The sequence below is a fragment of the Homoserinimonas sedimenticola genome, from assembly GCF_026094475.1.
Lineage (GTDB): Bacteria > Actinomycetota > Actinomycetes > Actinomycetales > Microbacteriaceae > Homoserinimonas > Homoserinimonas sedimenticola.
The window spans coordinates 1-57,671 of sequence record NZ_JAPELL010000001.1; the positions used below are offsets into that span (position 1 = coordinate 1).

The 57,671-nt window shown below is 65.1% G+C and carries 46 protein-coding genes, 1 tRNA gene and 1 pseudogene (1 of these 48 running past the window's edge); 32 read left to right on the forward strand and 16 right to left on the reverse strand.

The features are described 5' to 3' along the window. Positions 1 to 135: 135 nt before the first annotated feature. The gene (locus OH146_RS00005) at positions 136 to 375 is read right to left on the reverse strand and encodes a hypothetical protein (RefSeq protein WP_265156122.1); all 240 of its coding nucleotides are present in this window, start codon (positions 373 to 375) and stop codon (positions 136 to 138) included. Positions 376 to 399: 24 nt separating this feature from the next. On the opposite strand from OH146_RS00005, the gene OH146_RS00010 reads away from it, so the two are divergent. From OH146_RS00010 to OH146_RS00100, 19 genes are all read left to right on the forward strand, one after another. Beyond that, positions 400 to 1,197: a tetratricopeptide repeat protein gene (locus tag OH146_RS00010; protein ID WP_265156124.1), complete on the forward strand. Its 798-nt coding sequence runs from the start codon at positions 400 to 402 to the stop codon at positions 1,195 to 1,197. Positions 1,198 to 1,234: 37 nt separating this feature from the next. Next, a complete protein-coding gene (locus tag OH146_RS00015; protein WP_265160550.1) occupies positions 1,235 to 2,242 on the forward strand; it encodes an HAD-IIA family hydrolase in 1,008 nt (335 codons plus the stop codon). 54 nt (positions 2,243 to 2,296) lie between these two features. Next, positions 2,297 to 2,503 (forward strand): hypothetical protein, encoded by a 207-nt coding sequence (locus OH146_RS00020; protein WP_265160759.1) that lies wholly within the window; start codon positions 2,297 to 2,299, stop codon positions 2,501 to 2,503. Further along, the gene (locus OH146_RS00025) at positions 2,457 to 3,335 is read left to right on the forward strand and encodes a TlyA family RNA methyltransferase (protein WP_265156126.1); all 879 of its coding nucleotides are present in this window, start codon (positions 2,457 to 2,459) and stop codon (positions 3,333 to 3,335) included. Before OH146_RS00020 ends, OH146_RS00025 begins: the two co-directional genes overlap by 47 nt. Before the next feature lie 11 nt (positions 3,336 to 3,346). Next, entirely contained in the window at positions 3,347 to 4,318 is a 972-nt protein-coding gene (locus OH146_RS00030; RefSeq protein WP_265156128.1) for an NAD kinase, read from the forward strand. A gap of 28 nt (positions 4,319 to 4,346) precedes the next feature. Further along, a complete protein-coding gene (gene recN / locus OH146_RS00035) occupies positions 4,347 to 6,050 on the forward strand; it encodes a DNA repair protein RecN (RefSeq protein WP_265156130.1) in 1,704 nt (567 codons plus the stop codon). Positions 6,051 to 6,198: 148 nt separating this feature from the next. After that, entirely contained in the window at positions 6,199 to 7,896 is a 1,698-nt protein-coding gene (gene pyrG / locus OH146_RS00040; protein WP_265156132.1) for a CTP synthase, read from the forward strand. 2 nt (positions 7,897 to 7,898) lie between these two features. Beyond that, positions 7,899 to 8,471 (forward strand): NUDIX domain-containing protein, encoded by a 573-nt coding sequence (locus OH146_RS00045; protein ID WP_265156134.1) that lies wholly within the window; start codon positions 7,899 to 7,901, stop codon positions 8,469 to 8,471. A 4-nt stretch (positions 8,472 to 8,475) separates the two neighbouring features. Next, positions 8,476 to 9,396 carry a site-specific tyrosine recombinase XerD gene (gene xerD / locus OH146_RS00050; protein WP_265156136.1) on the forward strand — a complete coding sequence of 307 codons (921 nt, stop codon included), beginning with the start codon at positions 8,476 to 8,478 and terminating at the stop codon, positions 9,394 to 9,396. A 151-nt stretch (positions 9,397 to 9,547) separates the two neighbouring features. Beyond that, a complete protein-coding gene (locus OH146_RS00055; protein ID WP_265156138.1) occupies positions 9,548 to 10,447 on the forward strand; it encodes a ParA family protein in 900 nt (299 codons plus the stop codon). Between the two features lie 4 nt (positions 10,448 to 10,451). Beyond that, positions 10,452 to 11,279, forward strand: coding sequence for a segregation and condensation protein A (locus OH146_RS00060; protein ID WP_265156140.1), 828 nt, complete (start codon positions 10,452 to 10,454; stop codon positions 11,277 to 11,279). Positions 11,280 to 11,337: 58 nt separating this feature from the next. Beyond that, entirely contained in the window at positions 11,338 to 11,943 is a 606-nt protein-coding gene (gene scpB / locus OH146_RS00065) for an SMC-Scp complex subunit ScpB (RefSeq protein ID WP_372508481.1), read from the forward strand. Then, positions 11,930 to 12,838, forward strand: coding sequence for a pseudouridine synthase (locus OH146_RS00070; RefSeq protein WP_265156144.1), 909 nt, complete (start codon positions 11,930 to 11,932; stop codon positions 12,836 to 12,838). Before scpB ends, OH146_RS00070 begins: the two co-directional genes overlap by 14 nt. Next, the gene (locus OH146_RS00075; protein WP_265156146.1) at positions 12,835 to 13,932 is read left to right on the forward strand and encodes a prephenate dehydrogenase; all 1,098 of its coding nucleotides are present in this window, start codon (positions 12,835 to 12,837) and stop codon (positions 13,930 to 13,932) included. Before OH146_RS00070 ends, OH146_RS00075 begins: the two co-directional genes overlap by 4 nt. Next, positions 13,929 to 14,600, forward strand: a complete 672-nt coding sequence (gene cmk / locus OH146_RS00080) for a (d)CMP kinase (RefSeq protein ID WP_265156147.1) — start codon at positions 13,929 to 13,931, stop codon at positions 14,598 to 14,600. The genes OH146_RS00075 and cmk overlap by 4 nt, the downstream gene beginning before the upstream one ends. 17 nt (positions 14,601 to 14,617) lie before the next feature. Continuing rightward, on the forward strand, positions 14,618 to 16,123 hold the full coding sequence (gene der, locus OH146_RS00085; protein ID WP_265156149.1) for a ribosome biogenesis GTPase Der: 1,506 nt from the start codon (positions 14,618 to 14,620) through the stop codon (positions 16,121 to 16,123). Positions 16,124 to 16,276: 153 nt separating this feature from the next. After that, positions 16,277 to 17,338 carry a serine hydrolase domain-containing protein gene (locus OH146_RS00090; protein ID WP_265156150.1) on the forward strand — a complete coding sequence of 354 codons (1,062 nt, stop codon included), beginning with the start codon at positions 16,277 to 16,279 and terminating at the stop codon, positions 17,336 to 17,338. A gap of 37 nt (positions 17,339 to 17,375) precedes the next feature. Continuing rightward, positions 17,376 to 18,470 (forward strand): LLM class flavin-dependent oxidoreductase, encoded by a 1,095-nt coding sequence (locus OH146_RS00095; RefSeq protein WP_265156152.1) that lies wholly within the window; start codon positions 17,376 to 17,378, stop codon positions 18,468 to 18,470. Positions 18,471 to 18,512: 42 nt separating this feature from the next. After that, positions 18,513 to 19,010: an NUDIX domain-containing protein gene (locus OH146_RS00100; RefSeq protein ID WP_265156154.1), complete on the forward strand. Its 498-nt coding sequence runs from the start codon at positions 18,513 to 18,515 to the stop codon at positions 19,008 to 19,010. Positions 19,011 to 19,059: 49 nt separating this feature from the next. Here the strand turns inward: OH146_RS00100 and OH146_RS00105 are convergent, their stop codons facing one another. The 3 genes from OH146_RS00105 to OH146_RS00115 form a co-directional block, all read right to left on the reverse strand. Further along, entirely contained in the window at positions 19,060 to 20,241 is a 1,182-nt protein-coding gene (locus OH146_RS00105) for a TetR/AcrR family transcriptional regulator (protein ID WP_265156156.1), read from the reverse strand. Then, positions 20,238 to 21,419 carry a TetR/AcrR family transcriptional regulator gene (locus OH146_RS00110; protein WP_265156158.1) on the reverse strand — a complete coding sequence of 394 codons (1,182 nt, stop codon included), beginning with the start codon at positions 21,417 to 21,419 and terminating at the stop codon, positions 20,238 to 20,240. Before OH146_RS00110 ends, OH146_RS00105 begins: the two co-directional genes overlap by 4 nt. 110 nt (positions 21,420 to 21,529) lie before the next feature. Next, a complete protein-coding gene (locus tag OH146_RS00115; protein WP_265156160.1) occupies positions 21,530 to 22,750 on the reverse strand; it encodes a TetR/AcrR family transcriptional regulator in 1,221 nt (406 codons plus the stop codon). 253 nt (positions 22,751 to 23,003) lie between these two features. On the opposite strand from OH146_RS00115, the gene OH146_RS00120 reads away from it, so the two are divergent. The 6 genes from OH146_RS00120 (at position 23,004) to OH146_RS00140 (ending at position 29,799) form a co-directional block, all read left to right on the forward strand. Then, positions 23,004 to 23,077: transfer RNA gene (locus OH146_RS00120), tRNA-Pro, on the forward strand. Between the two features lie 438 nt (positions 23,078 to 23,515). Further along, complete coding sequence (locus OH146_RS00125; RefSeq protein WP_265156162.1) at positions 23,516 to 25,015, forward strand: competence protein CoiA family protein; 1,500 nt, start codon at positions 23,516 to 23,518, stop codon at positions 25,013 to 25,015. Positions 25,016 to 25,660: 645 nt separating this feature from the next. Then, entirely contained in the window at positions 25,661 to 25,972 is a 312-nt protein-coding gene (locus OH146_RS00130) for a hypothetical protein (RefSeq protein ID WP_265156164.1), read from the forward strand. Further along, complete coding sequence (locus tag OH146_RS14065) at positions 25,927 to 26,298, forward strand: helix-turn-helix domain-containing protein (RefSeq protein ID WP_491059816.1); 372 nt, start codon at positions 25,927 to 25,929, stop codon at positions 26,296 to 26,298. Before OH146_RS00130 ends, OH146_RS14065 begins: the two co-directional genes overlap by 46 nt. Before the next feature lie 50 nt (positions 26,299 to 26,348). Further along, positions 26,349 to 27,725, forward strand: a complete 1,377-nt coding sequence (locus OH146_RS00135; RefSeq protein ID WP_265156166.1) for an SIR2 family protein — start codon at positions 26,349 to 26,351, stop codon at positions 27,723 to 27,725. Further along, positions 27,718 to 29,799 carry an ATP-binding protein gene (locus OH146_RS00140; protein ID WP_265156168.1) on the forward strand — a complete coding sequence of 694 codons (2,082 nt, stop codon included), beginning with the start codon at positions 27,718 to 27,720 and terminating at the stop codon, positions 29,797 to 29,799. The genes OH146_RS00135 and OH146_RS00140 overlap by 8 nt, the downstream gene beginning before the upstream one ends. Positions 29,800 to 29,934: 135 nt before the next feature. Here OH146_RS00140 and OH146_RS00145 read toward each other — a convergent pair whose 3' ends face one another. The 9 genes and pseudogenes from OH146_RS00145 to OH146_RS00180 form a co-directional block, all read right to left on the reverse strand. Then, the gene (locus tag OH146_RS00145) at positions 29,935 to 30,711 is read right to left on the reverse strand and encodes a hypothetical protein (RefSeq protein WP_265156170.1); all 777 of its coding nucleotides are present in this window, start codon (positions 30,709 to 30,711) and stop codon (positions 29,935 to 29,937) included. 522 nt (positions 30,712 to 31,233) lie between these two features. Further along, positions 31,234 to 31,647, reverse strand: coding sequence for a tyrosine-type recombinase/integrase (locus tag OH146_RS14045; protein ID WP_372508441.1), 414 nt, complete (start codon positions 31,645 to 31,647; stop codon positions 31,234 to 31,236). Continuing rightward, entirely contained in the window at positions 31,623 to 32,138 is a 516-nt protein-coding gene (locus tag OH146_RS00150) for a site-specific integrase (RefSeq protein WP_265156172.1), read from the reverse strand. The genes OH146_RS14045 and OH146_RS00150 overlap by 25 nt, the downstream gene beginning before the upstream one ends. 691 nt (positions 32,139 to 32,829) lie before the next feature. Next, positions 32,830 to 34,584 carry a UvrD-helicase domain-containing protein gene (locus OH146_RS00155; protein WP_265156174.1) on the reverse strand — a complete coding sequence of 585 codons (1,755 nt, stop codon included), beginning with the start codon at positions 34,582 to 34,584 and terminating at the stop codon, positions 32,830 to 32,832. Further along, on the reverse strand, positions 34,565 to 36,142 hold the full coding sequence (locus OH146_RS00160) for an ATP-dependent nuclease (protein WP_265156176.1): 1,578 nt from the start codon (positions 36,140 to 36,142) through the stop codon (positions 34,565 to 34,567). The genes OH146_RS00155 and OH146_RS00160 overlap by 20 nt, the downstream gene beginning before the upstream one ends. 63 nt (positions 36,143 to 36,205) lie before the next feature. Beyond that, positions 36,206 to 36,370, reverse strand: a pseudogene (locus OH146_RS14050) (AAA family ATPase); the annotation flags it as partial. 514 nt (positions 36,371 to 36,884) lie between these two features. Further along, positions 36,885 to 37,664: a hypothetical protein gene (locus OH146_RS00170; protein ID WP_265156180.1), complete on the reverse strand. Its 780-nt coding sequence runs from the start codon at positions 37,662 to 37,664 to the stop codon at positions 36,885 to 36,887. A gap of 1 nt (position 37,665) precedes the next feature. Continuing rightward, the gene (locus OH146_RS00175; protein WP_265156182.1) at positions 37,666 to 38,022 is read right to left on the reverse strand and encodes a hypothetical protein; all 357 of its coding nucleotides are present in this window, start codon (positions 38,020 to 38,022) and stop codon (positions 37,666 to 37,668) included. Between the two features lie 51 nt (positions 38,023 to 38,073). Next, positions 38,074 to 38,946 carry an AbiTii domain-containing protein gene (locus tag OH146_RS00180; RefSeq protein WP_265156183.1) on the reverse strand — a complete coding sequence of 291 codons (873 nt, stop codon included), beginning with the start codon at positions 38,944 to 38,946 and terminating at the stop codon, positions 38,074 to 38,076. A gap of 831 nt (positions 38,947 to 39,777) precedes the next feature. Here OH146_RS00180 and OH146_RS00185 point away from each other — a divergent pair. Next, the gene (locus tag OH146_RS00185) at positions 39,778 to 42,753 is read left to right on the forward strand and encodes a LamG domain-containing protein (RefSeq protein ID WP_265156185.1); all 2,976 of its coding nucleotides are present in this window, start codon (positions 39,778 to 39,780) and stop codon (positions 42,751 to 42,753) included. 44 nt (positions 42,754 to 42,797) lie between these two features. Next, the gene (locus OH146_RS00190) at positions 42,798 to 49,766 is read left to right on the forward strand and encodes an RHS repeat-associated core domain-containing protein (RefSeq protein ID WP_265156187.1); all 6,969 of its coding nucleotides are present in this window, start codon (positions 42,798 to 42,800) and stop codon (positions 49,764 to 49,766) included. A gap of 520 nt (positions 49,767 to 50,286) precedes the next feature. Here the strand turns inward: OH146_RS00190 and OH146_RS00195 are convergent. Continuing rightward, a protein-coding gene (locus OH146_RS00195; protein WP_265156189.1) for an IS3 family transposase occupies positions 50,287 to 51,524 on the reverse strand; the annotation gives its coding sequence in 2 pieces (ribosomal slippage) (positions 50,287 to 51,239 and positions 51,239 to 51,524; 1,239 coding nt in all). A 178-nt stretch (positions 51,525 to 51,702) separates the two neighbouring features. Between OH146_RS00195 and OH146_RS00200 the strand changes: the two genes are divergently transcribed. The 4 genes from OH146_RS00200 to OH146_RS00215 all read left to right on the forward strand — a co-directional run bounded on the left by OH146_RS00200 (position 51,703) and on the right by OH146_RS00215 (position 54,807). Continuing rightward, on the forward strand, positions 51,703 to 52,062 hold the full coding sequence (locus OH146_RS00200; RefSeq protein WP_265156191.1) for a hypothetical protein: 360 nt from the start codon (positions 51,703 to 51,705) through the stop codon (positions 52,060 to 52,062). A gap of 259 nt (positions 52,063 to 52,321) precedes the next feature. Then, the gene (locus OH146_RS00205; RefSeq protein ID WP_265156193.1) at positions 52,322 to 52,744 is read left to right on the forward strand and encodes a hypothetical protein; all 423 of its coding nucleotides are present in this window, start codon (positions 52,322 to 52,324) and stop codon (positions 52,742 to 52,744) included. 199 nt (positions 52,745 to 52,943) lie between these two features. Next, entirely contained in the window at positions 52,944 to 53,798 is an 855-nt protein-coding gene (locus OH146_RS00210; RefSeq protein WP_265156195.1) for a pentapeptide repeat-containing protein, read from the forward strand. 142 nt (positions 53,799 to 53,940) lie between these two features. Next, positions 53,941 to 54,807 (forward strand): AraC family transcriptional regulator, encoded by an 867-nt coding sequence (locus OH146_RS00215; protein ID WP_265160553.1) that lies wholly within the window; start codon positions 53,941 to 53,943, stop codon positions 54,805 to 54,807. 1 nt (position 54,808) lies between these two features. Here the strand turns inward: OH146_RS00215 and OH146_RS00220 are convergent, their stop codons facing one another. Further along, positions 54,809 to 55,909 (reverse strand): serine hydrolase domain-containing protein, encoded by a 1,101-nt coding sequence (locus OH146_RS00220; protein ID WP_265156197.1) that lies wholly within the window; start codon positions 55,907 to 55,909, stop codon positions 54,809 to 54,811. Positions 55,910 to 55,987: 78 nt separating this feature from the next. Here OH146_RS00220 and OH146_RS00225 point away from each other — a divergent pair, with 78 nt between their 5' ends. Beyond that, complete coding sequence (locus OH146_RS00225; protein WP_265156199.1) at positions 55,988 to 57,007, forward strand: DUF418 domain-containing protein; 1,020 nt, start codon at positions 55,988 to 55,990, stop codon at positions 57,005 to 57,007. Here OH146_RS00225 and OH146_RS00230 read toward each other — a convergent pair. Then, on the reverse strand, positions 57,004 to 57,671 hold the 3' portion of the coding sequence (locus tag OH146_RS00230) for a winged helix DNA-binding domain-containing protein (RefSeq protein ID WP_265156201.1). 373 nt of this gene lie beyond the right edge of the window; only the last 668 of its 1,041 coding nucleotides appear in the window; the start codon falls outside the window, past its right edge; the stop codon is at positions 57,004 to 57,006. The two genes, OH146_RS00225 and OH146_RS00230, sit on opposite strands and share 4 nt — an antisense overlap.

The window sequence follows — 57,671 nt, forward strand, 5'->3', positions numbered from 1 at the left end:
GCAGGGGGGACCCTGTGGGAGAGTAGGACACCGCCGGACTTCTTCGATGAAATGGCCACCCCAACGCAGGGGTGGCCATTTCGCGTTAACACGGTCGCCAAACGGGCATCGAGCAGGAGAGATATCGTGAGCGAATCAGACCGGAACCGCCGCCCTGGTGAGCGCGGCGACGGGGCCCGCCGTGACCGTCGCGGGCCGGCCAAGGGTGAGCCTCGGGGTGGCAAGCCGCCCCGACGTGAGTACGGGCCGACTCGCGCTGGCCAAAGTCGCCAGGGCGACGCGCGACGGCAGGGCGAGCCGGGCCGTCAGCGGCGCGAGCGCGCTGATGACGTCGACCGTGATCCATATGACACCAAGTCGGTGCGCAGCCGGCACGATGACCCCAGGATCCCGGCGGGTGTGACCCCGGATCAGCTCGACCGTAGCGCTCGCGCACAACTGAAGACGCTCGCCAAGGAAAACGCCGACGTCGTGGCAACCCACCTGGTCATGGCGGCGCGGCTGATCAACGAGGATCCGGAGCTGGCCCACCAGCACGCGACATCCGCTGCTCGCAAGGCGGGCCGCATCGCGGTCGTGCGCGAGACACTCGCCATCACGGCGTACTCCGTGGGCGACTTCGCGCTCGCGCTGCGCGAGCTGCGCACCTACCGTCGAATCTCGGGGCGCGACGACCAGCTGCCCATGATGGTCGACTCCGAGCGGGGGCTCGGACGGCCTGATCGTGCGCTCGAGCTCGGCCGCTCCGTGCCGCGAGAAAGTCTCCCGAGCGACGTGCAGGTCGAGCTTGCGATCGCAATGTCGGGCGCTCGTCTAGACCTCGGGCAGACGGAGGCGGCACTCCTCGAGTTGGAGATCCCGCAGCTCGACCCGAACCGTGCCTTCAGCTGGAGCCCCGGTCTGTTCGCGGCATATGCCGCCGTGCTCGAGGACCTCGGCCGATCGAAGGAAGCGGAAGACTGGTACCGCAGGGCCGACATTGCCGCTGAGGCGCTTCACGGAGCAGATCCCTCGAGGGAAGAGGACGTCATTGAGATTTACGAGGAAGAAGGCGACGGCGACCAGCAGGGAACGCGGGGGGCCGGCGAGCGAGACGGGTCCGAGCAGTCCCGGTCCGAGCAGTCCGGGTCCGAGCAGTCCGGGTCCGAGCAGTCCGAGTCCGAGCAGTCCGGCGGCGAGCGAGACGGCGAACACTAGCGAGCCGGCCCCGCGAGCGACGAGTCCTCGGGAGACGCTGCAGCCCGGTGAGACCCCACTCGCAGGCGTCGATGCGATCCTCGTCGACCTTGACGGCGTCGTCTACAAGGGCGACCTCCCGATTGCCGGGGCTGTCGAGAGCCTCAGCGACCCGGGCATTCGCGTCGGATACATCACAAATAACGCCTCGCGGACGGCCGAGACGGTCGCAGACCACCTTCAGCGACTAGGCCTGCCTGCGACGGCCGAGGATGTCGTCACGTCTTCGCAGGCGGCGGCTCGCCTTCTCATGGGCCTCGTGCCTGCAGGATCCGAGATCCTCGTAGTCGGAGGGGAGGGGCTCACCGTTGAGGTGGAACGGGCAGGCCTGATACCTGTCGGCGCGGCGAGCTCTGAGACGGCCGCCGTCGTGCAGGGCTTCGCCCCCGATGTCGGCTGGCACCAGCTGGCGGAAGCAGCGTTCGCGCTGCAGGGCGCGCACTCCGAACGTCCCTGGGTGGCGACCAACAGCGACTGGACGATCCCCGTCGCACGGGGCGTTGCGCCCGGAAACGGCACACTCGTCTCCGCCGTGCACACGGCCGTGGGGCGCCTCCCCGTCGTCGCGGGCAAGCCGGAGACACCCATTTTCACGACAGCGCTCGAGCGCTTCAGCGCGAGCAAAGCGCTTTTCGTCGGTGACCGCCTTGACACGGACATCCTGGGGGCGAATCGGGCGGGCATCCGTTCAGCGCTCGTGCTGACTGGCATCGACGGGGCGAGGCAGCTCCTCGCCGCCGACGCCACCATGCGTCCGGACCTGATCCTGGAGAACCTCACCGAGCTTGTGCTGCCGTACCCCGCGGTCGAGGCGCGACAGGACGGCACGACACGCGTGCGAGACGCCGTCGTGCGGCTGGACGGGCGGAGGCTGGAGCTCGAGGCGGCGGGCGCCTACGGGGATCTCGTGCGCGCAGCATCCGCCGCTGTCTGGAACTCGGGCATGGCGATCTACGCGATCGACGTCACTGCGTCGCTGCTCGACGCCCTGCGTATCGCCCGCTGACAGAATGGCGCCCGGCGAGGGGCGGCCGCTGCGAGATGTGGTGTGATTAGAGACATGGATGACGCGCAGCACGAGGTTCCCACGGAGGCCCGCTCTGCCGATTCGGCCGCGAGAGGCCGAGGGGAGGCCGCCGATGATGCCCTCCTGTCGCGGCTTCGCGTGATCGAGGATCAGCCGCTCGAGCGGCGAGCTGAAGCATTCGTCCACCTGCACGATGAACTGCGCGCCGCGCTCGAAGCGGGGGAGGCCGGCGATCGCTGACGCGCCCTCGAGTGGCGGCTCGGGCGGGGAAGGTCGTCTCGACGCGGTTCTCGCGGAGCGGGGACTTGCGCGGTCGAGGACGCACGCCGCTCGCCTTATCGCGGACGGTCTGGTGCGCGTCGGTGGGAGGCAAGCGGCCAAACCCTCGCAGCGGGTCCTCGCCTCCAGTCTCATAGAGGTCGATCAGGGGGATCACTATGTGAGCCGTGCCGCCCACAAGCTGGTCGCAGGGCTCGACGCCTTCGGCATCGACGCCCTGGACAGGGTAGCTCTCGACCTCGGAGCATCGACGGGCGGATTCACGCAGGTTCTCTGCGAGCGGGGAGCGCGCTGCGTGATCGCGCTCGACGTGGGTCACGGCCAGCTTGCCCCCGAAGTCGCAGCGGATGCCCGGGTGGCGGTGATCGAGGGCTTCAACGCGCGCGACCTCACGCCGGCGTCGCTCGCTGCTGCTGTCGGCGAGGGAGTAGACCTCGAATCGCTCGACCTTGTCGTGGGTGATCTCTCCTTCATCTCGCTCACGATGGTCATCCCTGCCATCGTGCACACGGTCGCGCCTGGCTCCGATCTCGTGCTCCTGGTGAAGCCGCAGTTCGAGGTCGGCCGAGGCGGCATCCGCGAGGGGATCGTGCGGGAGCCCGGGCTTCGCTCGGACGCGGTCATGACGGTGCTCTGGAGCGCCTGGGATCTCGGGTGGGGCACGGCGGGCATCGTCTCCTCACCAATCCTCGGTGGCTCAGGTAATCACGAGTACGTCGTGCATCTGCGCGCCGACGGCGGCAATCCGACAGAATGGATGGAGCGCGTTTCAGAGCTCGCCGGCGAACGATGAGGAGGTGACGGGTGGCTGCACGTGACGGTTCCTCCGCGGGGGCGAGCGGCCGCAGCATCCTCGTTGTGTCCCACACCGGTCGCGAGGATTCGCTCTCGGCGGCCGCGCAGGTGTGCCGCGAGCTGATCGCCGACGGGGTGACGCCTGTTGCTACGCCCGAGGAACGCCTCGACCTCATTGCCCACGACGCACGGCTTCGCGAGGTGCGCGTGCTGGGCGAGGATGTCACGATCCGCGAACTCGAGTTGGGCATCGTGCTCGGTGGCGACGGCACGATCCTTCGGGCGGCCGAACTCTTGAGAGGTTCGTCGGCCCCCATCCTCGGCGTCAATCTCGGCCACGTGGGCTTCCTCGCTGAGAGCGAGCGCGAGGGGCTTGCGGAGACCGTGCACCGCGCCCTCTCGCGCGATTACCTGGTCGAGGAGCGGATGACCCTAGAGGTCCGCGTCAAGGTGGACGATGCCGTCGTCTACGAGAGCTGGGCGCTCAACGAGGCGACGGTCGAGAAGGCGAGTCGTGAGCGGATGCTCGAGGTCGTCGTCGAGGTCGACCGGCGGCCGCTCTCCTCCTTCGGTTGCGATGGCATCGTCATGTCCACGCCAACCGGTTCGACCGCGTACTCCTTCTCGGCGGGCGGGCCGATCGTGTGGCCAGAACTGGACGCGATGCTGCTTGTTCCCCTCAGCGCCCATGCGCTCTTCGCGCGGCCGCTCGTCGTCGGGCCCGACTCCGTCTTCGCGGTCGAGGTACTCGACCGCACGCAGGGCACCGGGGTGCTGTGGTGCGATGGTCGCCGCACCTGGGATCTACCCCCGGGAGCCCGCGTCGTCGTGCGGCGCTCGACGGTCCCCGTGCGGCTGGCGCGCCTGCACTCGGCGCCCTTCTCCGACCGGTTGGTCGGCAAGTTCCGGCTGCCCGTTGCCGGATGGCGCGGCCCTGGAAACGACGTGACGCGCGAGATCCCCGTGCAGGGCGGCGCATGACGGCGATACGACACGAGGGGAGCGCACCGTGATCGAGGAGATTCAGATCCGCAACCTCGGGGTCATCGGCGAGGCGACCCTTCCGCTCGGTGCCGGCTTCACGGCGCTCACAGGGGAGACGGGCGCGGGCAAGACCATGGTTATCACGGCCCTCGGGCTCCTGCTGGGAGAGCGGGCCGACAGCGGCGTCGTGCGGAAGGGGCATCCTTCGGCAAGCGCGGAGGGGCGTTGGCTTGTGCCCGCACAGGGCGCGGTCGCCCAGCGGGTCGCTGAGGCGGGGGGCGACGTGGACCCTGTGGATGAGGCCAATGTCGAACTCCTTCTCGCTCGTACCGTCACGGCGGAGGGTCGCAGCCGGGCGCTCGTGGGCGGGCGGTCGGCACCCGTCGGGGTGCTCGCCGACATCGGCTCGGAGCTCGTCGTCGTGCATGGGCAGTCCGAGCAGCTGCGTCTCAAGGCTCCCGCGGCACAGAGAGAAGCTCTCGACCGTTACGCCGGCGATGAGCTGGCGAAGGCGCTCGCGGAGTATCGGGCGGTGTTCCGGCGCTGGCAGGAGAGCCAGGGGGAGCTCGACGTGCTCGTCGCGGAACGCGACCGTCGTGCCCGCGAGGCCGAAGACCTGCGGCTCGCGCTTGACGAGATCGAGGCGGTCGCGCCGCAGCCTGGGGAGGATGCGCAGCTCGATGAGCGCATCGAGCGGCTCGGCAACCTTGAGGACCTGCGGCTCGCGGCGGAGGCGGCGCGCCAGGCCGTCTCGGGCGACCTCGACGAGACTCCCGCCGCGGCGACCCTGCTCGACGCGGCCCGGCGGCAACTAGAGCGCGTAGCCGAGCACGATCCCGCACTCGCGCCCATCGCGGAGGCGATCACAACTGCATCGTTCGTCGTCGCGGATCTCGGTTCGCAGCTCGCCAGCTACCTGGGCGCACTCGAACCCGAGGGTGCGATCGAGCTCGCACGGCTGCAGGAGAGGCGCGCAGAGCTTGCCGCCCTGACCCGCAAGCACGGTCCATCCCTTGAGGACGTGCTGGCCCACCTCGAGGAAGGCAGTGCGCGCCTCCTCGAGCTCGACAGCGACAGCGACCGCATCGCCGCCCTCTCGACGGCGGTGGAAGCCGACCGCAGTGAGATCGTGGCGCTCGCCGCCCGCGTGCACGAGTTGCGCGTCGACGCGGGCGAACGACTCGCTGAGGAGGTTTCGGCCGAGCTTGCCGCCCTCGCCATGCCGGATGCACGGGTCACGGTCGAGGTGACGGAGCGAGCCGAGTTCGGCCAGAGCGGCAAGGACCAGGTCGCCCTCCTGCTGCAGCCGCATCCCGGCACCGAGCCGCGCCCGCTCGGGCGAGGCGCTTCGGGAGGCGAGCTCTCCCGCGTCATGCTCGCGATCGAGGTGGTGCTCGCGGGCACCGACCCCGTGCCCACCTTCGTCTTCGACGAGGTCGACGCGGGCGTCGGCGGTTCGGCCGCGATCGAGATCGGGCGCCGCCTCGCACGCCTCGCCGAACGCTCGCAGGTCATCGTCGTCACCCACCTGGCGCAGGTGGCCGCCTTCGCGAACAACCACCTCTCGGTCGTCAAGGACAGCGATGGTTCCGTGACGGCGAGCAGCGTGCGGCAGCTGTCGGGGGAGGAGCGCACGGCCGAGATGGCGCGGCTCCTCTCAGGACTGCCCGACTCCCCGAGTGGCCTCGAACACGCGCGGGAACTGCTCGGGCTCTCCGCAGCATCCTGAGCCCGCAGCATCCTGAGCCCGCAGCATCCTGGGCCCACAGCATCCTGGCCAGTAGTGTCGGCTGTCGGGGCCGTGGGTGTCGAGAGCCGGCAACTTCTTGCGCGGCGCCCGGAAGATATCGAGCTTCGCGGTGATAGGCTGCAACCCCGTGGTGGACAAAACAGACGCGGGCACGACCAAGCACATCTTCGTCACGGGCGGTGTCGTCTCCTCGCTCGGCAAGGGCCTCACGGCGGCCAGTCTCGGCAACCTCTTGACGGCCCGCGGCCTCCGCGTCGTCATGCAGAAGCTCGATCCCTATCTGAACGTGGATCCGGGCACTATGAACCCCTTCCAGCACGGAGAAGTTTTCGTCACGGATGACGGTGCCGAGACCGACCTCGACATCGGCCACTACGAGCGCTTCCTCGACATCAACCTCGACCAAGCCGCGAACGTCACGACGGGGCAGATCTACTCGAGTGTGATCGCGCGGGAGCGTCGCGGCGAATACCTGGGCGACACAGTGCAGGTCATTCCGCACATCACCGACGAGATCAAGCGCCGGATGCGGCTGCAGGCGCAGCCGGGCGAGAACGGCGAGCCGGCTCCCGACGTGATCATCACGGAGATCGGTGGAACCGTCGGTGACATCGAATCCCAGCCGTTCATCGAGTCGGCCCGGCAGGTGCGACACGAGCTGGGCCGCGGCAACTGCTTCTTCGTGCACGTCTCCCTCGTGCCCTACCTCAACGCGGCGGGCGAGCAGAAGACCAAGCCGACGCAGCACTCGGTCGCCGCGCTGCGCTCGATCGGTATCCAGCCCGATGCGATCGTGCTGCGCTCCGACCGCCCCGTCGCCGACAGCATGAACCGCAAGATCGCCCTCATGTGCGATGTCGACCCAGAGGCCGTCGTGAACTGCCCCGACGCGGCCAGCATCTACGACATCCCCAGCACGCTGCACGAGCAGGGGCTCGACGCCTACATCATCGACCACCTCGGTCTTGAGGCACGCGACGTTGACTGGACGGGGTGGCAGGAGCTCCTCGATGTCGTGCACAACCCCAAGCACGAGGTGACGATCGGGCTCGTCGGCAAGTACATCGACCTGCCCGACGCCTACCTCTCAGTGACGGAGGCGCTCAAGGCGGGCGGCTTCGCCAACGATGCCCGGGTGAAGCTCGAGTGGGTGCCCTCCGACGAGTGTGAGACTGCCGAGGGTGCGGCGCGACGCCTCGCCCACCTCGATGGGATCTGCGTGCCTGGCGGCTTCGGTATCCGCGGCATCGAGGGAAAGCTTGGTGCGCTGCGCTTCGCCCGCGAGAACGGCATCCCCACCCTTGGGTTGTGCCTCGGGCTCCAGTGCATGGTGATCGAGTATGCGCGGGATGTCGCGGGGCTTGAGGGCGCCTCTTCGACCGAGTTCGACCCGGGCACGCCCGTGCCCGTCATCGCGACCATGGCGGAGCAGGTCGACATCATCGCGGCGGGCGACCTGGGCGGCACCATGCGTCTCGGTCTCTACGAGGCGGCGCTCGCCGACGGGTCGATCGTCGCGGAACTCTATGGCGCACCGAGCGCCTCCGAGCGCCACCGTCACCGCTACGAGGTCAACAACACCTACCGCGAGCAGATCGCGGAGGCGGGGCTCTGGTTCTCCGGAACCTCGCCCGACGGCACCCTCGTCGAGTATGTGGAGCTGCCGCGCGACGTGCACCCCTTCTATGTCGGCACCCAGGCGCACCCGGAGCTGCGTTCGCGGCCCGGCCACGCGCATCCGCTCTTCAGGGGTCTCGTGACGGCGGCGCTCGACCGGCAGCGGGCGAGTCGACTGTTCGAGGTCTCCGAGGCTCCCGCGGTCTAGCGATGAGCGCCGACGCCGAGATCGACCTGCTCGCCGATGAGCCGAGCCCGCAGCGTGTGCTGGAGTCGGAGGTCGCCTTCGACGGCGCGGTCTGGAACGTGCGTCGTGACCGCTTCGTCTACGGCGACGGCGAGATCGTGCGCGAGTATGTGGCCCACACGGGCGCGGTCGCGGTGCTCGCGGTCGACGAGGACGGGCGGATGCTGCTGCTCAAGCAGTATCGCCACCCGATCGCGACGCGTGACTGGGAGTTGCCGGCGGGTCTCCTCGATGTGGAGGGCGAGGATCCGCTCGAGGCGGCCAAGCGAGAGCTGGAGGAGGAGGCGGACCTCGCGGCACGCGAGTGGAGCCCGCTGATCGAGTTCTTCACGTCACCGGGCGGGAGCGACGAGCTGCTGCGCGTCTACCTGGCGCGGGGGTTGGAACCGGTGAACCACGACTTCGAGCGCGAGGGCGAGGAGGCGGACATGGAGTTGCGCTGGGAGCCGGTCGAGGCGGTGCTCGAGGCGATCCGCGCCGGGCGGGTGCGCAATGGCATCCTGGTGACGGCAACTCTCGCGTTCGCCAGTCGGTAGCGCGGTGGCGGCGGCGATCCCGACACTCGTCGAGCGATACCTGCGCCATCTGGCGATTGAGCGGGGGCGTGCGGCCAATACTCTGGCGGCCTATCGTTGCGATCTCGACGCCTACGCAGCCTTCCTTTCGGAGCGCGAGATCGTGGACCTCGAAGCGGTCTCGGCCGCTGATGTCTCGGCCTTCTCCCAGCACCTCTCGGAGGGCGAGCAGCGCAGCCCCGCGTCAGTCGCGCGCTCCCTGTCGTCGGTGCGGGGGCTGCACCGCTTCTGTGCGGAGGAGGGGCATGTGACGGCGGATGTCGCGGCCCTGACGAAGCCGCCCAAGTTGGGGTTGCGTCTGCCGAAGGCGATCCCGCTGTCGCAGGTGGAGGCTCTGCTCGCGGCGGCGGGCGGGGACGACCCCGTCTCGCTGCGGGACCGCGCGCTGCTTGAGCTGCTGTATGCGACGGGGGCGCGGGTCTCGGAGGCGGTCGGCCTCAACGTCGACGACGTGATCGGCACGGGGGACGAGCGGGGTGAGGTCGTGCGGCTGCTCGGCAAGGGCGGGAAGCAGCGGATCGTGCCGCTTGGCAGCTACGCGCGTGCCGCGATCGATGCCTATCTGGTGCGGGCGCGACCCGTCATGTCGGCGCGCGGCCGCGCGACGCCCGCCCTGTTCCTGGGAGTGCGCGGGGCTCGGGTGTCGCGACAGAACGCCTGGCTGATCATCCGTTCCCGGGCTGAACAGGCGGGCATCGACACGGAGGTGTCGCCCCACACGCTGCGGCATTCCTTCGCGACGCACTTGCTCGAGGGGGGAGCGGACGTACGCGTCGTGCAGGAGCTGCTGGGGCATTCCTCGGTCGCGACGACGCAGCTCTACACGCTCGTGACGGCCGACACCCTCCGGGACATGTACACGACGGCGCATCCGCGGGCGCGGTAACGCCCGCCAACCTTCAACCACCACTCGAGGTGACCTGCGTGCCCTCTCGCGTTGCGAGCCGGGCGCCGCGTGGCCCCTCGGTAGAATCGGGGAGGTTGGCACGGGCGCTCGACCGGGCGTTCGCCGGTCACGAACTCTAAGGAATGTCGGGATGACAGCACAGCGGGACACGTCGGCCGAACTCGACGGGGTCGACGGCACGACGGCGACCGCCAAAGTGGGCCCCACGGGGCGCCCCCAGCGCTCCTTCGAGGCCCCCGCGCCACTCAAGGGTCACGGGCCCGCGCGAATCATCGCGCTGTGCAACCAGAAGGGTGGCGTCGGCAAGACGACCACGACCATCAGCGTGGGGGCGGCGCTCGCCGACTACGGTCGCCGCGTTTTGGCGGTCGATTTCGACCCGCAGGGCGCACTCTCGGCGGGGCTGGGGGTTCCGACCCACGACGCACCCAATGTCTACGACCTGCTGCTCGGTACGATCAAGGACCCGCACGAGGCGATCCAGCAGACGAGCACCCCTGGGCTGGACGTCATCCCCGCGAACATTGACCTCTCGGCCGCCGAGGTGCACCTCGTGAGCGAGGTCGCCCGCGAGCAGATCCTCGCGGGGGTGTTGCGCAAGGTCAAGGACGAATACGACGTCATTCTCATCGACTGCCAGCCGTCCCTCGGTCTCCTCACGGTGAACGCCCTCACGGCGAGCCACGGCGTGCTCATCCCGCTGGAGTGCGAATACTTTGCGTTGCGCGGCGTGGCCCTGCTGATCGAGACGATCGAGAAGGTCAAGGACCGCCTGAACCCCGCGATCCAACTCGACGGCATCCTCGCGACCATGTATGACGCGCGCACCCTGCACTCGCGTGAGGTGCTGGAGCGCGTCGTCGAGACCTTCGGCGACAAGGTGTTCGAGACGGTCATCGGCCGCACCATCAAGTTCCCGGATGCCTCGGTCGCCGCCGCTCCCATCACCCAGTTCGCGCCCGAGCATGCCTCCGCCGAGGCCTACCGGCAGCTGGCGCGCGAGCTCGTGTTCCGTGGCGCGGTCGCCTAGCGCCATGACGGTGGCGGGCGCCGCCGGGGACGCGGATGGCGCCTCGGGCACCACGGGATTCACCGTCACGGTGGGCGACTTCGACGGCCCCTTCGACCTGCTGCTGACGCTGATCGGCAAGCACGAGCTCGACATCACCGAGGTGTCGCTGAGCCTCGTGACATCCGAGTTCATCGCCTACCTGAGCAGGCTCGACACGGCTGACGAGTTGAACGAGGCGAGCGAGTTCCTGGTGGTCGCCGCGACACTGCTCGACCTCAAGGTGGCGGGACTGCTGCCGCAGGGCGAGCTGGTCGACGCCGAGGATGTCGCGCTGCTGGAGGCGCGCGACCTGCTCTTCGCACGCCTGCTACAGTACCGGGCCTTCAAGGAGGCCTCGGCGTGGTTCGACGAGCGGCTCACGGCCGAGTCCACACGCACCGTGCGCTCGGTGCGGCTCGAGGAGAAGTACCGCCGCCAGACGCCCGAGCTCGTGTGGACGTTCACGCCCGACGACTTCGCGGCGCTCGCCGCCGTCGCCCTCGCCCCGCGCGAGCTGCCGACCGTGGGGCTCGACCATCTGCATGCGCCGCTCGTGAGCATCCGAGAGCAGGCGGCACACGTCGTCGCGCTGCTGCGGCGCGGTGAACCCATGACCTTCCGCCAGCTGATCGCGGGGGCGGCGCAGAAGGGCATCGTCGTTGCGCGATTCCTCGCCGTGCTTGAGCTCTACCGCGGCGCCGCGATCTCCTTCGAGCAGCTGGAACCGCTCGGCGAGTTGACCGTGAAGTGGACGGCCGAGCATTGGTCCGACGAGAACCTCGCCAACCTGGGGGCTGACTATGGCAACTGAACAGACCGAGACCGAGCAGGTGCAGACCGTGCAGGCAGCGCCCGTGCAGGCGGAGGCCGTGCAGGCGGAGGCGAGCGAGTCGACGGATGCCGCGGCATCCGCCCCTCTCTCTGCCGAGGATCTGCGGGCCCGACTCGAGGCGATCCTGATGGTCGTGGACGAGCCGCAGGGGATCGTCGCGCTCGCGACGGCCCTCGGCGCGCCCGTGAAGGCGGTGCGCGCGGCGGTGAGGTCGCTCGTGGCCGACTACGACGGCGAGGGCGGCGGCGTGCGGCGCGGCTTCGAGCTGCGTGAGGTCGGCGGGGGCTGGCGCATCTACGTGCGGGCGGAGCACGATGAGATCGTGCGGGACTTCGTGCTGACCCAGAACCCCAGCCGCCTCTCGCAGGCCGCCCTCGAGACGCTGGCAGTAATCGCCTACAAGCAGCCGATCAGTCGTGGTGCGATCGCGTCGATTCGTGCCGTCAACGTCGACTCCGTCGTGCGCACGCTGCTCGGTCGCGGCCTGATCACGGAGGCCTTCGCCGATTCGGAGACGGGCGCGATCCACTACGCCACGACCGACCTGCTGCTGACTCAGCTGGGCATCAACTCGCTCGACGAGCTCCCGCCGATCTCTCCGCTGCTCGCCGACGGTTCCGAGGGCTTCGATGACCTCCGCTGAGCCTGCGGGGGAGGGGGTGCGCCTCCAGAAGCTCATGGCGGCGGCGGGTGTCGCATCCCGTCGCGTGTCAGAGGACCTCATTGCAGCGGGGCGCGTCGAGGTGAACGGCGAGGTCGTGACCGAGCTGGGTCGCCGCGTGACACCGGAGGACCGCGTTGCGGTCGATGGGGTCGCGATCCAGCTCGACACGAGCCGGCGTTACCTCATGCTCAACAAGCCCGTCGGAATCGTGAGTTCGCTGCAGGACGAGCGGGGCCGCCCCGACCTGAGCCGCTACGTCTCGCGCTACGAGGAGCGTCTCTTCAACGTGGGCCGTCTTGATGCGCAGACCTCCGGGCTGCTCATCCTCACCAACGACGGGGAGCTTGCGCACGTGCTGGCGCATCCGTCGTTCGGGGTCATGAAGACCTACATTGCCCGCGTGCGCGGTCGCGTGACGGCGCAGACGATCGCGCGACTCACACGCGGCATCGAACTCGAGGACGGGCCGATCGCGGCCGACCGGGCGCGCCTGCTGGCGAGTGCGGGCGGTGCCGACGAGTCGATGGTGGAGATCACTCTGCATTCGGGTCGCAACCGCATCGTGAGACGGATGCTCGACGCCGTCGGTCACCCCGTGATCGACCTCGTGCGGCGCCAGTTCGGCCCCCTGCACCTCGGCACGCTCGGCTCGGGGGAGATGCGCGATCTCACTAAGGTGGAACTCGGTCAGCTGCTGACGATCGCGCGCCAGGCCGGGTCGCCCGCCGGTGGCGATGAACAGCGGCAGGATGGCCGCACACCGGGCCGGCCGCAAGGGAAGGGCCCGTCAGGCAAAAACGGATCGCCCAACAACGGATCGGCCAAAAACGGCTCACCAAAAGACGCATCACGCAGGAACGGACGCACACGGTGAACGAGAGAACCGCACGCACGGTGGGACCCGTGCGGGTCGTCGGCGCGGGCCTGCTCGGCGCGAGCGTGGGTCTGGGGCTGAGTGAGAAGGGCGTCGAAGTCATCGTGCACGACGCCTCGCCCACGACCGTGAGCTTGGCCGTCGACTACGGCGCCGGTCGCCGCGCGAGCGACACCGACGCTCCCGCCCTCATTGTCGTCGCGGTGCCGCCCGACATCGTCGCCGAGGTCGTCGCGCAGGAGTTGCAGGCCTACCCCGACGCGCTTGTGACGGATGTCGCGAGCGTCAAGGGTGCACCCTACGCCGAGTTGAGCCTCGTGGGGGCCGACCTCTCGCGCTACATCGGCTCGCACCCCATGGCGGGGCGCGAGCGCGGCGGAGCAATCTCCGCCCGTGCCGACCTCTTCATCGGGCGCCCCTGGGTCATCACACCGCACGCGGGCAACCCGGCGGGGCAGATCGCCGTCATCGAGAACCTCGCGCTGGACCTCGGGGCGATTCCTCAGACGATGTCGGCCGAGGACCACGACCGGGCGGTTGCCCTCGTCTCGCATGCCCCGCAGGCCGTGTCGACCCTGCTCGCTCGTCGTCTTGTTGACGCGGAGGCGCGGTCCCTCTCTCTCGCAGGTCAGGGTCTGCGCGACACGACGCGCATCGCCGCGAGCGCCCCCGAGCTGTGGGTGCAGATCATGGGGGCGAACTCGAGATACATCATCGAGGTGCTGCGCGACCTGCGCACCGACCTCGACGTGCTCATCCACGCGCTCGACGACCAGGCGGCGGCGGGCGCGCGGCGGTCGCTCGCCCAGATCCTCGCTGGCGGCAACGCGGGCGTTGCCCGCATCCCCGGCAAGCACGGGCAGGACCGCCGCTACGCCCAGATCGTCGTTAAGGTCGAGGACCGCCCGGGTGAGCTCGCGCGCCTTCTCAGCGAGATCGGGCAGACGGGAATCAACATGGAGGACCTGCGGCTCGAGCATTCGCCGGGGGCTCAGATCGGCCTCGCGGAGATCGCGGTGCTGCCGGAGGTGGAGGAGAAACTCGTGGCGGAACTCGAAAGTCGGGGCTGGAAGATCGCGGGGGCCTACCTGTGAGCGGCCCGGTCACCGTCGTCGCGGTCGACGGCCCCGCGGGCAGCGGCAAGTCGAGCGTGAGCCGTGCTGCGGCGCGCCGGCTCGGCTTCGACTACCAGGACACGGGAGCCGCATATCGGGCGCTCGCCTGGTTCGTGCTCGAGCGCGGCATCGATCCGGCCGATGAGGAAGCGGTTGTGAATGTGCTCGCCGACTTCGACTACGCGATCGGCATCGATCCCGATGACTACTTCGTGCGGGTCGGCGGTGTCGATGTGGAGGCCGCCATCCGGGAGCCGCGCATCTCGGTCGTCGTGAGCGCCATCGCGCGCATCCTGCCCGTGCGCGCCTACCTCGTGGACCTGTTCCGCCACGTCATCGCGTCGAGCGACAAGCCGGGCGTCATCACGGAGGGGCGCGACATCACGACGGTCGTGTGCCCCGATGCCCCCGTGCGGATTCTCCTCACAGCATCGCCGGAGGTTAGAATGGCGAGGCGCTCCGCCGAGATCACGGGGCAGTCGGCCGACGAGGTGGCGAAGCACCTCACGTCACGCGACGCGCAGGATTCGCGCGTGGTCGACTTCATGAATGCCGCCGAGGGTGTGATCGCGATCGACTCGACACACCTCGACTTCGACCAGACCATCCAGGCGGTGGTCGACCTCGTGCATGCGGCCGCGAGGTGACAGAAGAAGGACTTCACATGCCAGACAACGACGACTTCCCGGAGCTCGACGAGCAGCTCGCCGAGCGGCTTGCCTCGATCCCCGAGGACGAGGCCGCCATCCGGGCTAATGCGCTGCGCGCGGGCCTGAGCGAGTATGAACTCGAGGATGAGGACATCGACCTGCTCGAGGCATCCGAGTTGGACCTCGACGAGATCACCTACCTGCCGGCCCTGCCCGTCCTCGCGATCGTCGGGCGGCCCAACGTGGGCAAGTCCGCGCTCGTCAACCGCATCCTTGGTAGGCGTGAGGCCGTCGTGGAGGACACGCCGGGCGTGACGCGCGACCGGGTCACCTACAAGGCCGAGTGGAACGAGCGTCGCTTCACGCTGGTCGACACGGGCGGCTGGGAGCCGGACGCTCGGGGCATCGATGCCTCGGTCGCGGCTCAGGCCGAGGTCGCGGTGGACCTGGCGGACGCCGTGCTCTTCGTCGTCGACGCCAACGTGGGGGCGACCTCCACAGACGAGCACGTCGTGCGGATGCTGCGCCAGGCCAAGCGGCCCGTCATCCTTGTCGCCAACAAGGTCGACGATATGCGGCAGGAGCCGAACGCCGCCGAACTGTGGAGCCTGGGGCTCGGCCAGCCCTGGCCCGTCTCGGCTCTCCACGGCAGGGGTGTCGCTGACCTGCTCGACCACGCCCTCGAGGTGCTGCCCGAGGTCTCGGCTGTCGCCAAGGAGGAGGTCGGAGGTCCCCGCCGCGTCGCGATCCTCGGCCGCCCGAACGTCGGCAAGTCGAGCCTGCTCAACAAGGCGGCGGGGGAGGAGCGCGTCGTCGTCAACGACCTCGCCGGCACCACCCGCGACCCCGTCGATGAGCAGGTCGAGATCGCAGGCAAGGTGTGGCGCTTCGTCGACACGGCGGGCATCCGGCGCCGCGTAAACCTCTCGCAGGGCGCGGACTTCTACGCCTCGCTGCGCACGAGCGCTGCCCTGGAGAAGGCAGAGGTTGCCGTCGTCGTCCTCGACGTGACCGAACCGATCAGCGTGCAGGACCTCAAGATCATCGACCTCGTGCTTGAGGCGGGGCGCGCACTCGTGCTCGCCTACAACAAGTGGGACCTGCTCGACGACGAGCGCCGCGTCTACCTGGAGCGGGAGATCGAGCAGGACCTCGCCCACGTCGCGTGGGCGCCTCGCGTCAACATCTCCGCGAAGACGGGCCGCCACCTCGAGAAGCTCGTGCCCGCGCTGGAGACGGCGCTCGACTCGTGGGACACACGCATCCCGACCGGCAAGTTCAACGCGCTGCTCGCGGAACTCACGGCCGAGCATCCGCACCCGGTGCGCGGTGGCAAGCAGCCGCGCATCCTCTTCGGCACGCAGGCGGCGAACCGGCCGCCCACCTTTGTGCTCTTCACGACCGGGTTCCTCGACCCGCAGTACCGTCGCTTCATCACGCGGCGCCTGCGCGAGATCTTCGGCTTCGAGGGCACGCCCATCAACGTGAACATGCGCGTCCGGGAGAGGCGCAAGCGTTAGCGCGCGGCGAAGGCCATTTCTGGCCTTCGCGCCGGACGCGCCGCCGGCCGTCTCGGCCGCGGGCCGGGAGAGGCGCAAGCGTTGAACTGAGCACTCGTCATCCCCCCATTGGGGGTTGGTGGCGCATTCTCGCGCCCGCTTAGACTCGCGCTCGTGGCCGTCGACGAATCCCGAGTCCGGTCGGTGCTCGACCGCTTCTCGGAGCGCACCGACGTGGGTTCCGTGTCGTTCGCATTCAGCCACCCGCGTTCGGGCTGGTCGATGATCTACGACAGCGACAGCACCGCGCGGCCGTACTTCATCGGCTCCATCACGAAGCTCTATACGGCTGCGATCATCATGCAGCTGCGGCAGGAGCGGCGGCTCTCACTGGATGACCGCATCACCGAGTTCCTCGATGCCGACCTGGTGTCGGGCATCCACGTCTACCGCGAGACGGACTATTCGGAGCAGATCACGGTGCGGCAGCTGCTCTCGCACACCTCCGGTCTCGCCAACTACCTGATGCAGCCGCGGGATGACGGCGGTTCCGTCTTCGGGGACGCACTGGAGCGGGACCGCGGCTGGACCTTCGAGCAGGCCCTCGGCGTGGTGCGCACGATGCGACCCGCCTTCCCGCCCGGCACCTCGCACCGCGCCCACTTCGCCCACAGCAACTACGCACTCCTCGGCCGCATCATCGAGTCGATCACGGACGAGCCGTGGGAGGCGGTAGTGGTGGAGCGCATCGTCGGCCCTCTCGGTCTCACAGGCACCTGGCCGTTCTCGGTCGGCGATGTCGACCGCTATGACGGCATCTCGCCCGTGCTGCACGGCACGCGGCCCGTGCGCCTGCCCCTCACGATGGCTTCCGTGCGGGCACAGGGTGGCATCGTCTCGACGGCGGAGGACGGCATCGTGTTCCTCCGCGCACTGCTGGCGGGCGAACTCTTCGACCTCGCCTTCGTGCGCGAGATGACGAACGAATGGTGGCGGCTCGCCTTCCCCACGCATTCGGGTCTCGGCATCATGCGATCGCGCCTGCCACGGCTGGCCAGCCGCGGGGGTCCGCGCGAGTTCCTGGGGCACGCCAGCTCGACGGGCGCCGTGCTCTATTACGCGCCCAGCGACGACCTGTACCTCTCGGGCACGATCAACCAGATGCAGAACGCGGAGGTGTCGCGCCGGCTGCTCGCGCAGTTGTCCGTCGCGTTCCGCCGCGCCCACCTCGGGTGACGGAATAGCGGGGCGCCCCGCCCCGTTGAGTGGGGTGATGAGCTCCTCGACGAACGACCCCGCCCCGCAGCATCCGCTTCGCCTCTCTGTGCTGGATCTGATTCCGGTGCGCAGCAACCAGACATCGGCGGATGCTGTCGCCGCGACGGTCGAGCTGGCCCGCGTGGCCGACGAACTCGGCTTCGAGCGCTTCTGGGTCGCGGAGCACCACAACATGCCGGCCGTCGCCTCGACGAACCCCGCGGTGCTCGCGGGAATCCTCGCGGCGAACACGCGGCGCATCCGCATCGGTTCGGGCGGTGTCATGCTGCCGAACCATTCCCCGCTCGTCGTGGCGGAGCAGTTCGCGATCCTGGAGGCGGCGTTCCCCGGGCGCATCGACCTGGGGATCGGGCGCGCGCCCGGCAGCGACCCGGTCATCACAGGGCTGCTGCGCTCGAGCGGCACGACGAGTGACGTCAACGCCTTCGAACACAACATCAACGACATCCTCGCGCTGCTCGATGCGGAGGGCGCCGCCCTGCAACTGCCGAACGGTCGCGCGTACTCGCTGAGCGCGACCCCGAAGGCGGCGAGCGTGCCCACCATGTGGCTGCTCGGCTCGAGCGACTACTCGGCGCGGCTCGCGGCGCGTCTGGGGCTGCCCTACGTCTTCGCACACCACTTCTCGGGTGAGGGAACCGAGGGGATCCTCGACCTCTACCGCAGCGGCTTCGCCGATTCGGGGGAGGGCGCCCGCCCCACAACCTTCCTCACGCTCAACGTCTCGGTTGCCGCGACGGCGGAGGAGGCGTTCGCGGCCGCCCTGCCCAACCTGCAGCAGATGGCCCGCCTTCGGACGGGCGCCCCGCTGGGTCCGCTCGCGACGGTGGAGGAGGCCGCTGAGGCGCAGCTTACGGCCCCGCAGCAGCAGATGGTCGACGCCATGCTGGAGCGCTGGGTCATCGACGAACCCGTCGCGGCGGCGCGACGCATCCGTGGGCTCGCCGAGAGGTTCGGTGTCGACGAGGTCATGGTCGTCCCCGGCCTGTCGGCGCGGTCGACGGATGCTGCGAACTCCTCCCCGGGGCGCATCGAGTCGCTTCGACTGCTCGCACGCGAGCTCATGCCCAGCGAGGGTCATGCGGCGTAGCATCCGCAGCGTCGTCACGGGCTCCCGTGAGAGAGTGGAACGGTGACCCACAAACCGCCGTTCCGTGCCACATCGTCGGGAGACGGGTGGGTGGAAGGCGCCGACGGTGCCCGGTTCTGGGGACTCTTCGGTGCGGCCGGGTTGCTCGCGCATGACGCGGGTCGCGGCATCCTGCTGCAGCACCGTGCATCGTGGAGCCACTTCGGGGGCACCTGGGGCCTGCCCGGTGGTGCCCGGCATGAGGGGGAGTCGGCGTTCGACGCGGCGACGCGTGAGGCGGCGGAGGAGGCCGCTGTGCCGGGCGATGCTCTCGTGCCCCTCTTTGAGAGCGTGCTTGATCTCGGCTTCTGGTCGTACACGACGGTCGCGGTGTCGGTGCGGCGCCCCTTTGAACCCCATATCGCGGATCCGGAGAGCCTTGACCTGCAATGGGTCTCCCTCGACGAGGTGACGGCGCTGCCGCTGCATCCGCTCTTCGCTGAGGCGTGGCCGAAACTGCGCGAGCGGCTCCAGGTGGACCCGTCGGCGCAGCGACGCTAGCTCGGGCTGCTAGTCCCTAGGCCGGCCGCTGGTCGCTGAGTCAAGCCTTTCAGTGCCGCAGGCTTGCCATGACGGCGAGCACGAGGCGTTCGATGCGCGCTTCCGTGAGTTCGCCCCGCTGCCACTCGAGGGCGCGACCCAGGTCGTTGACGATGCTGAGCCCGGCGAAGACGAGGAAGCTCGCTTCGGGGGTCGACAGTTCGGGACGGGCCTCGAGCAGCGTGCGCACCCAGTAGCCGACCGTCTCGGTCTGCATTCGCAGCATGTGGTCGAGCTGTTCGCCCTGGAGGCGCCGCCCGTCGTTGAGGAAGACGGTCATTCCGTCTGGTTCCTCGAAGGAGTGCCTCACATAGTTGTGGCAGAGGGCCGCGAGCACGGCGCGCGGCCCACCGGGGAGCGCGAGGGCGTCGCGGTTGATGCGGGCGAGCTCTAAGTGGCCCTCGAGGCATCCCGCGTAGAGGATGTCGAAGGTTGTGCCGAACTCGCGCTCGATTGCCTCGCGCGGTTCGCCGGACGACGCGGCGATGTCGTCCATTGTCACCGCGTCGAAGCCGCGTTCTGCGAAGAGTGCGATGGCGGCGCGGTGGATGCGCCAGCGTGGGGCGTCCTCCGTCTTCCAGGGGAAGTGCAGGGTGGGTCCGTCGATCACATCCGCCGAGGTGGCGGGCGCACTGTCGACGACGCGCATCGCGGCGGTCGTGAGCAGGGTGAGGATCTTGGGCTCGGGGAGGGTCGTCGGGTGGATCGTAATGCTTGCCAGGGCGCTGTGTGCGGCGGCGGCGATGAGGGAACGCTCGTCGCGGGAGAGCTCGGGGCGCATGACGGCGAGAGGACGGACGATGCGCTTCTGCAGTTCGGTGAGGAGCGCCCGATTCTCTTCACGATGGTCGGGGTGGAGGTGCCGCACCTCGGCGCGGTAGAAGCCGCTTGAATCCCGACGGGCGATCATGATGCGGGCTGTCGCCTCGATGACGGCGGCGATCTGGCTGCGGGCCTGGCGGGAGTCCCGCACCTCGCCGCTCGCGTGGTCACTCGCACTCAAGGTTGCCGCGGTGGTGCTCAGGACAGTCTCGGCGAATAGCTCGTACTTGTCGGGGAACTCGGCCGAGAGCTCCTGCATGCCGACACCCGCGTCGGAGCAGATCTCGTGCAGTGTGGCTCGCATATACCCGCGAGCAGCGAAGGTCCTGGCGGCGGCATCGATGATGCGGCCTCGGTCGGGATTGGTCACCGAATGGAGGCCATGACGATGCTCGCGCATTTTTCAATCTTGTTCGTGTCGGTGATGGTGGTGCTCCACCGCAGGAGGCGGCAGAGGTCGCTGATGACGTTGAGGGCGGCGAAGGCGAGGAAGCGGGCCTCAACATCGCTGAGTTCGGGGCGGGCGTCGAGGAGCGCCTGCGTCCACGTGCGCACCGAGTCTTCCTGCAGGTCGAGCATGGCCGTGCGGTTGCGGTCGTCGAAGTTGCGGGCATCCGCAAGGTAAATGGTCATGAGCTTGTAATCGGAGGCGTAGTGGCGCACGTAGGCCTGGCAGAGCCCGATGAGGGTGTCACGCGGGGTGGCGCTGGTGTCGATTGCGCGACGCATGTCGTATTCGAGAGGTTCGTAGCCGCCGATGCAAGCGTCCGCGAGTAGGTCGGAGAGCGAGTCGAAGTGCTGCTCGGCGTCAGCGAGCGAGATGCCGGCCTCTTGCGCGACATCCGCCATGCTGACACCGCGGTAGCCGCGCACGAAGCAGAGGTTGATGGCGGCGGCGACCAGGGCGCCCCTTTCGCTCGTGTCGCTGTGCCACGCGACGGAGCTTGCGGGCATTCCGACCTGGAACTCTTCGGCGGCCGGTTCGCTGTCGAGGATGCGCATGGCGGTGACGGTGAGGAGCGTCTGCAGTTTGGGCGCCGGCAGGTTGGTCTCGTGCACCGTGATGCTTGCGATTGTGCTGAGAGCGGCTGCGGCGAGCAGGTTTGCGTCGTGCTCGTTGAGGCGAGGCCGGTGCCGCATGAGGGGTTCGCGCACGCGGCGGCGCAACTCTTCGAGGTTCGCGCTGAGCCGTTGTGCGTCGTCCCGCGACAGGTATCGATATTCGGAGCGGTAGAAGCCGCCGGTGGAGCGAGTAGCGATGGCGACGCGGGCGCAGCCGTCGATGATGCGGGTGATGACGGCGCGAGTCTGTCGCGGGTCGTTGCTTTCGATGCCGTCGGTTGCGCGCAGCATGTCGAGGCTCGTTGCGAAGACGACTTCGCGGAAGAGGTCGTATTTGTTGGGGTACTGCTCGGCGAAGGTGCGGGAGTCGATGCCGGTCTCGGAGCAGACCTCTTCGATGCTTGCGTCGGTGAAGCCCCGCTGGGCGAAGATGCCGGCGGCGACGGTGCGGATGCGGGCACGCAGCGCTTCGGCCGTCTCGGTCATGGCTGAACCTGTCTGATGCGTGGCCTCGGGCATCTCCGCTTCCCTCTCCTCGGGGGTTTCAGTCACGGTCTGGGGCCTGCCTGTCGTGTGCATCCTGCATCTTCCGCTCTCTACCGGCCGCCGATGAGCGTCGCGACGACGAGGCGCTCGATCTTGGCCATCGTCTCGTAGTCGTACTGCCAGTCCAGGTGAGATCCGACGTCTTCGACGATGTTGAGGGCCGCGTAGACAAGGAAGCGGGCTTCGGCGTCAGCAAGTTCGGGGCGAATCGCCTTGAGGTTCAGAAGCCAGGGACTCATGAATTTCTCGTGCAACTCGTCCGCGCGTTCGGCGTACTGCACGGGGAGGTGGTGGGCGTCGAGGATGAAGATGGTCAGGAGCTTAGGGTCGCTGAAGAAGTGCTCCACAAACTTGTGGCTGAGGGTGAGCAGGATGTCGCGGGGGAGGGGCCCGGCGGCCCTCACGGCGCTCCCAATGGCGTCGCCCATGGCGGCGGAGCCTGTCGCGAAGGCTGCGCTGAGGAGGTCGGCGGTGTTGCTGACCTTTCGCCGGATAGCCCAGAGCGGAAAGCCTGTTTCGTGGGCGATGTCCTTCAGCGTGACGGCAGAGAACCCCTTGCGGTATACGAGATCGATTGTGGCAGCGATAACACGGCTGGCTTTGCTGTTGTCGCCCATCCACGGTGGTGTGTGGCGAGGAGCGAATTCCCCCGTCGTCGCGGTCAATGCCGAATGGCTCTCGAGCAGACGCATGGCGGAGACGGTGAGGATGGTGCGGAGCTTCTGGTCGGGGAGCACGGTCGGCGCCGAGCCCGCGGTGGTGATTGTGCTGGCGGCGGCGATCGAGAGAAGCTCGATGTCGCTGCTGTCTAGGGTGGGGCGAACTCGTTGGAGGAGGGCGGCGATGCGCTCGTGCACTGTCGTCTGGATCTCGTGCAGTTCCCGCTGGTCGTCAGCGTTCAGATAGCGGTAGTCGCCGCGCACGAATCCTGCCCTCGTGCGGCGCGCGACGTGCGCCGCGGCAAGGCTCTCGAGTGTCGAGACGAGGAGGGCTCGGGCCTGGCGGGAGTCGCTCGGCACGCTGACCCCGATCTCTGTCGCGGCGAGCATGCCCCGCGCGCTCTCGAGCATGCATTCGCGGAAGAGGTCGTAGATGGTCGGAAAGTGACGCTTGACCGTGTCGCAGTCGATGCCGGTCTCGGAGCACACCTCTTCGAGCGACGCGTGGGCGAAACCACGTGTGTCGAAGAGGGTTGTGCCTGCGGCAATGATGCGTCGCCGCGTCTCCGTGAGCGTCTCAGCGGGGCGGGTGGCGGAACTCGGGTGGGACATCGGGCTTTCCCTTCGGCAGATGCCTTTAACACAGTGAACCACGACGGCTGCCAGATTTGGGGGTACAAGCCACCCCAGAAGGGGGGCGGATAACGCTGGTTCTACCGGCCAGACGGGGTACAAACGCGGATGCCCGTGGTACCCCGTTTTCTCGCCCTCCGACGAGCTTCCGCAGCCCCTGTGTTCGGAGACGGCCGCGAAACGCGCTAAGCTATTCCGGTTGCTTCTCGTGCGAGCGGGAGGCGGCAAGCCACGGGCTGTGGCGCAGCTTGGTAGCGCACTTGACTGGGGGTCAAGGGGTCGCAGGTTCAAATCCTGTCAGCCCGACAGTGTGATCTCTCAAGAGATCGGCGACAGGTCGAACCCATTGTGTGGGTTCGGCCTTTTGTCGTTTCTGGGGTTTGTCGGGTTTCGGGGCTGGTAGTCGCGGCTGGGGTCGAGGGTGAACTCGCGCGTCTGTGGCGGAGGGTGACGGTGCCGCTGGTGTCGAGAATCACCGCGATTCGGCAAGAATTTTTGGTTTCTCCACCGACATCTTCTTTCCTGCTGATCAGAACGCAGGATGGACCATATTTCGCGCCGACCAGCTCCAAGCCTCGGTAGGCTGCCCGGCTGAAACCGTGAACAGTTTGTCTGCCAGCAACATCCGGTAACCGCGGCGCCGCATGGGGATTAGCGTCCCTAGGCAGCGGCCGAGGAGACGCCGGAGGTGGATCCCTCGAACGTGGGCTTACGGGCGTAGCGGCTCATCGTGAGGATGTTGACATGCCGATCACCGCGTTCTTGGGCAACGAAGCGCTCGTGAGCACCGAGCTCAGCCAGGCTGATTTCGATGGGCTCAGAGGCGAAACGCAGCTTCAGTTTCGTTGCGGGGTACGTGCCATCCCTCGACGTTCGGGCGCGGGATTTCCGCACTTCTACCATCAAAGCCTCGCTGAATGCGACTTCCCACACACGAGTCCCGAGACTGACGAGCACCGCGCTATCAAGTCGGCGATCATTCGTGGCGCCTTGGCTGCAGGGTGGTCCGCGGAGGAAGAGTTCCCCAACGAGGACCGGACGTGGATTGCAGATGTCCTCGTCTACAACGGCTCCAGGCGTATTGCCTTCGAAGCCCAATGGTCTAAGCAAGATGACGAACAATTCCGTAGTCGTACCGACAGGTACAAGGACGCACGCATGGAAACAGTGTGGTTCTACCGACATGCGGACCCGCAACATGTAGCTCGCCATGGCATCATCCCGGTCCAGAAGCGCAGCGACGGCATCATCGTCACACACGGCACCAGCGAGGAAGACCAACAGACGATCGAGGACGCTGTCGAGGCGATTCTTAGGCGCACAGCGTGGTGGAAATTTCCGAGCTCCTTCCCACAAAGGACTGTGCACCGCTGGTTCGCCGTTCCGTGCATCGCATGTGGCGTCGTCAATGTGTGCTCCATTGACAGGGAGCGTCGTATCTCCTGCACTCGCTGCCTAAAGCTCATCACGAGCCGCATGGATGCAGACCTTGCGCAGGCGCGGATTGCAGCGGCAGAGGCTGGATTCCCTGAGGTCGCCAACCTCGCCGGAACCGCCTGCGGGGCATGCGAGCATCAAATCGGACCATGGGCAATCGAAGTCGGCCAGAAGGTCGCCACCTTCCGGCATGTTCACGACAGCGACGGACCGCTTCCGGCGCATTGGTGCATTCCCGGACACAAGGTCGACACCTACGCCGACGCCGTATCAGCGCTGACCACTCCCGCCGCACCTCGATCTGCAACCGCTCTGTTGCAATCAACCCACGCAGCCAAGGTGCGCAAAGACATCGCCGAGGTCGGACGCCGATTGCAGAAAGGCGCCCAATCAATCAGGGAGAAGCAGGAGGAAGCCAGGAAGAAAGAGGAGAGAAAGGCGTTCCTTGCCTCCCCAGCCGGAGAACAGTGGCTTCGAAAGAAGCGCTCGGAGGAGCAATCCCGTCGCGACAGGGAAGCACACCGTTTGAGGCTCGCGTTCGCTGAACAGCAGAGGGCAGAGGAAGAACGCCGGATCAAGGAGTTCGCCGAAGCTGAAGCGGCACGGTCGGCGGCCGGTCAACTCACGATTCGCGAGACACACGAACGCACCATGCTTTTTCGGGAACGGTTGCGCCTGAATGGGAGCGCGGCGCATGACTTGGTGGAGCAGCACGGTCAACTGGCGGAGCGGTGCCCCTGTACGGACTGTGAGGACTTTCGTTCCCGCCTGTCGGCGCACACCATCAACGCGCTCTTCGCCACGTAGTCGGCGTCACTCTTTGTCGTACGGATGCATCGCGAGATCCCCCTGACATTCACCGAGGACGGATGGGCGAGGCTACTCGGAGCGCATCAGTCGTCATAGTGGGTCAAGCGTTCCGCTGAGCAATGCAGGCAGCGCCACCGGGTTCAATGCCCTGGGGCCGTTCAATCGCACGACTGACCTCGCCGCGCGGCAGGGCCGGCTGGAAGCCGACGTTGTCCAAGACCTCGAGAACCACCTGTTGCTCGGCATCACACTGGCCGACGGAGTAATCGCGCTTCCTTCAGGTCAATTCGATTCACGAGGCCAGCCCCTGCCAGGCCTTGCCGAGTTGTTCGAGCTCTACGGCACGGACGACCCAACAGGCATGGCTTTGCTCCTACTCACACCGACGCCCGTCTTCGACGGGGCCACAGGATGTCAATGGCTACGCGATGGGCGCAGCGCTAGCGTGCGGGAGATAATCGTTCGCATTCGCCGCGCTCTCGAATCCTGAGTCACTCAGTGGCCTGAGTATGCGATCCCGACCTGGTCTGATCTGTCGGTCCGTGCGATGTCGTCGAGACAAGGAGTTGGTTATTGCCGACTCATCAACAAGAAGCTCCCCAATCGCACAGAGGGAAGCGAGGTCTCCGTACCGTCGAAGCCATGACACGCAAAGAGAATCAGGATGCCGGGGCAGTTGAGGAACTCACGGTAGAACTCGGCGGCGTATGGAGAGTCTCGACACTCTCAAGTCACTACGTCTTCGACCTCGACCAAATGACAGTTACACGGTACCCCGGCCCGACAGCAGTGAGTACGGTCCACGACACCCCTCGGCGACTCGCGACCATCGTTCGTTGTGCGGTGGGATCAGGAGGCTACTGGACGATGACTCCCGCCGTCGAGGGACCGCTGCAGCTGCAAGAGCTATGGTCTGCCTCAACTCTCATCACGAGCATCGAACGCATGCGGTGAGCGCCCGCCAGCTTCGGCGCCGCGTTCCCCGTGAACAGTTGCCTCGCACTCTGCAAGCGAGGATCGACAGGACATGGCAAGAAACCATCGACGACTCGTTCTCGTCGCGGCAGGTGGCGAAGCTGCTGGGGCTGAGGCCCTCGGCTGTACGTCGCTGGCGTCGACAGGGAGCGCTCTACAGCTTCCGCGACGGATGCAGATGGCGGTATGCGTGCTGGAAGTTCACTGTAGACGGCACGATCCCTGCACTCGCGATGGCGCTTACCGCAGCGCCGTCGCGACGACACGGCGAAGTAGCCGAGCTGACATCACATTTTTTCCGATAGCGTGACACTCAGCACCTGCGTTGGGTGCAGCAAGTGGGGGAGTCGGCATCATGGTTGATCTGGATTCCGGCGGCCCGGCGTCTGGCCTGTTCTTGTCCGGCGGAGTGGTGAAGTCGCGCCTCGGCGAGCAAGACCGTCACATCGTCCAAGATCACTTTGCTTCGCTGCTGCAGGTCCAGAACCTAGTAATCCTGGTCGGCTCCGGAGCGTCCTTTCACTTGGGCTCGCCCCAGACCCGAAATCTGGACAACACCGCCGTCCAAGCGCTGATCCACGATGCCGGCCAGGAAATCGAATCCAGTGACGGCGATCTGCTGGCCTTCCTGAACCCAGGTGACAAAGGGGATCTTGAGAAGCTTCTCAACGGTCTGCAGCTTGCTGCGTCGCTCGCTGAACAAGCGAGCCTCTCGGAGGTAACATTCGGCACCGGAGAGCACTCCAAGAGTTTCACGAAGGCGCAGATCGACAAGCTCAAGGGCAAGATAAACGTCGCCTTTGCTCACGCTTGCCAGCTTCCTCGGGCGGGTTCAGGTCCGAAGGACCCCCTTGCTGCTCACAGACAGTTCCTCTCTCGGATTATCCGAAGCCGGAGAGCCAACCTCCCTCGTCCAAAGGTATTCACCACGAACTATGACCTAGTGATTGAACGTGCACTCGATGAGCTCGGCTACCCCTACATAGACGGCTTCAGCGGCACGGTTGACCGACGCCTGAATCTTGCCTACTACGGGCTCGACTTCCACCGAGTCGAAACGACCTCCCAGCAGGTAGTGGCCCGAGCTGATAGCGCGCTGTACCTTCACAAGATTCACGGGAGCCTCAACTGGAAGGCGGTTGTGGGGGGCGCCTCAGGTGTGACGACCCTGGAAGTAGTGCAGGTCAGAGAGGGAAGTGCCACGGTCGAGGAGCCGGTTCTGATCTACCCCACAACTGCGAAGGAAGGCGACTCTCTTTCGTACCCGTACTCGGACCTCATGAGACTGCTGAGCGACGCGGTCCAGCAGAATGACACCGCCGTTGTCACGATCGGATACGGGTACGGTGATCCGCACATCAACCGCATTCTGATTCGCAGCCTTGCGATCAACCCAGCTATCAACATCCTGGCCGTCGATCCGTATGCCGTGATGGGGAAAGGCGCTGACCTTACGAAGGCGCTCCTCGACGATGAACTCGTTGGGAGCACCCTCGCAGCGCGGGGACACGCGACGCTTGACACTCCTGTTGGTGCGCTGGCTGCAGCAGACGATTCGCGGATCGCCGTGCTAACGGGGAAGGCGGGCGAATTTGTACACATGGTCGATCTCCTTCCTGAACCAGGACTGGACTTGAATGTCAACGCCCCTGCCGCAATCATGACTCTTATCGAGTCACTCGAACGGTTCACTGAAACGAACACCGCGATGGGTGCGTCTAACGATGAGTGAGGTCGGTGCGATTGGCCGAGTCACTGCGGTTCAGAGCACGACCATTCGGGTTTCGCTGGAAATCGGAGCGAAGGGTTTTACCAAGGTTGGTCCCGACGGGCTTCAGACCGTTGGCGTTGTCAACTCCTACATCACGGCTCCGGCCGGCGCGCACCGCGTGGTCGCCATCGTCACCGGGGTCTCGATTCTGAGTCGTCATGAATCCGTCACGAGTCGGGGTCTGCTTAGTGAAGATGACCAAGCCTCCTACGAGCTCGAAGCGGCCGTAGTCGGTCGCTTCGAGGGAGATAGGTTCAAGTCGGGGCTCACTGCCTACCCGTCGCTTCACGCCCCAGTGAGGACCGCAACCCCCGCCGAGGTGAAGAACATATTCCTTCCAACGGAGGTGCCATCGGTTCGCCTCGGGTCGTCCGCAGTCGCCGCCGAGCAAGACGTGTATCTCGACGCAAATCTCTTGCTTGGACACCACTGCGCGGTCGTTGGATCCACGGGCTCGGGGAAGTCTTGTACAGTCACCGCCATCATCGACGGTCTCCTCGACAATGACATTGTTAGTGGGCACGTCGTCATCTTCGACATCAACGGCGAGTATGCCCAGTCTTTCGCCCGCGGAACCGCGCGCGGAAACAAGACGCGCACGCTCATACTTGGTCCTCGTCCCGGTTCACAGTCAGGTCTGTTCCTACCTCACTGGTTTATGAATAGCGAAGAACATCTAGCGCTCTTCCGAGCAAGTGAGGGCGTGCAAGCCCCAGTGATTCAGCGAGCTGTTGCCGACGCCCGTCTCGCAGGTGGGTCCGCGCAGTCCGAAGCAGATCGACTTGATAATGTGCGAAGCACTCTCGCAATCGTGCAAGCTCTGTTTGCAAATTCCATGGACGGGGAGAGCCCCGCGCTTCGCCAGCTCGAAGAGCTCGCCACGGTGGTGGCCGACCAAGCCGCATCCGACTCGCCCATTAAGGTCCATTGGGAAGCGATGGCCTCCCTCTTGTCTCAGGCCATTGCGAAGTCAGGCCTACTGCCCAATAAGAGATTCTCTCCGCTCACCGCGTCTCATCGCGACGTTCTAAGTGAACTTATCCGAAATATGAACGTCCATATTGTCGCTTCGCTCGGGGAACTTGGCCTCGGTTCCGGCGCCACGGGTGCCGACTTCGACGCGCCCGTTTACTACGATCTCCAACAGCTTTGCGACTACTTCCTTCCAAACCGAATACAACTTGAGCAGGCCAACGACAGCAAAATTGCCAGCTATGTTGCAACTCTTCAGATGCGGCTTAGTCGACTGCTCGCCGACGGCCGACATGACTTTATGACTCGGATCGAGAAGCATGAGGACCCTCTAGGGTCCTACCTTCGGGTGCTAATGGGTGAGGACCCTACACGCGGCGACTCGACGTCGGAGTGGCCGGCCGCGGAGAACTATCGATCTCAGGCGTCCTCCCACGCGACCGGCGCCTCGGTCACAATTTTCGACCTCAGCCTGGTCGCGAGCGACGTATTAGAGAACGTCACAGCGCTACTAGGACGGATCCTGTTTGACTTCGCGGTGAGAAGTGACCCACGGGCCGAGCACCCTGTTCTGCTCGTTCTGGAAGAAGCGCATCGCTTCGTCCCCGCTAGACGCGATCTCGCCGGGACGGGAAGTAGGTCCACTGCAGTGTTCGAGCGGATAGCTAAGGAGGGCCGCAAATTCGGGCTCTCGCTACTGCTTGCCAGTCAAAGGCCGAGCGAACTTAGCGAGACCGTTGTCGCGCAATGCGGAACCGTCATTGCTCACCGTCTCACGCACGAAGCCGACCAGGCTCTCCTCCGTCACGCGACTGCCTTTAGCTCCCGGGCGCTTCTCGACCAGCTCCCCGGTCTGGCGCAGCAGCACGCGCTCGTTATCGGGGTGAGCACCGGTGTTCCCGCAGCAGTGCGTATCCGCGACGTGTTCAATCCGCCAATGAGTAATGACCCGGACTTCATAGCCAGTTGGACCGACAGCTCCAAACTGGACGGTCTTCCCGCGCACATCGATCGCGTAGTTGCAGGATGGCAGGGTGAGTCTTCTCCTGAATCCGAAAGCTAGCCCGAGCATCCGCGGGAGGCGAGGTCGACCATATGCTAACTCGGTCCGGCGAGTGGCCGAGAGGTCCCTCCGGCAACAACCGCCTGCACGTCCGAAAGTGGTAGATGCGCTGATGACGGCAAGCGCGAACGGAATCTAGAGCGGACGGTTCTCGATCCGCGAAGCCCAATACGTTCGTGTGAATGGCATGGCGACCGCGTTCAGGGATTCGTTGGGCTCTGCGGGCGTACGTTCAAATGACTTGATGCGCCACGCGCCGGCGTTGTCCGCCACAGGTTCGACGAAAGTGCCGCCTTGGATCACGTTGTGAACCTCGATTGCACCGACGTCGCCTGGGTAGATGTAGACGATCGACGCCATGTTGCGCTCTTCGCCCGGTTCGCCTTGCTGACGGACTCTTGCAATCTCGATCCACTCCGACAGCGGCTGGACACGCTTAGCCCACTCCGTGTGGGTACCTCCAGCGTTGATGACGACCTCATGACTGCGGTCCTGGGTGTCGATACGAACACGGGCACGGCGCGGGCCGTCGTTCGAGATCGAGATCTCCACTCCTACTTGTAGCGGCGTGTTGTTGTCCCTAGGAGTCGTGAACTCGTCGCCAGCCTTGACCTCCGCTGCCGTCTCTTTGCGACTGTACCGATCAGTCTCGGTGACATCGGTCCGCCAGACCTGCGTACTCTGCCGCGTCACCTCGACGGTGAGGCGGGGCATCTCGGCATCGATAGAAGTGCGTTGCGCATCAGCGCGGAGTATCTGTCCGTGCTTGAACTCGTCCCGGGCAATCTTGAGCGTGTCCTCCGTGGCCTCGACACTCTTGCGCGTGAGCCGGATTTGCCACGCGATGAAGATCACAGAAGCCGCTGTAGCGATCGCGGCGCCCAGCGTGCTCCACGCTGTGAGCGTCTCCACGGGATTCGGCTCGGAGGAGGCAATTAGCATGCCTACATACTCGCAGCGCAAACGCCTCGCGCCGTGCGACACACTTTCAGCGATTGTCCTAGCCTCTCCGAGAGGCCACCGGAAGCTCCGCGGGACTCCTTCGTGTAAGGCGCCCATGAGTATCCAGGCATCTCGTCTGAGGGGCGCTCTGCTCTAGAGCGAACCCTGCAGCGACGCTGCAGGCACCTCCGTCACTGCCTGCAGCAGGCAAAGGGGTTCCTGGACGATAACGCTGGCGCGCCAGACAGCAGACCCGGAAAAGAGGAAAATCCGGAGAGGTGTAGAGGAAAACGGATTTCAGGTGCAGAGACGACGCCCATGTATCAAGGGCAGATCGAGTTCTTGGAACAGCCCACCAGAGAGAAAATACCCGATCAGAAAATATTCTTGAGAGGTCGTGAGATCGGTGTGCGCGCGGGTCTTGTGCCCAAGATCGTACCCGTTGAACCCCTTGACTCGACATGGTCAAGGGGTTCAGGCGTTTCTAGCTGCTCATCGCGGCCTCCCGAAGTGCTCATTCATCCGTGCTGCAGCATTTTGCAGCGCGGAGTTGTCGGTGTGAAGGTACGTACGCGTCGTCTCGACCGACGCATGCCCGAGTATGTCGCTCACAACATGAATGGGAATGCCGGCGTTGGCGAACCGAGTGGCGCCCGCATGCTGGAGGTCGTGACGGCACAACCCCGGCAATCCCAAGAATGCAACCAGTTCGTCCCAGCCGGTTGCGTCACGTAGTGCTGCCGTGGTGATGACACCACCACGCGGCCCGCGCAACAATGGCAGGTTGCGTGCCCGTTGCACTGTGAGTCTGCGCAACACTGGTTCGAGCGACTCAATGATCGGCACGCCGTGCGCCCGACGCCCCTTCGGAGGCTTGATACTCAGGCCACCAGCACCGGGAAGCACTGTCGTTCGATCGTGATGACCTTGCTCGCCCAGTCGACGTTGCCGACGAGGAGCCCGCCTACTTCCGAACCGCGTGCGGCCAGAAATGCACTGAGCAAAACGTGGTCGCCGTAACTTGGTTGGATCTCGGTGCACGCCTCAGCGATTCGCACGACATCATCGGGCCCAGGAATCAGCTTCGTGCGCGGAGCCTCCAGGTTCGCGCGGTAGCGCCTGTCGGCGCGGTCGCGCACAGGATTGCGAGCGATGTGATCATCGCGCACCGCTTCATCGAGCACCCGCGTCAGAGCGGCGATCGTGTTCTTGAGTGTGGAGCGGGAGTGTCGTCTCCCAGCTGTCGATCGCTCGGTCGACGCACCCCGTCGTGATGTCGCGAAGGCGGATGTAACCGAGCGCGGGGAGAACTCTGAGCCGGAGGCCAGCTCGGTATCCGGCTGCAGTCGATGTCGGATCGACACCGCGAAGGAACCGGTCGCCGATCGAACGGGCATAGTCGCTGGGAGTGATGAGCGGATCGATGGCTCGGCTCGAACTTGTGCGCATGAGCTCGAAGAACTCCCGAGCGGCAACATCATCATCGACCGTGACCGATCGACCCTGGCGTTGATGCGACAACGGATCCGTCCAACGGACCCGGGCGCGGATCCGGGAACGGCGGCGGAGGGTGTCGAGGTGGCGGGGCACTCCGTGCGGTGGCAAAGCAGGATGATGAACAGTCATCCGATTGAAGATCTCCCCAGATCACTGCGAACATAATGCGCTCCGCGAGGATGTGCGGCGGGCTGAAGCGAAGCGCCTTGGCGGATCATCCTAGGTTCCACCTTCCCGAACTAGACGCCAACGCATAGCCTGTCCGTTCTCCGCTCTTAGCCAGTCGCCGCGGCATGCGTCTACGATCATGCTGCTGGTCTTGCTCTCAAAGTCGATCGTCATCGGCCAGAGGCTCTTGTAGAAGAGGGCGCCTGACGGCGCGGTTGGGTTGTTCCGTCGGGCGGGAATGGCACCGCCGCCCGATACGCCAGGGGTTGGCCACTGGTGACGTGTTCAGGTAGGCGGCTGACGACCGGCGTCGGATACGACGCGACACCATCCGGGACGCTTTCGCCCAAGTCGCTCGCGTGCAGCGATGTGGAAACATGGCCGCGCGGACCCTTGCCAACGTCCGGGGCGCCTCTAATTCACCTACTGGTCGGCAACGTGATCAAGTCTGAGCGTGAGAAGAGGCGAGGGAGCGCTCTTCGGCGTGATTAGCGTCGCGCGCTTCTTTGCCCGTGTCACCGCAACATTCAGTGCGTATCGCGCGGACTCCAAATCTCTCCGAGTCGGGGTAAGCCTGAGCAGCGGGTCGTATCGCTCTTCGTAGATGATGACCTCGTCGAATTCGCGGCCCTTGGCGCGGTGGATGGTCATGACGATGAGATCTCGGTTGCCGCGTTTGCTGCTGGTGAGCTGGTACTGCAGGACGGCGTTCCGAATGGTCCCGGCTGCGCCCGCGTAGAAGCCGTTCGCGCGCCACGTGTCGGCGAGCGATGTTTCGATGTCGGAGCCTCGTGTGACGAAGTTGAGCATTCGCACGTATCCTGCCATCGGCTTGATCTCGGTCGCATCGGATGCGGCGAGCATGCTGACGATGGTGAGATAGTCGCCGTAGACGTATCCGGTCCGGGCGTTCTTGAGTGAGCCGTCCACGATCTCACGCAGCGCCTTGACGATCTTGACATTGACGGGCTTACCGGCTCGGAGCTTGGTGGCGTAGCCCTCGAGGCGGTCAGTGGTGGCACGTGCGGTTGCTGAGAGCTTCGTGGACTTCGTTCTCAGATAGTGGGCCATCGCATCGCACACCGTTGCGTCGCGGTCGGTGTCGTCGTCGTAAATTTGGAGAATTGCGCCGATAAAGATTAGAGCGGCGTACCCCTCCTCCTTCGTCGTGTGGATGTCGATGCTGAGGGCGGGCAACTTGGGGTTGTCCTGTGGCTCGCTGATGTAGTCGTAGGCCTTGACGGCAAGGGCGTTGGTAGGCGTGAGAATGGCGATCGTGCCGCCGCCATCGACCCGCAGTCGTTTCAACGACGCAAGGAGCGTGAGCTTGAGCGTCAAGAGGGGAGGGAAGTTGCTCGAGAGCAGGTCGACCTCCTCGTAGGGAGGCTCGAAGTCTCCGCGAAGCACGTCGCGACCGAACCGGGTGATCGAGCTGCCGGGGCTGCGCCAGTTCCACTCGGAGAGATCGATATGTAGTGGGGCGAACGCGTCGTCGAAGTCAGCGAAGCGGGTTTCGCTGGAGCCTTCCACGAAGTCGTAGATGCGTTGGTCCGGGTCGCCGAGGGCGATGAGTTGTGAATGTTGGCCCAGCGTCCTGACGAGCGCCCATTGGTCATCGGTCGTGTCCTGGAACTCATCAAGGACGATGAGCGGGTATGCAGAGGTGTATGCCTTTAGCAGCCAGGGGCTGCCGGTGAGTATCTCGTTGGCAAATCCAGCGAAGTCGTCGAACCCGACGTGTCCGAGCATCTCGAACTGGCGCCTGAACTCGACGCGTAGGTCAGCGTTGGAGTCTTGAAAGTGCGAGCGGAACGCGTTCTGTTCGGCCTGGGACATGATCTTCACACCGCGCGGTGCGCCGAGAAGGTAACCGTGGCTGCGAAGGATGGTCCACGCAAAGCTGTGGTAGGTGCCAACCTCGAGGCGCTGGCGGTGATCTCTCGCGAGCTGGTGGGTGGCGTGTTCGGCGACACGATCGACGGTGGCGTTCGCGAAGCTCAGAAAGAGGACCCGCGCGTGGTGGTTCCCGAGTCCCTCGTTGATCGCAAGAGCAGCTTTTCTCAGCGCGACTGTGGTCTTCCCGCATCCTGCGCTACCGGTAACCATCACCGGGCCTTGCGCCGTCAGCAGCGGCTCGATCGCGCGCTCGTAGGCTTCGTCAGGTTCCGGGGCCGCCACCATCTGGTTCCTTCGCGGCTCCCACATGGGCGCCGGGCTCATCGCTCTCCGCACCGGCCTCGGCTACCGCGGGTGCGAGAGCTTCGCTCGCCTCTTTCAACCCCTCAAGAACCGACGCCATCGTCGGCGGGAAATCCGGTTCGGCGAGCCCAGAGACGAGGTCGGCCGCGAAGCGGTCGCCTTTGGTCTTCGGCAGCAGCTTCTTGAGTGTCTCGGCATACGCGCTGTCCGTGCCATCTGCAGGTTCTGGCACGTGGGCAGGCCACACTCCGTCAGCGACGAGTGCATCAACGTACGAGCGTTGGGCGGAGATGGGCACCTCGGCAAGGACGAGATCTTCGAAGCCGGCGTACGGCTGCTCGAATGCAATGTCGGAGCTCGCTTCAATCTCAGCGAGACGATCGACGGGCTGTTGATCGAAGACGGAAGCCACATTCTTCCCCAGGCCGCGGAAGAATGCAGCGAAGCCGGCGACGTTGGTTTCACCTTGTGCATCGAAGATGGCCCAGCCGCGCGTATCGAGCCGCGCGAATCGGGCCGGGTTGGCGCGTGCGGCGGTCTTGGCGAGAGCAGCATACGAAGCAGCCTCAGTATCGCCCTCAGTAACAAGAACTCTGCGAGCGAGCAGGGCTTCGCAGAACCTCGTCCGAATGCCGGTGCGGAATGCCTTGACGCGGAGGGAAGCGGGAAGGGTGACCCGAGTGCCGGATAGTTCGCCCGTGCTGTGCGTGCGGGAGGTCACGGTCATTTGCTCGGGCTCGAACTCCTCGAGCACGTACGGGGAGTGAGTTGTGAATATGGCCTGACCGCCGAGCGCGAGAATCAGATCGACGACCCTCTTCTGTGCAGTCGGGGGCACCGAGATCTCCGGCTCCTCGATCGCGAAGATGACGCGTCCGTTGCGCTTCTGCGCGATGAGGGTGAGCATCGCGATCACCAGCGAGTTGATCGTGCCTGAACCCTGATGGTTGAAAGGTGCCGCGTAGCCGGCCGCGCCCGTCGCCATGAACGATCTCAGCACCCTGCGGAGATCTTCACGCGTGAGCTCAGACACCCGAAGATGCGGCGCATCCGCCCATTCGGCGGCGACGATCTGTTTCATGGCCTCATCGATGCTCGAGAGAATCTGGCCGAACTCAGGATTCTCCTCGCCGGCCACTGTCACGCCGCGGAGCTTCTCGAGCAGGTTCTCCCACATCTGGACTTCAACTTCGAAGGCGCGAAGCACAAAGTCGAGTAGTGAGCCGCGCTCCATCGACATGGCGCGTGTTCCGGTCCTCAAGGCACGGAGCAGGAGGAAACCGAACTCGCGCTTATCAGCCGATCTCGCCTCATTCGTTGGACTGCCCGCATCGTCTTCAGGGCTGCAGAACCATGTGCGCCCCTCAAAGTCGTCTTCGTCGACGTCGTACCGTCCAACGAAGCGGATTCGCACGCAGGGGAGCGCATCCGAGTCCAGCCCGGGCAGTGTTGACAGCAGCGTCCTGTTGGCTGCGTCCCAGAACTCGAGGTTGTTCCGAAATCGAGACTGAAGTTCCTCGTCGAGGTCGACGATCATGACTTCGACAAGGATCTCCTTCGCGAGGTAGGCGCCGCTATGGAAGTCATGCTCGTCGATGACCGGGCGACGGAACATGCGATCGGCGCCGAGAGCGAGCTCGACGGCTTCGAGAAGGGTGGACTTGCCCGAGTTGTTGTCGCCGAGAAGCACAGTGTCTCCCGCAAGCGAAACTTCGGCCTTCGATATGCCGCGGAAGTTCTCCACAGTGATTTGCGCTAGGTGCATGATCCCTCAATCGGTGACGCACAATCGCTCGGTTCACCCCGATTGTGTGCACTTGCATGATCTCAGGTGCCCACGCTGCGCCCGGCACGACTCGCGCGGCGCTTCCCGTGCGTCGGCCGTTCGGTCGCCTGGGGAATCCGCAGAGCGACTGCTCGTCGCGAGCCTGAAACTGGAAGAGGCCCCCTCCCGGGGGCCTCTTCGTTGTTCGTTAGCTCAAGGTGGCCAGCGGGGTCGCAAGGACCCCAGCTCCCGTCGCCCAGATCGTTTCGAGCAGATACTGCCAGAACTTTCGTGGGGTCTTGGTCGTGCTGTTGGTGTTTCGCTTCTGAACTGGATTCATAGGCTTCTCCTTCCGCTTGCCGGTTCGGCGTTCACTGAGAAGGCGCACGAGAGCAAGGATCAGGACCACCGCTAGCCACACTGCGCCGAGCCCGAGATTTTTGGTGGGCTCGCTGGCACCTTGAACCAACGACGTTCCAATAGTGGCCGATCAAGGCGTTGTTGTCGACTGCTATTAAAAGGATCTGCTGCTCAGTGAAGGTGACTCGGCTGCAACCAGTCCGATCTGATTGGCTGCGTGCTCGATCATTGAACGGACGGTCGCGATCAAGGCTGGCACCTCGTCGGCCTCTACTCCTAGGACGCCGTCACCGTACCTCGCGGCCCCTCGTTCTCTCCGGAGCCGCTGGAGCGTCGCGAAGAAGCCTTCCGGCGTATTACCAAGCCGTTCGTTCTCACGCAGCCACCGATCTCGCACGTTGTGGAACTTCGTCTCCTGCGACTGCGCGAGCATCTGCGCCTGTACGGTGAGTTCCGCCGCGGAGAGGAGATTGTCGACGGCTGGTCGCAGTGCGAACTCCCGGACCGCTTCGACCGCGTCGAGGTAGTCGTCGGCAAGGCTGAGCAGCTCGGCACTGCGCTGTTTGTTGTAGCGCAGGTCGAAGGCAATGTGTGCGGACTCTCCGACGATGATGTAGGCCAGCCATCCACTGTTCGGGTGGACATCGATAGGCCAGAAGGCTTCGGGGCTGCTGATGTTCTCTGCAGTCACCGGATCGCCCTCCTTGATGGGCGCCGATGCGACCGCCCGCGCCTGCAGCGACACCTCCTCATTGATTCGGACGATCGGTGCACCACCCGATGGCGGGAGTTCAACCACCGCGCGGTACACGTGCGCCCGCGTGAGCCCGGTTGCGCGCTGTTCGAGGTCGCGATCAACCCACGTTGCGAAAAGGTTCTCGACGAGATGCTCACCGAACGTCTCGTCGCCGCCAGGTAGTTGGAGATCGCTCATGTCAACGCAGAAGCGTGACAGGCAGTTCGACCTGCGTATCGTGACCGTTGACGTGTGCATAGGCCTCGATCGTGCCCACGGCGTCGAGACCCAGACTCGCGTCGTTGAAGTGCACCGTCACGGCCTCATCCGTAACTGTGACGGAGGAAGCCTCGTAGTTGGCCTGCGTGGCACTGGCATTGTCGAAGACCCACGCCGTGATCGCGTCGCCGAAGCGAACGCCGAGTCGTTTTCCGCCGTTGCCGGTCGGGTCGTAGTAGTAGATGCCATAGCCGAAGAACTCGACATCGCCGAGTTCGACTGGTTCCCCGAGCCCCCAGGTGACGGTGACGCTATCGGCTCTTACGTCGGCGAGCACTGATGTGACTGTTCGGGGTGTAGGCGTGGTCATGGCTTCCTCTCGATTACTTCACCAGATCGGCAGCTGGAGTGCCGCGATGACTGTTCCCGCGATCGTGGCAAGTCCAACGGCCGCTGCGCCGACGAGCTTTGCCCGCGTCGAGAAGCGCGGCTTCGCTTCTTCCTGGGTAGCAGTGATCGTGCTGCCGTCCGCGGCCTGTGCGATGCTCACGCGGTTCCCGCGCCCGTTGATCACGAAATTCACGGCGTTGGCCGCCTGCGTTGGGGTTGGTAGGTTCTGGCCCTGTGGGGTTGCGGAGCGCAGTTCGGCGATGAGTTCAGCCAAGCGAGTGCGAACCTGGTCGAGCACGCCTGCGAGCGCGATAGTGCTGACGCTCCAGTAGAGCGCGGTGATGTGGCCGTTCATCTCCCGGGTGCCATTTATATAGGTGACGAGGTCTGGGGCACCCGGTGGCTGGAGCTTGACTATTCTGTCTTCTCGGTGCTGATCCACCATGCTGTGGATCTCGTTCACGCCCATTCGTAGTGGGACCTGCTCGTTGACTTCGTCGCGAGCGAAGTCGGGAATGTCCATCGCGCCGATTGTCTGGTGTCGCACGATTCCACCTGGAACGGTGCCGTCGATCTGTAGCGGAGCGGTCACGGTTCGATACACGGGCAGCTCGACGTCCCGCCCGTAGCCACGGAGCTCTAGCGACGCCCAGTTGCGGAGCTCGGGCGAGCCCGCGTTTCCGCCGAGCAGGATGAGTTTGCGGAGCAGAGTGTCGAGCGGCTTCTCATCGAGGAGGTCACCCTCGATTTGCGTCATGAGATCCGCTGGCCTTTTGATCACAACCGAATTATCTCCTCCACCACCGACACCCCGGGGAAACCAAGACGATGCCGAAGCGGACCAAAGGGGGAGCAGGACCGTCTTGCTCATGCATGTCACTGAGCATCGCGTGGCGGGCTGTCGATGCGTCGCGGGGGAGAAGGGCAGGCACGCCCTTATCCAGGTCAAGCCCGAGCACGCCGGCCGGACCTCTGTCTATCGGCGCCTCAATGAAGCTCCTTGTCAGGCTCCCGAGCACCTTCGCGGAGGGGGACCAGTTGGGGACCAGAATCATGCACACCATGCATCTCGTGACGTGCTCTGCATCATCTGGGGTCCGGAATCACGCGATTTTTGGCCTCGACGGCGCCGTCTGGACGCCTGGGGGTCAAGGGGTCGCAGGTTCAGATCCTGTCAGCCCGACAGTGTGATCTCTCAAGAGATCGGCGACAGGTCGAACCCATCGTGGGTTCGGTCTTTTGTCGTTTCTGACTTGCCCTAGCTCAGGGCTGGGAGTCATGACGGGGGTCGAGAGCGAGCTCTTGGGGGATCCGGCCGGTGACGGGATTGGCGATGCGGATGTCGCGATCCGGATGTCGCGACCCGGATCGGAGATGCTCGCCCCAGTCCAAGGCTTTTCCTCTGGGTTAGATCGGAGCAGTCTGCGCGACGTCAGAGCGCGCCCCGCGGAGTCCTCTCTTATGCGGACATGCGCGGGGGACATTTTTTGACAACCCCTCCGACGACCCCTGAAAACTCCGCACTTTTGAAGCATGACCCCCGTTGTGGGGTCATGTGCAAGGTGATTTCTCATCGATAGCTTCCCGGTCATGTGCACGCGTTGGGGGTGCACCCGACCGATTGGCAACTGATGCCTCCTGCCGCTCGTAACAGCCGCCGTCGCTTCATCTCCTTCGGAGCATCGTCTTCACGGTGCACCCGATGACCGCTTGGCTGGTTGCGCGGTGGCGGCCGGTTCTCATCGGAGTCGTTGTCGTTGCGCTGCTCGTGTCGGTCGGGGTGGTGGTGATGAATCAGCCGCAGCAGACTCCGGCAGCGGCTGAGGTTGATTGCAGCGCGCTCATGGCGGAAACCTTTGAAGAGGCGGGACCGCTCGCCCGCGAGTGTGACACCGAGGTCGAGGTTCTCGCTGAGCGCACTCCTTGGCAGACATCATGGGCGACCTCCGACAGCTCGGCTCGTTTGGAGGTCTCGGCGCTGCCATCGAGGGTTGAAGTCGATGGCGAGTGGGTCGACCTTGATCCGGAGCTGGCGGTGGATGAGGAGTCAGGCGCCGTCACGGTGATCGCTCCGGTCTTCCCGATGGAGTTAAACCCTGGAGGGTCCGCCGGCGAGGGTCAACCGCTCGGGACCATCCGGCGCGAGGGCAAGCAGCTCTCTGTGTGGTTCCCGCTTGACCTTCCCGTGCCGGATGTCACTGGTTCGCAAGCTGTATACAGCATCGCGGAGGGCATCCGTCTCGTGGTATCGATCAACGCTGATGCCACAGGCTTTCTGCCCGTAGTGGAGCTGGCAGATAGGGAGGCTGCCGACCGCTTCGAGGCGCTGGTAGCTGCCGCTCGAGCAGAATCCGGTGTAGAGACGAATGGGGCGATTCACTTCGCCACCGCTGTTTCGGAGGGCCTAACTCTCAGTCTCGATGCGGAGAACGCGCTTCATGTGGCGGACGCCGAAGGGGAGACGCACTTCGTTGCTCCGCCGCCGACGATGTGGGACTCATCCGGTGAGGATGTCGCCGCCAATGACGAGGTCGGCGCAACAGATCGAACGCGCTCTCCCGCCGGGGGCGACCGCATCGAACTTATGGACGTCAGCCTCATTGAGACGACCATCGCGGTGACGCCAAATGAGGACATGCTCACCAGTGCGAGCACGGTGTGGCCGGTGTACGTCGACCCCGGGTTCAACGGCTGGGGGGCCTCGTGGTGGGTCGCTGTAAGAACCGGTGGTTACAACAACACGCTCCACCACTGGGGCGACATCAGTGCTTCGTCACTCGGGCAGGGGACGGGCTACTGCACCAACGTCTCAGCGTGCAACACCGTGTTCAAGCAGCGACTCGCGTGGCAGTTCTCCGGCCTCAACATCTTCACCAGCATCACGGACACTGACGTGCTCAGCGCACAGTTCCGCGTCTACGGAAGCTACTCGGCTTCCTGTAACGCTTACGCCGCAAACCTCTATCACGTCACATCGATCGGCGCGGGAACGACCTGGGGGAATATCCCGTGGGGTGGCCTGGTGAGCACGCGCACCGAATCCCAGAGAGCCGGCTGCGCAGCCGGAGGCGTCGGGTATAGAGACTTCGATGCCACGGGCGTCGCGCGATGGTCCGCGGCCTACAACCTCACCACCGCTGGCATGGGAATCGTCGTGAGCGAGGCCGACATCAGCACCTGGAAACGGTACCGTGCCGATGCGACCTTCTCGATGACGTACAACCGTGCACCAAACACTCCAACGGGCTTGCAGCTGACAAATCCCCTAAATCCCGGGTGCGTGTCGGGAGCTTCGCGGCCCGTTGTCGCGACAACAAACCCTGTCCTTTCCGCGATTTCGAAGGACCCTGACGGGGACAGCGTTCGCACCTCTTTCGTCGTGGTCGAAGGGGGAAACTCCAGCGCGGTCAAATGGAGCAGCGGTAACCTTGCCGCCCTTGCTTCGGGTTCCCGTGCAAATGCTGCAGTCCCCTCAGGGCTTGAGGACGGCAAGATGTACTCCTGGCGTGCCCGTGCCTACGACGGAGCTCGGTACTCGGCGTACACAGCGTGGTGTCAGTTCTCCGTAGACGTTACGAAGCCCGATGTTCCGGAGGTGTCCCGGGTTATCACCGGGGTGGAAGCGCAGTACCCAGAGGGTGAAGAGCGAGGAGGCGTCGGTCTTCAGGGAAAGTTTCTTCTCGAGCGTGGCGTCTCGACCGACGTGAAAACCTACCTCTACGGCTTCAATGATCCGACGACACCTACCAGCGTTGCCGCGGACGCCACGAGTGGGACGGCAACCGTTTCATTCACGCCGACTACAACTGGCCCTGTCACACTGACCGTCAAGTCTCGCGATGCCGCAGGCAACGTCTCCTCGCCCCGCACCTACATCTTCGATGTGGGAACCCCGGCGGAAGATGCCATTTGGCCGCTCGATGAAGGTAGTGGCAGCACCGCCATAAACAGCGTGGAGGACTCCGACGCCGACCTGACGTTGTATGGCGGAGCAGGATGGGGGCAAGGGCCTCTAACCCTCTTTGATTCCCGGCAGGGCGACAACGCGCTTGCGTTCGACGGTATCGATGACTTCGCTGCCACCGCTGGCCCGGTCGTGGACAACTCCACTTCCTACACGGTGTCCGCGTTCGTGAGGCTCGACTCTGCTCACGTGAAGCAGGGCAAGAACTTCACCGCCGTGGGCCAGGACGGTCAAGACTATGCAGAGTTCGCTCTCGGATACGTCGATAGCTGCTCGGGCACGAACGGGTGTTGGTCCTTCAGCGTCTTCGACGGCGCAAGCGACACCGGGGCGAATCGGGTCAACATCCCCATGCAGGCTGCGGGAGATGAGTGGGCGCTTCTCGTCGGCGAGTATGACGCAGGCGACAACAAGCTCCGCCTTCGCGTGTGCGAAGTAGGAACACCACAAAGTCCGACATCGGGCGACCCAGTGAAAGCGGAAGCGTCTCGCTGGAAGGCAGCGCCTGAAGCCTTAGGCGCCTTCACGGTCGGACGCGGCCAGCTCGCCGGAGTCCCCGCATCCTTCTGGCCGGGATCTGTCGATAACGTCCGGGTTTTCAAGGGCGCGGTTCTTGCGGAATCCAAGATCCGCAGAATGTGCCACGGCGCTGAAGCGACCGACTTCGGCGGCAGCGATATCGCGCTCGATCCGACTGAGGCGGCAGAGCAGTGACCGCTATGCAGGGCGGATCATTTTCACGGGGAAGCAGGGGTGGCATGACTGGCCGCAGAAGTGTGGGACGGTTCGCAGCACGGCTCATTGCTACGTCCCTGGTCGTGGTGATGGCAGTCGATCCGATGGGGTTAAGCGCGTTGGCTCCTGGGCTCGCCGCCGCCCATGCGAGCGACGGCACCGAGTCGAGCGGCCTCAGCAGGTCCGAGCGTGTCGATGAGGTAGCGGCCCGTCTCGGGCTCGAAGAGTCTGTCGAAGCAACTGAGCTTGCAGGTTCGTGGGCGCCGCCGGTAGCTGGCACCGTCACCCTCACCCCACCGCCAGTGCTCCCGGTTGAAGATGAAGAAGTCGTCACAATGCCGACGGGTATGCAGGACGAAGCCGAAGCGAACGTCGGCGGCATGCCGGTGACGCTTAAGCAGTCGGATGCAGACAACGCGCCCGAAGCAGTGAAGGTGCGCGTTGCAGGCGAAGCCGAAGCACAAGACGCCGGTGTCTCCGGTGTGCTGGTCACCTTGACTGACGCGTCAGACGTGCCAAATGCGGATCGATCCGTGGACTTGACTGTTTCTTTCGCTGAGTTCGCCAACGCTGGAGGAGCCGGCTGGGCGTCGCGGCTCAGAGCGGTCTGGATTCCTGACTGCGACCCCGCCGCTTCCGGATGTGCGCCCATCCCGTTGCCATCTGTCAGCGATCTGGAAGACCGGACGATCAGCGTGACGACCCCGATCAACATTGTCGAATCGGAGGTGAGCTCACTGAGCGCCGCATCCGCAACTAGTGGGTCGCTCGCGCTGACCGCAGGAGCGTCCGGCCCTGCGGGAAACTGGTCCGCGACTAGCCTGTCCCCATCCTCCACATGGGGCAGCGGCGGCTCTACCGGAGCGTTCACCTGGTCGCTGCCGCTCAGCGTGCCCACAGCGGCGTCCGGCCCGACACCTGACCTCTCGATCGGCTACTCCTCCGCCGTGTCAGACGGGCGCACTCCGTCGTCGAACAACCAGTCAGGGCCCATCGGTGAGGGCTTCGACATCACGAGCGGGTTCGTGGAGCGTTCCTACGTCCCCTGCGTGCAGGACATCGAAGGTGCCGCGAACAACATCGACACGCCAAGCGGCGACTTGTGCTGGGGAACCGAGAACGCGACCCTGTCCTTCAACGGCTCCGCCATCGAACTCATCCGGGATGCCACGACGGGCCAGTGGCGGGGCAAGAACGACGACGGCTCCCGCATCGAGCACCTCACAGGTGCATGGAACGGCGGACAAGCTGGCGAGTACTGGAAGGTCACCACCACCGACGGCACCCAGTACTTCTTTGGTCGCGGACAACGATCAGCAACTGACACGACCGCGTTGAACTCGGCGTGGACCGTCCCCGTCTACGGCAACCACCCCGGCGAGCCCTGCTACCAGGGCATCGGGAGCAGTGGATACAGTGCCTCGAAGTGCTCGCAGGTGTGGCGGTGGAACCTCGAATACGTCACCGACACCTCCGGCAACTCGATGACGTACTTCTACACGCCCGAGACGAACTCCTATATCTACGACATCTTCGGCAACCCCACCGGTGACATCGCCGCCTACATCTCCGGCGGCCGACTCGACCGCATCGAATACGGCACCCGCGCCGGGAGCGAGACCGCTGCTTCCGCCCCGGCAAGAGTCACCTTCGCCACCACCCCGCGATGCATCACCAACCTCGCCGACCCGTCCTCCTTCTGCGACGCCGCGCAAAGTGCAACCACGGCTAATCATTGGCCGGACACCCCGGTCGATCTGATCTGCGCAGATTCAGCGTCCTGTACCAACATCACCCCGGTCTTCTTCGACCGGAACCGACTCAGCACCATCACCACATCGACCTTCGATGGAACCGCATACCAGCCAATCGATACCTGGCGATTCCACCAACGCTTTGTCGCCCAGGGAACCGGCATTGGGCTGGAATACGCCACCGGCGCGATGCTGGTTACCGACTCCATCACCCGCACCGGGCACAACGGCACCAACACCGCCGTTGACGATCTGACTCTTCCCAGCAACACCTTCCAGTACACGTTCCTTGAGAACCGGGTTGACTCCGCCACCGATGACGCACCAGCACTGTGGCGACCCCGCATGACAAACGTGCGCACGGAATCTGGCGCATCCGTCAGCGTGAACTATCGCACCGAGTGCGCCGCCGGTGACATGCCCGGCACCAGCGAGACCGACCAACAAGCCAACACACGGCTGTGCTACCCCGTGAAATGGTCGCCGAACGATGACGGCACCATGGTCGTCCACTACTTCCACAAGTACGTCGTCGACACCCTCGTCGAAGACGCCGCTCCCGTGGTCGATGGGCAAGACGAGCTCATCACCGGCTCCGTCTCCCAGCTGACGACCTACACCTACAGCGGCGGCGCGGCGTGGGCAAAGCCGACGGGGGCGATGGTCAAAGAAAGCGAGATGACCTACTCCGACTTCCGCGGCTTCGCCGAAGTCACTACCACCCTTGGCACCACAGACGAAAGTGTTGTCGTCCGCAACACTTACTTCCGGGGCTTGGGCGGCAGCCTCACAGCCGGCCCAACCGGCCACAAAGTGAGCACCACCGACCGGCTCGCCAACCGTGGCCAGGTGTTCGCCGCCGTGGAGATGAACGGCACCACTCCGGTCACCGAAACCATCAACGTACCCGGAGCACCTGTCGTGCTAGCCACTAACAGCAAGGGGGTGACGGCAACCCGCATCCCGACCTCAACGGCCTACGGCTTCACTTACGATGCCTCCGGCGATATCGCGTTCCGAACCAAGACCACCACGACCAACGACGAGAATTCGCAGCCCGTTTCCATCGAAGACCTCGGCGATGTCACCACCGCAGACGATGACACCTGCACCACAATTGCCTACGCGCACAGCACCAACAGCGCCCTCGCGGCAAAGCATCTGATCAGTCTGCCTGCCCATACCGAGACCGTGGCTAAAGCGTGTGGCGCCACCGTGTCGCGCCCGGATGATGTCATCTCCGCTACGAACGCCACCTACGACAGCGCCGGACGCCCCATCCGCTCGGAGTCCCTCGACCCAGACGACGGCACCGGGTACGTGCTCGACCAGGAAGTCCTCTCCTACGACACATACGGACGACCGCTGACGATCGTCAACGCCGCCCAGCAGACATCGACATACAGCTACACCCACTCGGCCGGTGGCCTTATGCAATCGGTAGCGACATCGACGCCCGACCCGGACGGCGCCGGCCCGCTCACCCCGTTCACCTCAACGACCACCTTCAACCCCCTGACCGGGATGGTCGTCTCCACCACCGATCTCAATGGGCGCGTCACCACCGGAAACTACGACGCCCTCGGCCGCCTCCTGAAAGCTTGGTATCCCCAGCACGCCGGCTCACCTGTCCCGTCGGTTCAGTACGACTACGTCGTTCAGGCCAACGGGCTGAACTCCATCGTCACCAAGACGCTCGGAGCCGACGGCGTGACACAGCACGCGAGCTCCACGATCTACGACGGCCTATTACGGCCGTTCCAGACCCAGATCGAAGGTACCGACGCCGGTGCCGACCACGATGCCACCGCGAGCGAGCGCGGTCGCATGGTCGCCCACACCTACTACGACTCCCTCGGCAGGGTCATGAAGCAAACCGGCGAATGGCGAGCACAAGGCACTCCGCAAGGGACCCCTATCGTTCCTCTCCCGGTTCCCCCATCACAGACAACCGTCGAGTACGACGGAGCAGGGAGAACCACAGCCGAGATCTTCTGGGTGGGCACCGACTCCAACCCCGAGTACGAGAAGTGGCGCACCACCACCTCCTACGACGGCGCGACAGTCATCCAGGTCCCCCCGCTCGGGGCTACCCCGCAAGCGGCCACCACAGACGCCCGCGGTCGCATTCTCGAGTTGCGGGAGTACATCCGCGATGCCGATGACGCCACCCAGGCCGTCACCGTTGCTGACGTTCTAGCGCTGCCGTACCAGTCGACCACCTACGAGTACAACGCCGCGGGCGACCGCGTTGCGATGCGCGACCATGAAGACAATCTCTGGAGCTACGACTACGACTGGGCCGGCCGGGAGATCAGCGCCACCGACCCCGACTCCGGGACGACAAGCACGACCTATGACGTCCTCGGCCGGATTGCCACGACAACCAACGGCAACGGGCAGATGCTGGCGTACACCTACGACGCGCTCGGCCGGACAACGAGCCTGCGCGACGGATCTGGCACCGGCAACATACGCATCGCGTGGCGATATGACCAAGCGACCGGACCCGGGGGAGCGCCCGTGCTCGGCCAAGTGTCGTCCGCCACGCGCTACTCAGACGGAAACGCCTACACCACAACGATTCCGCGCTACGACGCCGCAAACCGTCCGCTCGCCACAACGCTGACGCTTCCCGACACCGCAGAGTTCGCTGCACTCGCGTCACGGTCCTTTACCACCGAGTACAGCTACACCAGCGACGGCCAAGTCGCTTCGATGCTGCTGCCCGCCGTGGCATCCGCCGACGGCACCTACCGCCTTGGCGCGGAGAACGTCACGACGCGCTACGACACCGCATCGATGCCGTCATGGATGAGCGGAGGCTTCGGCTGGGGCACCTACGTCGCCGAAAGCCGATTCACCGCCGATGGCCGCCCCCTCATCGCCGACCTCGGCAACACTTACGGCGCAATCGTCTCCTACCGCTACGAAGACGGCACCAAACGGCTTGAGAACATCTCCCTCGACCGTGAGCGATTCGACGGAACCGACCTCGACGTCACCTACTCCTACGATGCCGGCGGCAACATCACCAGCATCAAGGATCAGCCCACAGCCCCAGGGCGCAGCGGCATCCAGTTCCAGGACAACCAATGCTTCAACTACGACGGACTCCGCCGGCTCACAGAAGCATGGACATCCCAAGCCGGCGACTGCGCTGAGCCGACCGCGCCCACAGTCGGTGGCAGTGCACCGTACTGGACTGAGTACTCCTACGACGCCCTCGGCAACCGCACCGAGATGATCGAGCACGCCGTAGGGGCATCCGCCGAAAGAGTCACGACCTACTCGCACGGGGAGGGAACCGCAGGGCCACACTCCTTGACGGGGGTGACCGAGAGTCGTTCCGGCAACACCGACCACCTCGAGCTCTCCTACGACCTAGCCGGCAACAGATCCACCGCATTCGGTCAAAGCCAAGGCACCGAGCACGACCGCGAATACTCGTGGGATGCAGAAGGAATGCTCGTCACGGCCGACGACCTCTCGGACGGGGCGCAGGAGGACTACGTCTACGACGCCTCCGGCAACCGACTAATCCGCACCGACACCGCAGGCACCACCGTCTATCTGCCCGGCGGCCAAGAAGTCCTCATCAACGGCGACTCGATTACCGCCGCACGCTACTACTCCTTTGCCGGCACCACCGTCGCAACGCGTACAGGAGCAGGCCTCGGCGAAGTGTTCTCGCTCGTCACGGACCACCACGGATCGACACTCGCTGCCGTGCCGAATACGACCTGGACGGAAACGAGTGTGCAAAGGCTGCACTCCGACCCGTTCGGCGCCACACGCGCCGAGTCCACCGGCGATGTCCCCGGCGACCACCGCTTCCTCGGCGCCGTCCGCGACGCAGGGACAGGCCTCACGCTCCTAGGAGCCCGCTATTACGATGCCGTCACCGGCGTGTTCATCAGCCCCGACCCGCTCCTCGACCCCGCGAACACGGCCCAGTTCAACGCCTACGTCTACTCCGGCAACAACCCCATCACCTGGGCAGACCCCTCGGGCCTCTCCTGGTGGAGCGACTTCACCAAGACCGTGACGAAGGGCTTCAAAGCGGTCGGTAAGGCCCTTACGACAGCGGCGAAATCTGTCGTGTCCTTCGTCGACACATACAAGGCAGAGATCGTCGGCGGTCTCGTCGGGGCGGCAGCGTTTATTGGTTGCTCTGCAATGACGATAGGCGTCGGGGTAGTCGGTTGCGCGATCGCCGCCGGCGCCGCCGGAGCGGCCGTGACAAGCCTGATGAAGTCTGCCGAGACTGGGAAGTTCACGCCTCAGGGTCTGATCACTGACATCGTCATCGGCGGGACCGTTGGCGCGCTTACCGCTGGCGTCGGAGTCGTACTAGGGCCGATTCTGAAATCGGTGGCGACGACGGCGGTAGGAAGCACCGTGTCGGCCGTGAGGACGGCGGTGTCGACGGTTGTGTCACGAACTCAGCCGGCGATGTCCTCGGCGCTGTCCCGTGCGCCCCAGGCTGCGACATCCATCGCACAGCGCGCACCCAAGCCAGGCTCAGGGAGCACCCAAGCAACGCGCTGCTCGTTTGCTGGTGCGACCTTGGTTCTGCTCGCCGACGGAACTCAAAAGCCTATTGATCAGATCAAAATCGGGGACAGTGTCCTGGCCTCTGACCCAGAAACGGGCCGGCAAGAAGCTAAGCCTGTGCAGCAAGTGTTTGTGCATGAAGATGTCGTCTTCGACCTCTCCGTCGGTAGCGAAACGATCGTGACCACAGAAGACCACCCATTTTGGTCTGTCGATGAGTCGCGATTCAAACGTGCTGATGAACTTGAAGTGGGCGATCATGTACTCAGCGGGGACGACACGAGTCTGGCAGTTAGCGGTGTTATGCCAGGCTCAGAGCGAGTCGCGCTTGCGTACAACCTGGCGGTCGCGGATATACATACTTATCACGTTGGTTTCAAAAGCGTACTAGTTCACAATACTTGCGCAGTAGGGCCTGGAAATGCCAGCGGTGTGAGTTTTCGGTCGAACACGGCCCACATTTTCCGGGACGCGCCGGGACACCTCGCCGAGGACACGCCTGCGAACCGTGCTCTCATTCAGAGTGCTGTGGCTCCGGCGAACCTGCGGGCAACGACTACACTGAAGGACGGGTCAACGCTCAGCAGATATTACGAGCTCCGACCAGATGGCACTCAGGCATGGGCCGAGGTGCGTGGCACAGAGATCACCAACGGAGGACTTAATGCCGTTCCCCGATAGCCCAGAGTCCATCGGAGTTCTTACTCCGCACCAGGCGTTTCTCGCCATGAGCGATTACATATGGCGCTACGCAGAAGTCGCTGGCGATGACCTAATCACGCTGCTTGGTGACACGGACCTCGAAACAGACGGGAAGCCTGTGGACCCAGCTGCTTGGGGCGATTGGTTAGCGAGTGTGCATCGCATTCTGGCGGGTCAGCCGCCCCGAACTGGTCCGTAATCCGGCCGCGGTGGATGCCCGGATTAGCTCCTGCTTGCGGATGAGGTTGGTTCGACTTTCGAGGTGTTATCGGTTCAAGGCAGCTTCAGACCTAAGCGATTCACGTGTAGGTCGTTTGGTCTCATATCCGCGTGGCTTGCGCACAATCCGTCCTTCGGCGCCGGCCGCAAGTTTGTGTCACGCAATATCGATGGCGCGTGCCGCAGCGCCATCACGGCGACACGGCGAAGTAGCCGAGCTGGCATCATATTTTTCCCGATAGCGTGACACTCAGCACCTGAATCGGCCTGACTTTCGTTCCTATTGGGAGCCGTGTCCGGCAGGTGCTGGATTGGCTGACTCGAGGCCAGCGTAGTACGCGTCTTCGACCTCGACCGGGGTGCGCATGTCGAGCTCGCCGTGCAGGCGCTGGTTGTTCCACCACCACACGTACTCGAGCGTCGCCAGCTCGACCTGTTCGACGGTCCGCCACGGCCCTCGCTGACGGATCAGCTCGGTCCTGTAGAGGTTGTTGATCGCCTCGGCCTTCGCGTTATCGAACGAGTCGCCGATAGTCCCGGTGGAAGGGACTGCGCCGAGTTCGACGATCCGGTCGGTGTAGACCATCGCCATGTAGTTCGAGCCGTGATCCGCATGATGGATCAGACCATCGAGCCGACCGCCGACACCCCACGCGGCCATGTTGAGCGCTGTCAGTGGCAGGATCTCCGATCGCAGCGTGGCGGCGACGTTCCATCCCACGATGCGGCGGGAGTAGACATCGGTGACGAATGCGACGTAGGCGAACCCGGACCAGGTGGCGACGTAGGTGACGTCACAGACCCAGAGTCGGCGCGGCCCATCGGCGGTGAACTTCCGGTTGACGAGGTCGCTGGGCAGCACCGTCTTCGTGTCGGAACGCGTGGTGAACACCCGCTTCGATTTCTTGACGCCGCGCACTCCGGCAAGCTGCATCAGGCGTTCGGTCTGATCCCGACCGATGTCCCAGCCTTGCCGTCGCAGCAGCGCGTGCATCTTGCGACGCCCGTAGACGCCGTAGTTCTCCGCATGCAGGCGAGCAACCTCCGGCAGCAAGAGGTCGTCCTTCAGCCGCCGAGCCGATGGAGCACGACCCACGGCGGCGCGATAGCCGCGTGAGGTGAGGAGGCCCTGGACTGCCGGTCGGAGGACACGGCAGATGAGCTCGACCCCGAAGCGATCCCGGTGCTCGTTGATGAACCGGATCATCTCGGTCAGGGGCAGTCGAGCTCCTTCGCGAAAAACACGCTCGCAGCCTTGAGAATCTCATTCCTTTTGCGCAGCTCAGCGTTCTCCTTCTGCAACCGCTTGATTTCCGCCGAGGCATCGGTGGTCAGCCCAGGCTTCATGCCAGCGTCGATCTCGTAACGGCGCTGCCACAGCCGCAGCGTCTCCGGACTCATCCCGAGTAGCCCGGCCACATGCCGCACCGCGCTCATCATGTTGGGATGCTCCGGCCTGGCCTCCGCGAGCATTCGCAATGCTCGCTCACGCACCTCCGGCGAGTATTTCCTGTTCATCGTGTTCCATCCTTGCTTGAAGAACGGAACGAAAGTCAGGCCGATTCATCCGCCCAGCATGCTCTGAGCGAGCGTCATCCGACAGGTCGCCGTCCGCGGTTTACAACACGCTAGGGCTAGCGGGTGTGGATCCTCATCTCTCATTGCGCCGCTTGCTGGCGGCTGGCACGATTCACTTGTGATAGATGTCGCGAACGCGCTTCTTCTCGTTGAGAAATTGATTCGCGCCACGGGCCAAGAGCCGCTCCTGCCTCAGCTCGCAGGAATCCGCCTGAAGGCTTGCGGCGACGGAGACTACGAGCTGCTCCCTGATCCGGCGGCCCCATCCGCCATCGCCGCCGGTTCCGGCGGAGATCTCTCGGCGCCTGACCTCGACGGTGCCGAGATCTCCGCAGTGCTTCACGTCGCCCGAGGTCGACTGAACAGCTTGAAGGTCTTCAGAGGAGACGGCGCAGCTATTCAGCGTGTTCTGACGGCTGAGGACTTCACCTATTGGACTTGGGAGGGTGAGGGGCCATGGTCTCGAGCGATGCGGTGAATGATCCGGACGCTCGCATCTCGCGAGTTCATTCCGGCCCGTCACCGGTGGGGCCTCGCTCGTCTGCGGTGGATGGCCATTTGAGCTCCTGCTGGCGGGTAAAACCGTTTCACAGGTGCTATTCGCGGCTGAGGCGCCGATCGTACGCGAGCTCAACGATGTCGGGGTGATGGTCTCGTCTGTCTGGGACTTGGTGAATACATCCGTTCCTTATCTGAAGCGACCGCGATCTTGAAGCGACGTAGGAGGCGATCGCGCCATGAGGGCTGACACTGGCAAGCCTCTTGCGGAACTAACGGGGTACCCCACGCTGTACCCCACGCTGTACCCCACGCTGTACCTCAGTTCGCTCGAAAGTCGTGAGTTCGAACCCGTACGAACGTGCGTGTTCCTCCGTCGGGTGGAGTTCGACACGGCAAAGCCCGCTATGGTCGTGCGACTTGACCCGCCGGTGCACGATCAAGACTCTGAAGGCAGCACTGGTGTCTTCCTATTGACCACCCGCTACGAGGGTGATGCGATCGACTCGCTCAGGACCTTTCCGTGCTTCGTGCACATTGCCGTCCCCAACGCACAGTGGGACTACCACGCTGCGAAGATCTCTGCGAATGACTTCCGAGTTGTCGCCTGGGGGGAGTTGTACCGCTCGGTTTCGGATGCGAAGGACCACAAGTTCGACTAGTCGCGGTCCCGCGACGATACGATCGTCGGGCTGCTGACAGAAGGGCCCGTCAGCTCATCAGCATCCAAGAGGGACGATGAACTCGAAGCAAGCCAGGCAGGCTCAGTCGAGGTGGCGTACCTCTGAAGGCAGGGCTCTTGCCGTTCAGGTGGCCCGATGGTTGGTCGATGGCGGCGAAACACCTCCGCGAGGCGTCGGCGTGATCGACGGACGGACTGACCTCCGGGGGTTTGTGTTTCCGGATCCACTGCAAATGGGTGATGCGAGAGTCGGCGGATCGACCTTTCGGGCGATCTCCGCGTTCCCAGAGTTCGAGCGCGTGCACTGGCGGGACATCGACTTCTCGGGAGCGGTAATGCGCAACGCTCGCTTCACCGAATCGACGATCGAGCGGTGCCTCTTCACCGGCGCTGACTTGTTTGATTGGCGACTGTGGGGCAGTCGGATACTCGACACGTCCTTCCAGAGGGCTGACCTTGCTGGCTCCGCGATCGGCACGGGCCCTTACCGTGATGCTGGAATCAATATCTGGGCCCGCGTTGACTTCGACCGGGCGAATATGTCCAACGCGGTCGCCTCCGAGTGTGTCTTTCTCGACTGCTCGTTTCGAAGGTCGAAGCTGCGAGGAGTCTGGTTCACCCACGTGACGTTCGACGGAGTCGTCTTCGAAGGAGTGCTGCAAAGGGTGAAGTTTGCGGCCCAGTGGAGTGAGGGGAAACGCAATCCGGGTCCCATGCGAAACGCTGACTTCCGAGGCGTGCGATTCCGAGACGTCGACATCCGGTACCGCTTCGAGAACGTCGTCTTCGACGACACGGACGACATCCCTGTGATCAGAGACTATCGAACAGTGCTTACTCGCGCGCTGGAGATGGCCAGAGCCTCTCGCGACCCAAGGGAAAACGCACAAGTCGACTTGCTGGAGGTATTGGCGGATCATGCCGGGGACTACGACACCGTCCTCGTAACGGCGGACTTCCGAGGCCTCGGATACGACCTTCACGAACCAGCGCTGGTCAATCTGGTGAAGCGGGCGCAGGGTGATGCGGGCTAAGACCGGGGCGGCCGCCGGCTGTCGATGAAGTGCGCGGAGTCCGCGTCCGAACCGCCAGCTGACTCGGCGCGATCGAACCGGTCCGCAACGATCGGGCGGGAGCCGGGCATCCGCGCGATGCTGGGATGCGAAAGGGGTGACCGTGATCGCAGCGCTCAACCGCCTCGTCGACGAGATCGAGGCCGACATCGGTGGAGAGATCGATGTGGCCGCGGTCGCGCGACGCGACGGCGTCACCGAGTATCACCTGCGGCGGATGTTCTCATCGCTCGCGGGGATGCCCGTCTCCGAATACATCCGTCGGCGTCGCATGACCATCGCCGCCGCCGACGTGATCGCCGGCGACGAGCTGCTCATGGTGGCCGTGCGCTACGGCTACGGCTCCACCGAGGCATTCGGGCGGGCATTCACTGCCGTGCACGGCGTGAGCCCGGCGGATGCTCGGCGCAACGGTGGCCCCCTTCGCACGCAATCGCAGCTCAGGTTCCGCCTGACAGTAGAAGGGAATGACGCCATGGACACCCGCATCACCGAGCGACCCGGCTTCCGTCTCATTGGGCACGCCGCACGCGTGCCGCTCATCCACGAGGGGGTGAACCCGCACATTCAAGAGCACATCGCGGCACTGCCCGCCGAGGAGCACGAGCGGCTCAAAGCCCTCAGCAACACCGAGCCGGCAGGACTGCTGCAGGTCAGCGCCGACGTTGATCCGGACTACACGGAGGGCAGCGAGCTCACCTACCTGCACGGGGTTGCCGTGACGGAGGAGACCACTGTGCCTGCAGGCCTCGACTCGATAGAGGTTGCCGAGGGCACCTGGGCGGTCTTCCGCACGTCAGGGCCGCACCCGGCTGCCCTCCAGTCGGCCTGGGCGGCGACGGCGACGGAGTGGTTCCCGTCGAACCCGTGGCAGCTGCGGCCGGGGCCCTCAATCGTCGCGATCCTCGAGCGCGCGCCCGACTTCAGCACGGCGACGTGCGAGCTGTGGCTGCCGGTGGAGCGCGTCTAGCTCAGCCCAACTGCTGGAGCTCGCCGAGGAGACCGAAGATGCGCTCGTCCATCTCCACCTGGGTCATGACGATGCAGATCGTGCCGTCGGGGTCGACGAAGAAGTCGGTGCCGAGACCACCCGACCAACCGAAGCGGCCGCGGTGCGGCCCACCGGTCACGACGGAGACGCCGTAGCCCCAGCCCATGTCGTCCCAGAAGCCCGGGAAGAAGCTGTCCGGCGTCTTCGCCGCGGCAGGGACCTGGTCGCGGCGCAGCTCGTCGCGCAGGTCCGGGCCGATTAACCGGCCGTCGAGCAGTGCGCGAAGGAACGCGTGATAGTCGGCGATGGTCGAGACGAGTTCTGAGTGGCTGACATCGAACGGGGCAGGCGCGACATAGAAGCCCGCCCCCGGTGGCTCCGACTGCTCGAAACCATCGGCCGCCCGTCGAAACGCTGCAGGCAGGTGATGCGCCTGATCAGCCGGAACAGTGAACCCGGTGTCCGTCATCCCGGCCGGCTCGAACACGGTCTCGGCGAGCACGTCGTGAGTGCTGCGACCACCGGCCCGTCCGAGCAGGATGCCCAGCAGACCAAAGGAGTGGTGGTAGCGCCACCCCTCGCCCGGCTGGAAGGCGAGCGGCAGGGTGGCGAGCGCGTCGAGCCACTCCTGCGCACCGAGATCGACCGGCTCGGCACCCGCCTCCACGCCGGCCTCGACCATCGCCCGCTGCAACGGTGGCTCGCCGACCAGCGCCCCGTAGCCGGACTGGTTCGTGAGCAGGTGGCGCACCGTGATCGGGCGGCGCGCCGGCCTCGTGTCATCCAGCGGAGCATCCGGATGCGCGAGGACGCGCGGCTCCGCCAACTCGGGCATCCATGTGGCGATCCGGTCATCGAGCGCCATGACGCCGTTCTCAATCAGTCGTAGTGCCGCGACCGCCGTGATCGCCTTCGTCATCGACTGGATGCGGAAGATCGTGTCGGCCCGCAGCGGCTCCCCGTCTGGCGCAGCCCTGCCCACGACGACAGGGGAGCACTCAGCGCCGTAAGTGCCGACAGCTCCCGGCATCGTGCCGGCCTCGACGTGGCGTGTGAGTAGCGTATGCAAGTCATCAGACACAGGTGCACTCCTTTTGCGCGACATCCCCAGTCTCATCCAGCAGCGGACATTGTGCACGCGATCGGTGAGACTGGGGGAATGCTGGTCACGGACACGCGCATCCGCGGGCTCGACATTGCCCGCGGCATCGCCGTGCTCGGCATGTTCACCGCCCACACGATCTCCGTGAGCAACCCCGAGGGTGGGTTCGTGGTGCTCGACGAGCTCTCGGGCGGCACGAGGCCCCGGATGCTGTTCGCCCTCGTTGGCGGCATCTCGCTGGGCCTGCTCGTGGCGGGGTCGCAGATCCCGCGCGGCGCCCAGCGCACCCAGATCGCGATTCGTGGCTTCGCCCTACTCGTGCTGGGCCTCTTTCTCGAGAGCTTCTTCTCCGGCGTCAGCGTCGTCATCGACGAGTGGGGGCTCCTGTACTTCTTGATGATCCCCCTGCTGTTCGTGGGCAGCCGCTGGCTGCTTGCCGGCGCGGTCGTGCTCATGGTGTCGGGACATATCGCGATCGCGGCAGGGGCGGGTGAAACGCCCACCCCGCCGGGGCAGGGGGGAATTCTCGAGCTGATCCTCAGCTGGCTCTTCACCGGCTCATACCCCCTCGTGACGTGGCTGCCGTCGATCGTCGCCGGCTACCTCATCGCCCGGCTCGACATCCGGCGCCCCGCAACGCAGGGGTGGATGCTCGGGGTCGGCGCCCCCGTCTTCGCCATCGGCCTCGTGGTCACTGCCCTCACCAGCGGGCAGGGGGAACCCGAAACCTGGCCGGCGACCCTCGCGCAGCAGCTGTCGGCGCTGGGCTGCGCCGCCGCCGTCGTGGGCGGTCTCGTCTGGCTGACGTCGAGCCGGGCAGGGCGTGTGGGGCGGCTGGTGGGGCGCCTCCTGTATCCGCTCGCGGCGGCGGGTGCGATGCCGCTCACCGTCTACACGGTGCACGTGCTTGTGCTCGCGGCCTGGTACCTGATCGACCCGGCGGGCTGGGGGCCCGACTCCACCACGTGGACGATCTTCACCATCGTGACCCTCGTGGTTGCGCCGCTCTGGCGACTCACCCTCGGCCAGGGTCCCCTCGAGCGGGGGCTCGCGCTGATCAGCGGTCGCCGACGCTAGACACCATGCGGCCAGGCTTCGGCGGCGCGGTCGATCTCGTCACGCGTGGCGGCATCCACGGTCTCGACGAGCTCGACCTCGACGGGCTTTGACCGCGGCTGCCGCCAGGTACCCACGACGACCCCGTCCACGAGCACGGCCGGGCGGAACACCCCGTTGTTCCCGGGAACGAGAGCGTCGAGCATCCGTGGGCTGGCCACCAGGGAACGGTCGCCATAGCCGAGGATCCACTCGTCGAACGCCGGCACGAGCGTCACGCCTCTCGCCTGCGGAACCTCCTGCGCGCCGACAACCCACGCGTCCGCGCCGTCGATGCGCACCCGCTCAAGGTCGTCGACGGATGCCGCCGCTCGCCGCAGCACGGCGCGGGGGAGTTTTGTCCACCACGCGAGGTCGGCCTCCGTCACGGGACCGCGCGCCGCCACGTATCCGCGCACGACCTCGGCGAGCGCGGCATCCGGGTCCTCAGGTGCGGCAGCCGCCGAGAGCGTGAGCCGCTGCTCCGTGCCGGTCTCATCGAACGGACCCCAGTGCATGACGCCGCCGATCGCGAAGTGAGCGAGGAGGTGGTAGCCGCGGCCCGCTTCCGTGGGGATGCCGGCGGACTGCCACAGCGACAGAGCCTCGGAGCGCAGGAGCGAGCGCTCGGCCAAGCTCTGCTGCA

What these genes read in the sequence shown, in the direction of transcription:
- OH146_RS00135 (WP_265156166.1), top strand. Translation starts at nt 26,349, where the DNA reads ATGGTTGATCTGGATTCCGGCGGCCCGGCGTCTGGCCTGTTCTTGTCC.
- OH146_RS00170 (WP_265156180.1), bottom strand. Translation starts at nt 37,664, where the DNA reads ATGAGCGATCTCCAACTACCTGGCGGCGACGAGACGTTCGGTGAGCAT.
- OH146_RS00025 (WP_265156126.1), top strand. Translation starts at nt 2,457, where the DNA reads ATGAACTGCGCGCCGCGCTCGAAGCGGGGGAGGCCGGCGATCGCTGAC.
- OH146_RS00205 (WP_265156193.1), top strand. Translation starts at nt 52,322, where the DNA reads ATGAGGGCTGACACTGGCAAGCCTCTTGCGGAACTAACGGGGTACCCC.
- OH146_RS00060 (WP_265156140.1), top strand. Translation starts at nt 10,452, where the DNA reads ATGACGGTGGCGGGCGCCGCCGGGGACGCGGATGGCGCCTCGGGCACC.
- OH146_RS00190 (WP_265156187.1), top strand. Translation starts at nt 42,798, where the DNA reads ATGACTGGCCGCAGAAGTGTGGGACGGTTCGCAGCACGGCTCATTGCT.
- OH146_RS00020 (WP_265160759.1), top strand. Translation starts at nt 2,297, where the DNA reads ATGGATGACGCGCAGCACGAGGTTCCCACGGAGGCCCGCTCTGCCGAT.
- OH146_RS00150 (WP_265156172.1), bottom strand. Translation starts at nt 32,138, where the DNA reads ATGCCCGTTCGATCGGCGACCGGTTCCTTCGCGGTGTCGATCCGACAT.
- OH146_RS00130 (WP_265156164.1), top strand. Translation starts at nt 25,661, where the DNA reads ATGACACGCAAAGAGAATCAGGATGCCGGGGCAGTTGAGGAACTCACG.
- der (WP_265156149.1), top strand. Translation starts at nt 14,618, where the DNA reads ATGCCAGACAACGACGACTTCCCGGAGCTCGACGAGCAGCTCGCCGAG.
- OH146_RS00115 (WP_265156160.1), bottom strand. Translation starts at nt 22,750, where the DNA reads ATGTCCCACCCGAGTTCCGCCACCCGCCCCGCTGAGACGCTCACGGAG.
- OH146_RS00185 (WP_265156185.1), top strand. Translation starts at nt 39,778, where the DNA reads ATGACCGCTTGGCTGGTTGCGCGGTGGCGGCCGGTTCTCATCGGAGTC.
- OH146_RS00180 (WP_265156183.1), bottom strand. Translation starts at nt 38,946, where the DNA reads ATGAGCAAGACGGTCCTGCTCCCCCTTTGGTCCGCTTCGGCATCGTCT.
- OH146_RS00095 (WP_265156152.1), top strand. Translation starts at nt 17,376, where the DNA reads ATGAGCTCCTCGACGAACGACCCCGCCCCGCAGCATCCGCTTCGCCTC.
- OH146_RS14065 (WP_491059816.1), top strand. Translation starts at nt 25,927, where the DNA reads ATGGTCTGCCTCAACTCTCATCACGAGCATCGAACGCATGCGGTGAGC.
- OH146_RS00225 (WP_265156199.1), top strand. Translation starts at nt 55,988, where the DNA reads ATGCTGGTCACGGACACGCGCATCCGCGGGCTCGACATTGCCCGCGGC.
- OH146_RS00125 (WP_265156162.1), top strand. Translation starts at nt 23,516, where the DNA reads ATGCCGATCACCGCGTTCTTGGGCAACGAAGCGCTCGTGAGCACCGAG.
- OH146_RS00055 (WP_265156138.1), top strand. Translation starts at nt 9,548, where the DNA reads ATGACAGCACAGCGGGACACGTCGGCCGAACTCGACGGGGTCGACGGC.
- OH146_RS00110 (WP_265156158.1), bottom strand. Translation starts at nt 21,419, where the DNA reads ATGACCGAGACGGCCGAAGCGCTGCGTGCCCGCATCCGCACCGTCGCC.
- OH146_RS00140 (WP_265156168.1), top strand. Translation starts at nt 27,718, where the DNA reads ATGAGTGAGGTCGGTGCGATTGGCCGAGTCACTGCGGTTCAGAGCACG.
- OH146_RS00160 (WP_265156176.1), bottom strand. Translation starts at nt 36,142, where the DNA reads ATGATCGTCGACCTCGACGAGGAACTTCAGTCTCGATTTCGGAACAAC.
- OH146_RS00045 (WP_265156134.1), top strand. Translation starts at nt 7,899, where the DNA reads ATGAGCGCCGACGCCGAGATCGACCTGCTCGCCGATGAGCCGAGCCCG.
- OH146_RS00070 (WP_265156144.1), top strand. Translation starts at nt 11,930, where the DNA reads ATGACCTCCGCTGAGCCTGCGGGGGAGGGGGTGCGCCTCCAGAAGCTC.